At 56.5% G+C, this 57671-nt stretch carries 51 protein-coding genes and 1 pseudogene (1 of these 52 cut by a window edge); 27 read left to right on the plus strand and 25 right to left on the minus strand.

Going from position 1 to position 57671, the window contains the following annotated elements; translation table 11 throughout:
- The first annotated feature begins 14 nt into the window (after positions 1-14).
- The 5 genes and pseudogenes from ABRP84_RS00540 (at position 15) to ABRP84_RS00560 (ending at position 5738) form a co-directional block, all read left to right on the plus strand.
- The gene (locus tag ABRP84_RS00540) at positions 15-860 is read left to right on the plus strand and encodes a carbohydrate ABC transporter permease (RefSeq protein ID WP_239269444.1); all 846 of its coding nucleotides are present in this window, start codon (positions 15-17) and stop codon (positions 858-860) included.
- Between the two features lie 75 nt (positions 861-935).
- Complete coding sequence (locus tag ABRP84_RS00545; protein ID WP_349852024.1) at positions 936-2258, plus strand: ABC transporter substrate-binding protein; 1323 nt, start codon at positions 936-938, stop codon at positions 2256-2258.
- A 37-nt stretch (positions 2259-2295) separates the two neighbouring features.
- The gene (locus ABRP84_RS00550) at positions 2296-3390 is read left to right on the plus strand and encodes an ABC transporter ATP-binding protein (protein ID WP_349852026.1); all 1095 of its coding nucleotides are present in this window, start codon (positions 2296-2298) and stop codon (positions 3388-3390) included.
- 167 nt (positions 3391-3557) lie between these two features.
- Entirely contained in the window at positions 3558-4175 is a 618-nt protein-coding gene (locus ABRP84_RS00555; protein WP_239269385.1) for a zinc metalloprotease, read from the plus strand.
- A 167-nt stretch (positions 4176-4342) separates the two neighbouring features.
- A pseudogene (locus tag ABRP84_RS00560) lies at positions 4343-5738 on the plus strand (GntP family permease).
- On the opposite strand, the gene ABRP84_RS00565 reads toward ABRP84_RS00560, so the two are convergent.
- The 3 genes from ABRP84_RS00565 to ABRP84_RS00575 form a co-directional block, all read right to left on the minus strand.
- Positions 5735-6244 carry a gluconokinase gene (locus ABRP84_RS00565; RefSeq protein WP_349852028.1) on the minus strand — a complete coding sequence of 170 codons (510 nt, stop codon included), beginning with the start codon at positions 6242-6244 and terminating at the stop codon, positions 5735-5737. The pseudogene ABRP84_RS00560 and the gene ABRP84_RS00565 sit on opposite strands and share 4 nt — an antisense overlap.
- Before the next feature lie 466 nt (positions 6245-6710).
- The gene (gene orn, locus ABRP84_RS00570; RefSeq protein ID WP_349852030.1) at positions 6711-7319 is read right to left on the minus strand and encodes an oligoribonuclease; all 609 of its coding nucleotides are present in this window, start codon (positions 7317-7319) and stop codon (positions 6711-6713) included.
- Between the two features lie 90 nt (positions 7320-7409).
- Positions 7410-9578 (minus strand): hypothetical protein, encoded by a 2169-nt coding sequence (locus tag ABRP84_RS00575; RefSeq protein WP_349852032.1) that lies wholly within the window; start codon positions 9576-9578, stop codon positions 7410-7412.
- A 662-nt stretch (positions 9579-10240) separates the two neighbouring features.
- Between ABRP84_RS00575 and ABRP84_RS00580 the strand changes: the two genes are divergently transcribed.
- Positions 10241-12670 carry a DUF262 domain-containing protein gene (locus ABRP84_RS00580; RefSeq protein ID WP_349852034.1) on the plus strand — a complete coding sequence of 810 codons (2430 nt, stop codon included), beginning with the start codon at positions 10241-10243 and terminating at the stop codon, positions 12668-12670.
- Between the two features lie 86 nt (positions 12671-12756).
- On the opposite strand, the gene uriH is transcribed toward ABRP84_RS00580, so the two are convergent.
- Entirely contained in the window at positions 12757-13698 is a 942-nt protein-coding gene (gene uriH, locus ABRP84_RS00585; protein ID WP_349852036.1) for a uridine-preferring nucleoside hydrolase UriH, read from the minus strand.
- Between the two features lie 150 nt (positions 13699-13848).
- On the opposite strand from uriH, the gene ABRP84_RS00590 reads away from it, so the two are divergent.
- From ABRP84_RS00590 to hepT, 3 genes are read left to right on the plus strand one after another with little or no spacing between them, the layout of a single operon-like run.
- Positions 13849-15051 carry an amidase gene (locus tag ABRP84_RS00590; RefSeq protein WP_349852038.1) on the plus strand — a complete coding sequence of 401 codons (1203 nt, stop codon included), beginning with the start codon at positions 13849-13851 and terminating at the stop codon, positions 15049-15051.
- Between the two features lie 56 nt (positions 15052-15107).
- Positions 15108-15527 carry a hypothetical protein gene (locus ABRP84_RS00595; protein WP_349852040.1) on the plus strand — a complete coding sequence of 140 codons (420 nt, stop codon included), beginning with the start codon at positions 15108-15110 and terminating at the stop codon, positions 15525-15527.
- Positions 15524-15958, plus strand: a complete 435-nt coding sequence (gene hepT, locus ABRP84_RS00600) for a type VII toxin-antitoxin system HepT family RNase toxin (protein WP_349852042.1) — start codon at positions 15524-15526, stop codon at positions 15956-15958. The genes ABRP84_RS00595 and hepT overlap by 4 nt, the downstream gene beginning before the upstream one ends.
- Here hepT and ABRP84_RS00605 read toward each other — a convergent pair.
- Complete coding sequence (locus tag ABRP84_RS00605; RefSeq protein ID WP_349852044.1) at positions 15944-16453, minus strand: 2'-5' RNA ligase family protein; 510 nt, start codon at positions 16451-16453, stop codon at positions 15944-15946. The two genes, hepT and ABRP84_RS00605, sit on opposite strands and share 15 nt — an antisense overlap.
- A gap of 361 nt (positions 16454-16814) precedes the next feature.
- Between ABRP84_RS00605 and ABRP84_RS00610 the strand changes: the two genes are divergently transcribed.
- Positions 16815-18761: a fructose-specific PTS transporter subunit EIIC gene (locus ABRP84_RS00610; protein ID WP_349852046.1), complete on the plus strand. Its 1947-nt coding sequence runs from the start codon at positions 16815-16817 to the stop codon at positions 18759-18761.
- Here ABRP84_RS00610 and ABRP84_RS00615 read toward each other — a convergent pair.
- From ABRP84_RS00615 to ABRP84_RS00625, 3 genes are all read right to left on the minus strand, one after another.
- The gene (locus tag ABRP84_RS00615) at positions 18758-20128 is read right to left on the minus strand and encodes a M20 family metallopeptidase (RefSeq protein WP_349852048.1); all 1371 of its coding nucleotides are present in this window, start codon (positions 20126-20128) and stop codon (positions 18758-18760) included. The genes ABRP84_RS00610 and ABRP84_RS00615 overlap by 4 nt on opposite strands.
- A gap of 2 nt (positions 20129-20130) precedes the next feature.
- The gene (locus tag ABRP84_RS00620; RefSeq protein WP_349852332.1) at positions 20131-21693 is read right to left on the minus strand and encodes an AbgT family transporter; all 1563 of its coding nucleotides are present in this window, start codon (positions 21691-21693) and stop codon (positions 20131-20133) included.
- 337 nt (positions 21694-22030) lie between these two features.
- Positions 22031-23305: an SLC13 family permease gene (locus ABRP84_RS00625; RefSeq protein WP_349852050.1), complete on the minus strand. Its 1275-nt coding sequence runs from the start codon at positions 23303-23305 to the stop codon at positions 22031-22033.
- Positions 23306-23655: 350 nt separating this feature from the next.
- Here ABRP84_RS00625 and ABRP84_RS00630 point away from each other — a divergent pair, with 350 nt between their 5' ends.
- The 3 genes from ABRP84_RS00630 to ABRP84_RS00640 are packed head-to-tail and all read left to right on the plus strand — an operon-like array spanning position 23656 to position 27795.
- Complete coding sequence (locus ABRP84_RS00630) at positions 23656-24417, plus strand: LamB/YcsF family protein (protein ID WP_023016886.1); 762 nt, start codon at positions 23656-23658, stop codon at positions 24415-24417.
- Complete coding sequence (locus ABRP84_RS00635; RefSeq protein WP_349852053.1) at positions 24417-26018, plus strand: 5-oxoprolinase subunit B/C family protein; 1602 nt, start codon at positions 24417-24419, stop codon at positions 26016-26018. The genes ABRP84_RS00630 and ABRP84_RS00635 overlap by 1 nt, the downstream gene beginning before the upstream one ends.
- The gene (locus ABRP84_RS00640) at positions 26008-27795 is read left to right on the plus strand and encodes an acetyl/propionyl/methylcrotonyl-CoA carboxylase subunit alpha (RefSeq protein ID WP_349852055.1); all 1788 of its coding nucleotides are present in this window, start codon (positions 26008-26010) and stop codon (positions 27793-27795) included. The genes ABRP84_RS00635 and ABRP84_RS00640 overlap by 11 nt, the downstream gene beginning before the upstream one ends.
- 30 nt (positions 27796-27825) lie before the next feature.
- Here the strand turns inward: ABRP84_RS00640 and ABRP84_RS00645 are convergent, their stop codons facing one another.
- Positions 27826-28959, minus strand: a complete 1134-nt coding sequence (locus ABRP84_RS00645) for an ATP-binding protein (RefSeq protein WP_349852057.1) — start codon at positions 28957-28959, stop codon at positions 27826-27828.
- A gap of 144 nt (positions 28960-29103) precedes the next feature.
- Between ABRP84_RS00645 and ABRP84_RS00650 the strand changes: the two genes are divergently transcribed.
- Positions 29104-29721: a GntR family transcriptional regulator gene (locus tag ABRP84_RS00650; RefSeq protein ID WP_023025481.1), complete on the plus strand. Its 618-nt coding sequence runs from the start codon at positions 29104-29106 to the stop codon at positions 29719-29721.
- 20 nt (positions 29722-29741) lie between these two features.
- On the opposite strand, the gene ABRP84_RS00655 is transcribed toward ABRP84_RS00650, so the two are convergent.
- From ABRP84_RS00655 to ABRP84_RS00665, 3 genes are all read right to left on the minus strand, one after another.
- Entirely contained in the window at positions 29742-30521 is a 780-nt protein-coding gene (locus ABRP84_RS00655; RefSeq protein ID WP_349852060.1) for a putative hydro-lyase, read from the minus strand.
- Entirely contained in the window at positions 30512-31675 is a 1164-nt protein-coding gene (locus tag ABRP84_RS00660) for an NRAMP family divalent metal transporter (RefSeq protein WP_349852334.1), read from the minus strand. The genes ABRP84_RS00655 and ABRP84_RS00660 overlap by 10 nt, the downstream gene beginning before the upstream one ends.
- 196 nt (positions 31676-31871) lie before the next feature.
- A complete protein-coding gene (locus tag ABRP84_RS00665; protein ID WP_349852062.1) occupies positions 31872-32822 on the minus strand; it encodes a DUF559 domain-containing protein in 951 nt (316 codons plus the stop codon).
- A gap of 412 nt (positions 32823-33234) precedes the next feature.
- Here ABRP84_RS00665 and ABRP84_RS00670 point away from each other — a divergent pair, with 412 nt between their 5' ends.
- Entirely contained in the window at positions 33235-34287 is a 1053-nt protein-coding gene (locus ABRP84_RS00670) for a ribonuclease HI (protein ID WP_349852064.1), read from the plus strand.
- 20 nt (positions 34288-34307) lie between these two features.
- On the opposite strand, the gene galK is transcribed toward ABRP84_RS00670, so the two are convergent.
- The 6 genes from galK to ABRP84_RS00700 form a co-directional block, all read right to left on the minus strand.
- A complete protein-coding gene (galK, locus tag ABRP84_RS00675; RefSeq protein ID WP_349852066.1) occupies positions 34308-35534 on the minus strand; it encodes a galactokinase in 1227 nt (408 codons plus the stop codon).
- Complete coding sequence (gene galT / locus ABRP84_RS00680; RefSeq protein WP_349852068.1) at positions 35527-36621, minus strand: galactose-1-phosphate uridylyltransferase; 1095 nt, start codon at positions 36619-36621, stop codon at positions 35527-35529. Before galT ends, galK begins: the two co-directional genes overlap by 8 nt.
- Complete coding sequence (locus ABRP84_RS00685; protein ID WP_349852070.1) at positions 36621-36863, minus strand: cell wall anchor protein; 243 nt, start codon at positions 36861-36863, stop codon at positions 36621-36623. Before ABRP84_RS00685 ends, galT begins: the two co-directional genes overlap by 1 nt.
- A gap of 10 nt (positions 36864-36873) precedes the next feature.
- Positions 36874-38523 (minus strand): sodium:solute symporter family protein, encoded by a 1650-nt coding sequence (locus tag ABRP84_RS00690; RefSeq protein ID WP_349852072.1) that lies wholly within the window; start codon positions 38521-38523, stop codon positions 36874-36876.
- A 19-nt stretch (positions 38524-38542) separates the two neighbouring features.
- On the minus strand, positions 38543-39442 hold the full coding sequence (locus ABRP84_RS00695; RefSeq protein ID WP_349852074.1) for an aldose 1-epimerase family protein: 900 nt from the start codon (positions 39440-39442) through the stop codon (positions 38543-38545).
- 280 nt (positions 39443-39722) lie between these two features.
- Positions 39723-40178 carry a YdcF family protein gene (locus tag ABRP84_RS00700; RefSeq protein WP_349852076.1) on the minus strand — a complete coding sequence of 152 codons (456 nt, stop codon included), beginning with the start codon at positions 40176-40178 and terminating at the stop codon, positions 39723-39725.
- 121 nt (positions 40179-40299) lie between these two features.
- Here ABRP84_RS00700 and ABRP84_RS00705 point away from each other — a divergent pair, with 121 nt between their 5' ends.
- From ABRP84_RS00705 to ABRP84_RS00725, 5 genes are read left to right on the plus strand one after another with little or no spacing between them, the layout of a single operon-like run.
- Complete coding sequence (locus ABRP84_RS00705) at positions 40300-41289, plus strand: LacI family DNA-binding transcriptional regulator (RefSeq protein ID WP_349852078.1); 990 nt, start codon at positions 40300-40302, stop codon at positions 41287-41289.
- The gene (locus ABRP84_RS00710; protein ID WP_349852080.1) at positions 41286-42836 is read left to right on the plus strand and encodes a sugar ABC transporter ATP-binding protein; all 1551 of its coding nucleotides are present in this window, start codon (positions 41286-41288) and stop codon (positions 42834-42836) included. The genes ABRP84_RS00705 and ABRP84_RS00710 overlap by 4 nt, the downstream gene beginning before the upstream one ends.
- Positions 42837-42845: 9 nt before the next feature.
- The gene (locus ABRP84_RS00715; protein ID WP_023016865.1) at positions 42846-43787 is read left to right on the plus strand and encodes an ABC transporter permease; all 942 of its coding nucleotides are present in this window, start codon (positions 42846-42848) and stop codon (positions 43785-43787) included.
- A gap of 10 nt (positions 43788-43797) precedes the next feature.
- Positions 43798-44712, plus strand: coding sequence for a substrate-binding domain-containing protein (locus tag ABRP84_RS00720; protein WP_349852082.1), 915 nt, complete (start codon positions 43798-43800; stop codon positions 44710-44712).
- Positions 44709-45608, plus strand: a complete 900-nt coding sequence (locus ABRP84_RS00725) for a ribokinase (RefSeq protein WP_349852084.1) — start codon at positions 44709-44711, stop codon at positions 45606-45608. Before ABRP84_RS00720 ends, ABRP84_RS00725 begins: the two co-directional genes overlap by 4 nt.
- A gap of 15 nt (positions 45609-45623) precedes the next feature.
- On the opposite strand, the gene ABRP84_RS00730 is transcribed toward ABRP84_RS00725, so the two are convergent.
- The 3 genes from ABRP84_RS00730 to ABRP84_RS00740 all read right to left on the minus strand — a co-directional run bounded on the left by ABRP84_RS00730 (position 45624) and on the right by ABRP84_RS00740 (position 48427).
- A complete protein-coding gene (locus ABRP84_RS00730; RefSeq protein WP_349852086.1) occupies positions 45624-46178 on the minus strand; it encodes an endonuclease domain-containing protein in 555 nt (184 codons plus the stop codon).
- A 519-nt stretch (positions 46179-46697) separates the two neighbouring features.
- On the minus strand, positions 46698-47198 hold the full coding sequence (purE, locus tag ABRP84_RS00735; RefSeq protein ID WP_349852088.1) for a 5-(carboxyamino)imidazole ribonucleotide mutase: 501 nt from the start codon (positions 47196-47198) through the stop codon (positions 46698-46700).
- Between the two features lie 20 nt (positions 47199-47218).
- The gene (locus tag ABRP84_RS00740) at positions 47219-48427 is read right to left on the minus strand and encodes a 5-(carboxyamino)imidazole ribonucleotide synthase (protein ID WP_349852090.1); all 1209 of its coding nucleotides are present in this window, start codon (positions 48425-48427) and stop codon (positions 47219-47221) included.
- On the opposite strand from ABRP84_RS00740, the gene budA reads away from it, so the two are divergent.
- A complete protein-coding gene (gene budA, locus ABRP84_RS00745; RefSeq protein WP_349852092.1) occupies positions 48413-49144 on the plus strand; it encodes an acetolactate decarboxylase in 732 nt (243 codons plus the stop codon). The two genes, ABRP84_RS00740 and budA, sit on opposite strands and share 15 nt — an antisense overlap.
- Here budA and ABRP84_RS00750 read toward each other — a convergent pair.
- Positions 49122-49562, minus strand: a complete 441-nt coding sequence (locus ABRP84_RS00750) for a YdbT family protein (RefSeq protein WP_349852094.1) — start codon at positions 49560-49562, stop codon at positions 49122-49124. The genes budA and ABRP84_RS00750 overlap by 23 nt on opposite strands.
- Before the next feature lie 64 nt (positions 49563-49626).
- Positions 49627-50496 (minus strand): biotin--[acetyl-CoA-carboxylase] ligase, encoded by an 870-nt coding sequence (locus ABRP84_RS00755; protein WP_349852096.1) that lies wholly within the window; start codon positions 50494-50496, stop codon positions 49627-49629.
- 43 nt (positions 50497-50539) lie between these two features.
- On the opposite strand from ABRP84_RS00755, the gene ABRP84_RS00760 reads away from it, so the two are divergent.
- The 6 genes from ABRP84_RS00760 to treS all read left to right on the plus strand — a co-directional run bounded on the left by ABRP84_RS00760 (position 50540) and on the right by treS (position 56607).
- Positions 50540-51532 carry an ABC transporter ATP-binding protein gene (locus ABRP84_RS00760; protein WP_349852098.1) on the plus strand — a complete coding sequence of 331 codons (993 nt, stop codon included), beginning with the start codon at positions 50540-50542 and terminating at the stop codon, positions 51530-51532.
- A 101-nt stretch (positions 51533-51633) separates the two neighbouring features.
- Complete coding sequence (locus ABRP84_RS00765) at positions 51634-52896, plus strand: ABC transporter substrate-binding protein (RefSeq protein WP_349852100.1); 1263 nt, start codon at positions 51634-51636, stop codon at positions 52894-52896.
- A 195-nt stretch (positions 52897-53091) separates the two neighbouring features.
- Entirely contained in the window at positions 53092-54099 is a 1008-nt protein-coding gene (locus ABRP84_RS00770; protein WP_502879759.1) for a carbohydrate ABC transporter permease, read from the plus strand.
- Positions 54099-54920, plus strand: a complete 822-nt coding sequence (locus ABRP84_RS00775; protein WP_023016855.1) for a carbohydrate ABC transporter permease — start codon at positions 54099-54101, stop codon at positions 54918-54920. Before ABRP84_RS00770 ends, ABRP84_RS00775 begins: the two co-directional genes overlap by 1 nt.
- The gene (locus ABRP84_RS00780; RefSeq protein WP_023030205.1) at positions 54920-55105 is read left to right on the plus strand and encodes a hypothetical protein; all 186 of its coding nucleotides are present in this window, start codon (positions 54920-54922) and stop codon (positions 55103-55105) included. Before ABRP84_RS00775 ends, ABRP84_RS00780 begins: the two co-directional genes overlap by 1 nt.
- Positions 55102-56607, plus strand: coding sequence for a maltose alpha-D-glucosyltransferase (gene treS / locus ABRP84_RS00785; RefSeq protein ID WP_349852102.1), 1506 nt, complete (start codon positions 55102-55104; stop codon positions 56605-56607). The genes ABRP84_RS00780 and treS overlap by 4 nt, the downstream gene beginning before the upstream one ends.
- Before the next feature lie 269 nt (positions 56608-56876).
- On the opposite strand, the gene ABRP84_RS00790 is transcribed toward treS, so the two are convergent.
- Complete coding sequence (locus ABRP84_RS00790) at positions 56877-57455, minus strand: hypothetical protein (RefSeq protein WP_349852104.1); 579 nt, start codon at positions 57453-57455, stop codon at positions 56877-56879.
- 3 nt (positions 57456-57458) lie between these two features.
- Positions 57459-57671 carry the 3' end of a hypothetical protein gene (locus ABRP84_RS00795; RefSeq protein ID WP_349852106.1) on the minus strand. The gene runs 360 nt beyond the window's last position, so only the last 213 of its 573 coding nucleotides appear in the window; its start codon lies beyond the right edge, outside the window — the gene reads right to left on this strand; it ends in the stop codon at positions 57459-57461.

The following is a 57671-nucleotide window of genomic DNA, read 5'->3' on the forward strand; positions in this document are numbered from 1 at the left end:
ATTCAAATCTTCACATGATCACAGACTCTTCCCCTGTAGCAAGGCGTGCCAAACTCATCGGTGGGTACGTAGGAATTATCCTCGTCCTCCTACTCGTGGGACTGCCGTTGTTCTGGATCTTAATGACCTCATTCAAGGCCAGAGGTGATATTTACACCGACCCAGTTAACTGGCTACCGCCGACGTGGGAAACCAAAAATTACGCAGATGCCACAACGCGCGTCCCTTTCTGGACCTACCTGCGTAACTCAGTCTTCATTACCGCGGTGCTATCCGCTATAAAGATTGTGCTTGGTGTCGTCTCCGCCTACGCGTTATCTATCCTTCGCTTCCCAGGACGCAATCTAGTGTTCATCGTGGTGATTTCTTCCCTGATGGTCCCCGCAGAAATCACGGTGATTTCCAACTACGCCTTGGTCAATTCCTTGGGCTGGCGTAATACCTTTGTCGGCATCATCGTCCCGCTGGCTGGTGTTGCATTCGGCACCTTCCTCATGCGCAATCACTTCCTGTCCTTGCCTTATGAGCTTGTGGAAGCTGCTCGCATGGACGGCGCCGGCCCCATTCGCTTGCTCACCAAGGTGCTTCTTCCCGTTTCTTGGCCAACATTGACAGCTTTTTCCGTGATCACCCTAGTAAACGAATGGAATACCTACTTGTGGCCATTCCTGATGGCGGATACAGAACGGGTTGCTCCCCTGCAGGTGGGTCTGACCATGCTGCAAAACAACGATGGCGTTACTAACTGGGGACCAGTAATGGCCGCAACCGTTCTAACCATTCTCCCGATGGTCGTCATTTTCCTTGGCCTGCAGAAATACATGATTCAAGGTCTCACCACTGGCGCCGTAAAAGGTTAGAAGGCTTCTATCCTTATCACGCTCGCCGTTGTCGCCCTATTCTTCTCAATCTGACTTCAATTTAAGGAGATACCCATGCTTCGCCGTAAGTTTCTCGCGCTAGCCTCCACTGCTTCTACCGCTTCATTTCTTGCCGCTTGTGCTGGCACCTCATCTACCAGTTCCCAGGGCAGTAGCGACGGTGGCGATGGTGGCGAGGTCACGGAATTGACGTGGTGGTCCAACCACCCGGCTTCCTCAAAGGACATCGAAAAGGAAATCATCTCTCGCTTCGAGAAGGAAAACCCTGACATCAAGGTCAACCTTGTTGACGCTGGAAAGAACTACGAAGAGGCAGCGCAAAAGTTTAATGCTGCACTTACCGGCTCTGATCTTCCAGACATCGTGGTTCTGTCTGATGTGTGGTGGTACAACTTCGCTATCAATGGGCAGATTGCCAATGTTGATGATCTAGCCAAAGAAGCCGATATTGACCTCTCGACCTATGTCCAGCCGCTCTATGAGGACTATAACTACGACGGCGGCCACTTCGCGCTTCCCTTTGCCCGGTCAACTCCCCTGTTCTACTACAACAAGGACGCATGGAAGAAGGCTGGCTTGCCAGACCGTGGACCGGAGTCTTGGGACGAAATGGATGAGTGGTCTAAAAAGCTCGCCAGCGCGGATTCTAAGATGAAGCCCTTTGGCTGGGGCGATGCAGTCGGCTACTTGGGATGGATTTTCCAAGGCCCCTTGTGGTCTAAGGGCGGCGCCTACTCCGATGAATGGGATTTGAAGTTCACTGATGACAAAACCATCGAGGCTGTGGAATGGCTCAAGGATGTTACCGATAGCAAGAATGGCTACTCCTACATGGGCAATGACATGGCTATGGAATTCGGCACCGGACGCGCTGCAGCCACTGTCCTATCCACAGGCGATCTCGCAGGTATCTCTGATACCGCTGACTTCGAGTTAGGAACCGCATTCCTTCCCAATCCAAAGGAAGACGGCGCTTGCCCCACCGGAGGTGCAGGCCTCGCCATTCCTTCCGGTATTAGCAAGAACCGCCAGGTGGCAGCCATCAAGCTGATTGATTTCATCACGAACGAGGAAAACACCTCGTATTGGTCCCAAAATGTGGGTTATATGCCAGTCCGCTCTTCTGCTGCCGACAACGAGGATCAGAAGAAGTTCATGGAAGAGAACCCGAATTTCGAGACTGCTATCAAGCAGCTTCCAGAAACTCGCCCACAGGACAACGCCCGTGTATTCCTCCCTGGTGCAGATCAGGAGATTGGTGGTGCCTTTGAGAAGATCGTCACCAACCGCGACGATGTCACCAAGGTGCTCACGGATCTAGAAAAGACTCTGCAATCCATTTATGACAACCAGGTAAAGCCCGCCATTAACGGCTAATCTTGCCAATTCTCCTTAGTATCTGAAAGGTAACACCATGGCTACTGTCACATTTGATGGTGCAAGCCGCATCTATTCCAAAGACGCGGAGCGCCCCGCAGTTGACCGTCTTAATCTAGATATTTCCGATGGCGAGTTTTTGGTTCTCGTCGGGCCTTCTGGCTGCGGAAAATCCACCAGCCTACGAATGCTCGCTGGCCTTGAGCCGACAGACCGAGGTTCCATTCGGATCGGCGGAAAAGACGTCACTGGAGTCAGCCCATCAGATCGTGACGTAGCCATGGTCTTTCAAAACTACGCCCTGTACCCGAATATGTCGGTCGCGCAGAATATGTCCTTCGCTTTGGAGAACCGGAAAGTACCCAAGGACCAGATTAAGACACGGGTGCAAGAAGCCGCGAAAATTTTGCAGATGGAGGATTTGCTTGACCGAAAGCCCGCGAATCTGTCAGGCGGCCAGCGCCAGCGCGTAGCGATGGGCCGCGCCATCGTGCGCGAACCAGCTGTATTCTGCATGGACGAACCATTGTCCAACTTGGATGCAAAACTGCGCGTATCCACCCGCGCGCAGATTTCGAATTTGCAACGCCGCCTTGGCACTACCACGGTGTACGTGACCCACGACCAAACCGAAGCAATGACCATGGGTGACCGCGTCGCGGTGCTTAATGCAGGTGTCCTACAACAAGTAGATACCACTCGTGAAATCTACGACCGCCCCCAGAACGTCTTCGTTGCTGGGTTCATCGGCTCCCCTGCCATGAATATCTACAACCTCGCACACACCTCTAGCCGGCTTACCCTGGGGTCGACTCGCATCAACTTGGCGAATTACAACTTCGATGGTGCGCAATCCGTTACCGTTGGCGTTCGCCCCGAAGATTGGGTGCACACAGAGGAAGGTGCGGAATTCACCGTTAAACACGTTGAAGAACTCGGCAATCAAACCTACCTCTATGGTGACTTAGCGAACTCGGACGAAAATCTACAGTCGACGACCCGAATGGGCGGACAAACTGGCATGTTGGTAAGCGCTCGCCGTGATTACGCAATTGGTGATACTTTCCACGTCTCTCCTGATCCTGACCGTGTCCACCTATTTAGCTCTACTACTGGTGAGCGTCTAAATTAGAGTCGACAAAGCGAAGTTAACAATGTAAATTTCTACTTTGGCCGGTGTAGTAAAAATTGATTATTACTCGCTTGCCTGAGGCATCCACGCAATTCTTTTCCGCGGATATTGCTAAGGCAAACTGCACTCCACGAACGATAAGCCAATCGAAAGGTCACTAACTGCCGATGCGCTCTCTGAAGAAGCTATCTGTCACCGCCCTTGCCACCACCGCCATTCTCGGTACTATCGCCGCGCCGGCCGCGAACGCAAAGAGCGACCCAGTACGTTCCATCATCGATCCTGGAACCTGCAAGGCCATCACCAAACTGGCTAACGAAGGGAAACCGGTCCCAGATCCTTCCATCCTCCACGATGAGGACTCTGTAAAACCTTATTTCAGCGATGGCGTACTGAAGTACAAAGTGGCGGATAACTTCCCCTACCGCAAGCAGCTAGACGCCGCCGTTGCCGAGTGGAACGAGGCTCTCGAGGGGAAGGCTTCCCTTAAGGAAGTAAAGCCTTCCGAAGCTGATGATGACACCATTTCCATCATCTACAATCCAGATCCTCGCGGCTACGTCCAAGGCTCGGCTTACCCGGATCACAAATTAGTCTCCATCAAGATGCCCAATGCTACTTACCCTGAGGCTCTCCAAGGCACCATCGCTCACGAGCTAGGCCACATGATGGGCGCGGGACACTCCTGCGCCGGCGCACTTATGGCAGGTTCCAACCAGAACCCGATCTCCTATCACGTAACACCGCTTGATGCGGCCGCCATTATCCAAGGCCAGTTCGACTAAGCTCGCCTCGGCTCCTCCCCTGGTTCTCAACGAGGACCAGGGGATTTTTATATGTCCAGTTTCGGGGCGGTAGATAAGCCGCGTTGGTGAATGTGGACATCGGCTAGCAGAGCTACTGCTAACGTTGCCCATATTCAAAGGTTTGCACAAGAAAAGGAGCTTTTTCTATGGAGACGTGGGAACCCACATTGTCAACTGGTCCGCTGCTAGGGATTGCGGTCGCTGCGGTCGCTGTGATTTTGGTACTGGTCATATATTTCAAGCTCCACGCTTTTCTCACTCTGCTGGTGGTCTCCGCGCTGACAGCACTTGCGGCTGGCATACCACTGGAAGGCATCGTCCCTACGATGACGGAAAGCTTCAGCTCCACCCTTGGCTCGGTGGCGCTTCTGGTGGGCCTCGGCGCCATGATCGGCCGGCTCGTGGAGGCTTCCGGCGGTGCCCAGTCGCTTGCCGACGCCATGGTGCGCCGCTTCGGCGAAAATAAAGCGCCCCTTGCACTCGGCATTGCCTCGCTGATTATGGGCTTTCCAATCTTCTTCGATGCTGGGCTTATCGTGATGCTTCCGGTTATCTTTGCCGTCGCCCGCCGCTTGAATGGCCCGGTCCTTGCCTTTGGCCTGCCGGCCGCCGGCGCATTCTCTGTCATGCATGTCTACATGCCACCGCACCCCCGGTCCTGTCGCCGCCAGTGAATTCTACGGCGCCGACCTCGGCTTGGTGCTGCTCGTCGGCCTGCTACTGGCTCTGCCTACCTGGTACATCTCCGGCTACCGCTTCAGACTTTTTGCTGGAAAGAAGTTCCCTTTCAAGGTCACTGACGCCATCGCCGGGCCCATCGTTAATGAGGAAGAACAACCCTTAAAACCAGCCTCCGCCACCACAGTAGTTTCCATTTTGCTCATCCCGATGGTGCTCATTTTCTTCAATACCGGGCTCAACGCCCTAGCTTCCTACGGCACCATCGACGCCGATGCCACGTGGGTCAGGTTCTTCGTCATGCTCGGCCAAACTCCAATCGCATTGCTGATTACGGTGCTTATCGCACTGGTAGTCCTCGGTCTGCGCCGCGGCGTGGAAAAGACGGCGCTGGAAAAGCTCGTTGACTCCTCGCTTGGCCCTATCTGTTCCGTCGTGCTCATCACCGGCGCGGGCGGCATGTTCGGCGGCGTGCTCCGCACTTCCGGCATTGGCGATGCGCTTGCCGATTCCCTCTCCGGCCTCGGCATCCCTGTCATCCTGGCCTGCTATCTCATCGCCGTAGCCCTCCGCCTGGCACAAGGTTCAGCCACCGTAGCGCTCACCACGGCTGCTGCACTGATGGTCCCCGCCGTGGAAGCTGGCGGTTTCAACGAGCTCCAACTCGCACTCATCGTTGTGGCCACCGCCGCTGGTTCGGTCTTCGGCTCCCACGTCAACGATTCCGGCTTCTGGCTCGTCGGCCGCCTGATGGGCATGGACACGATGACAACTCTGAAGACGTGGACCGTTAATCAGATGCTCATCTCCGTCATCGGCTTCGCACTCGTCCTCGTCCTCTACGGCGCGGCTGCAGTCTTTTAGGCACCGGCATTTATCCAGGCAGCAGCGTCTTTAGCAATCTCCTCTACTGGCCGCGTCACATCGAAGACGCGGCCAGTTTCGTCCTCTTCCAGCGGCTCCAAGGTATCGAACTGCGACTGCAACAGCGACGCTGGCATGAAGTGTCCCGGCCGGTGTTGCATCCGTTCATACAACACATCAAAGTCACCGTGTACGTGCACAAATGCCACGCCTGGGCAGTACTTTCTAATCAGATCCCTGTACTTTCGCTTCAACGCGCTGCACCCCACCATCGCACCTTCCGGTCTTTCCGCCAGCCACCGACCGATTTGTTTGAGCCACGGCTCCCGGTCCTCATCACTCAGCGGCGTCCCAGAGGCCATCTTGTCGATATTCGCCTGCGGATGCATATCATCGCCATCGCGGTACTCTAGCCCAACCAGCGGCGACAGCGCCTCCCCCACCGTTGTCTTGCCCGAGCCAGAGACTCCCATGACGACGACGTGACGGAATTTGTTCTGGTTCATGGTGGCTCCTTGGGTTAGCTCTTCTATTCAGTTTATCCGCTTCGAGTTGCAAAGCCCGAACTGTGGATTTGCGGATGCAAATCTCGAGGAGGAGCAGCCTCCTAATGAACCGACATCAACCCTGAGCCGGACCCCAACACTGTCAACCGATTCACAGATTCAAAAAGGACAGATACACCACTCCACCGGACTTGACCAGGTCCGGGAGGATGCGTGGGATAGATTCGTGCCATTTTTGCAGCATCCTCCAGCGGCCAGGAAGGTTATCTATAGAGCGTGTCAGGCTGTGGCGTACTGGATTGAAGTGGTCTACAACCGTCGGCGCCGGCACTGAAGCACCCGGGACGGTCAGCCCAGTCTACTTCGGGAACCACATCACTCAAACCAAGAACGAAGAAAAGTAGCTACTTAATCACTAGGTAGCTCTACTACGTGTCCACGATTTGCGGGCAGCCTCATTGCTGTGTCAGCTCTCCACTGTAAGGAAATATTTCCTGTAAAAACGCAGCTCATCAATAGACTCGCGAATATCTCCTAGCGCACGATGCGCGAATACTTTTTGGGGAACATTGGCGAAGCCTCCTGGAGACCATAATCGCATTAGTTCTTTAAGGGTGGAAACGTCAATCATCCGATAATGGAGATGCTCATCTACTTGCGGCATAAAGCGGCGCAGAAAATTCCTATCTAAGGTAATGGAATTACCGGCCATAATTACTTTTTCTTCAGAGCCAAAATGCCTATCCATATAATCCAACACTGCTCGTTCTGCTTCTCGCAGGGATACTGAGCTCTGTTGAACTTCTCCGATGAGCCCAGAGGTGGTATGCATATCTTTCACAACCCTGGGCATCTGTTCTAAGGAACTTTGAGGAGCATGGATAACAATATCTACTCCTTCGTCGATCTCCCTTAACTGACTATCAGTAACTAGCGCGGCGACTTCAAGTAGCTCGCACCGGAGTTCATCTAGTCCCGTGGTTTCTACGTCGATCCACAGGAACCGATCGATCCCATCAGGCGATACATTTGCACACATGAAAATACCTAACTTTGATACGGAATTTAGCTTCACCCACCCCACTCTTGGGTGGTCTTCGAAAGCGTAGCAAAGCGGCTGGACACGAGAGAAGGATTGCTGAGTCAGCCGAGATGCCAGCTCAAACTAATCTCGTTTCGAACCAAAGCCCTCTCGAAACTTTCCCCATTTATTCCTTAAAATGGGCCAGCATTTTTGCAAAAACCTTTGCAAAATGAACATGACTACCATTAATGCGGCGCCCCACTCAAGAGAAATTATAAACGCGCCCCGTGGAGAAGTAGGCTCTTCTGAAGAAATGTCCAAGAAACCTGGTACGGCTAAGACTGCGGCCAGAAAAGCTAAAATAATAGTCCAAAAATTAAAACGTTCATGCTCCTTTTCTTGATGCTCATTTCTTCGTGCTTCATATATGTTGGAATAAATGTCTTGCCTTAACGTGATTTCATTTTCAATATCCCGATAAATAATATCGAGATCGGTCGCTTTCCTAATCGATCGCATCACGCGGGTATCCGTATGGTACTTTGGCACCGCATCTACCCAAAGGCGATCTCTTATGCGGACAAAATGTGCTTGGATGCTCTGAAACTTTTTCACCTGAAGATTCAGTTTTTCCATATATTTTTTCTCTGAACGCTCACCACCATTGATAACGTCAGTAAATTCAATTTCCCGTAGGGCTCCCGAGAGCTTAGCTAAACTCACATGTGCCCGCATCACCAGCATGATCAAATCCACATAGCGGGTATGCGCTAAACCGAAATATTTCAAATCGTCGCGCGTTTGAGCTACCTTTCTAACAAAGGCGACGCCGGTCTCTTCAGAGATCGTATCCCAAAATAAAAATTGCCCCACCTTATCTTCCGGTGGCTCGGCATAAAAATCTGGAACGCCATCGACAAAGTTGTCTGTGCCAGTTGCAAGTATCCATGACCAAATATGTCTAGCAGACCACCCTTGTGATGGTTGGCGGTGATCAGAGCTAGAAGGCGAGTCAAGCTGCTCGCCTTCTACCTCAAATATTTTTCTATACACGTCTGGAAGTCGTGGTTCATCGATATAAGGCAAGGCAACCACAGAACGTATTGGCTGCATTTGAGGAATATGTGCATTAGCTGCGCTACCAGTTCGTGGAATCCCTAGTTCGATTACTGAGGACCTGGTAATCAGTTTCTTTTTCTTGTCTTTAGATGGCGTAATTAACCCGGCTTGCACAAACGCTTCATAAACAACTTCCATACACGCTTGGAGCAACTCATTGTCATTAATTGTGAGTGATGTGGCTTCAAAATCGGATTTTCCAAGCCATACGGTATTTCGAGGTCTATTAAGCGCACGAGAAATTGCGTTCAATGAATCGGAGTCAACATTTTCCGCTACTACCGTTAATGTAAGGAAACGATTAATCATCGTTTGGTTTTTGCAACTATTTAGAGACCCGCTTTTATCCTCATCGGTGGCGCCAATTTCCATTGGGGCTGGGTCTTCAAATTGCGAAAAGTCCAGTGACTTCAGCATCACCGACCCGAACTCCTCTTTAAGTTCTTCGGAATTCAGCGTGTACTCATGATTGTCATTATCCCGCGGGCTCGTTTGATAGCCAAAGGTTCGCCACTTAGTGGCCTGACCTCGAAATGTGGGCGCTTTCGTGAAATCTATCGAGTAAAAAGCGGCACGTTGTTTTTCTTCGAATTCTGAAGACTGCTTATTGCGGTCACTTTGGTCTGCCCACTCTGCCCCGACAGAGCCGCCTACGACATCCGTATACCGCCTAGACGCACTTTCATAGAATACCTTTGGTGCTTCGTCACCATGCTCGAATGCTAGATAATGCCGGTATTCCCGTCCCGCGTTATTGAGGTCGTCTTTTGGGGCCCTCAGGTCCTCTTGAACCTGTGGCACAGACCAAGCTTGGGAACGTTCATCAGCAAAGTCATGACGTTTCTTTTTCGGATCCTGTGTAGGCATAACAAATTGCCGGATCCCCTTAGTTCGAAATTGCTTCCAACAAGCCCCGTCTAACCTCTCAATTTTGGTTAGCTGATCGTCGCCGAAAGCTCCATCATTGCCTTGTCTGCGTCTCAACTCTGCAGTCGGATCAAAAAATTCGTTTTCATAGTCTGCAAATATTCCTTCATGCAGTGGAAATGTCACACTAAATACGGCTATGCGCCAATCAGGAAGCTGCTCGACCTCAAAATTATCCGGAAGATAAAAGACTTCCCCATATTTTTCATAGTCCTTTACCCTGATACCAGCTTCAGTTTGTTTCTTTCTCAACGGCTGGGACATTCCCTACTCCTCACAGAAAACCAGATCCTGAAAGCGCCCGGAAAATTGCGTACTTTTGGATAACGCTCTTACTATAGCACCGAATTGAGTGACTTATGACACCAAAAGTGTCAACAGACTGGATGCCATTACTACCACCACACGCTGCGATTACCTCGTTAGTGGGCACCCAGTTTCCACGAAACTCTTGTTGGTAGGACAGGATGCCCATTGTGCGTAAATGGACCTGACCCCCGGACAGTGGACACGTCGGGGGGTTAGGTCCGTCGGCGCAGCAGATTGCATTTGCTTGGTTTGAAAAAATTGATTAACGAAAGCTTTTGGCATCTGCCACATCAAGTCAGGCGAGGGATTTTTCAAGATAGACCGTCGGCTCAACGTGATTAGAATCGGCGGCCTTTGCGAGGTGCTTCCTTTCAGGGAAAAGCAAGGATTGATTCAAAAACACCCTCGAAAGTCGTATTAATACAAACCGATACAAACCCTGCTACGGCCTATAGCTACACCACACTTACGGCCCCAAGGCCTTGGAACGGGGTACTTCCCTTTTGATTTTATGCGTAGCCCTAGCAACTTTCGTCTCCCCCGGGCACTTCCCGCCGCTATTGGTGTCATTTAATATAGCCTTGTCCTCCTAATTTCCTTCTCGCGAAAGGTCTCCCATGCGCGGCAGCATCCGTGAAATCTATACGCTTTATGATGGCAATAATCGCCGTCTCCTCATCCCCGTATACCAGCGCAATTACGACTGGCAGCACAAGCAATGTGCCCGGCTTTTTGACGATCTCGAGGAAATAATCCTTAGCGACCGAAAGAAACACTTCTTCGGCGCGGTAGTCGGGAAGAACCAAGATTCCTGGAATTGGATTGTCATCGATGGCCAACAGAGGCTTACCACCGTCAGCATCCTCATGCTTGCTTTCGCTCATGCCCTCCGAGATGACGAAATCCAGAGTGAAGATCCCTCGCTTGCTGAGAAAATTATTTCTGACTACCTGCGAATCGGCCAAAACAAGGAGAACCCGCGTTTCAAGCTTAAGCCTGTAAAAGACGATGACAATGCTTATCAGAAACTATTTGGTCCTGAAAGTGAATTCATCAACTCATCGAATGTAACGTCTAACTACCGTTTCTTCCGAGAAAAGCTGCGTTCTACCCCTTTAGACGCTGACCAGGTTTGGAAAGCGATCTGCCGCCTCGAAGTAATGCACTTGGATTTGGAGGAATACGACGAGCCCCAGCGCATCTTCGAAAGCTTAAACTCCACCGGTTTGGAACTTAAAGAAGCTGACAAAATTCGCAACTATGTCCTCATGGGCTTGGACTCTACGCAACAGGAAAGGTTATATAACGAACGCTGGAATCCGATTGAAGACAACTGCAACTTTCAGACCGACTCTTTCATTCGCTGGTATCTCACTACGTACACCACCAAGACCCCACGCGAACAAGACGTTTATGAGGCATTCAAATCTTTCGCTTCCAAGCGCAAGACGAATATGACAGAGCTCTTGGATGATTTATTTGCCTATTCCAAGTATTTCCGTGAAATACGCGAATCCGATACCGGTTACCACGAAGTGGACACACAGCTAAAGCGCATGAACGAATTTATGGGCGCTGTGGTTCTACCGTTCCTTATGCCGCTTCTTCGAGACGTCCATGAGTCCAAGACGACGCCTGATGACTTCCTCGAAGTATTGCTCACCATCGAGTCCTATATCGTCCGCCGATTTGTCACTGGCATCCCTACCAATTCACTCAATAAAATCTTCGCCACTATGTATGCGGAGATCAGTAAGCTTCACTCTGACGGCACCCCATTCGCGCCAATCGTCATATATCAACTCAATAGGCGCTCAGGAAGCGGTCGTTTCCCCACCGATGCTGAGTTCAAGGAAGCCTTTGCCACCAAGGACTTCTACAATATTCGGGCATACTGGCGGCAGTACCTTTTCGATTGCCTCGAAAATGGTGATTCAAATGATATTCGTGATGTCTCCACTGCACTGGCTGAAAACAGGATTTCTATCGAGCACATCATGCCCCAGACCCTTACGGATGCTTGGCGCCAGGAGCTCGGTGACAGGGCCGAAGAAATTCACGAGTCATGGTTAAACCGAATTGGGAATCTCACGGTCACCGGATACAACTCTTCCTACTCGAACTCTCCTTTTACGACCAAGAAAACAATGGAAAACGGTTTCGACAGCTCGCCGTATCGCCTCAATGAGCTCCTGCGGGAATCCGATCACTGGTCCTTATCCCAGATTGAAGCGAGAAATGAGGACCTTACCGATAAAGCACTAGCTTTCTGGAAAGCTAAGTCAACCAGCTTCGCCCCACCAGAAGCAGTGCTCCCAAAGGAACCGATGGGTGAAAGTGAAGAATTCAGTGGTCGAAAAATTAGCGGATTTGAATTCGGCGACTTTAGAAAGACCACTAAATCATGGGCTGACATGGTCGAAGCAGTACTGAAGTACTTACTTCACGAGCACCGGACTGAACTTCTTTCTTTCGCAGAATCTTCGAAATTCCTTCGCACTGAAAAGCCTGCCGCCGAACAAGCTCGGTCTTTCCGGAAGATTGAGGAAGGCCTCTATGTTCAGGTTGGAAACAACACTTCTGCCAAAATCTGGTTCCTTCGCAGCCTTTTCGAATGCCTCGACATAGATCCTGAAGATCTTGTATTTACCTTCCCTGCATCTAAAGCAGGTCGGGCAGACAACACGGAAGGCCAAGATACCAGCGACAATTCAGGCAAATATGCAGAGCTCACTAAGTTCTATGATCAACTGGTTGAAGCACAAGAGTTAAAAGAGGCGCCCAAAAACACCGAGTTCCTTCGCAATGAGTTCATGAAGGACTTTGAAGACTTTAGTGTCACGGATCCCCAAGCATCATTCGGTGGTAAAGAGCTCACGGAATTCACTTCGTCCACCGCGATCTCTGAGATGAGCGACGACCAAGTCCTATCTGTACTAACTCAGCACATCAAAGTGTCTCAAATGCTGGGTGGAAGTTATCTTCACCAGGAAATAATCAACGGCTCAATCGCTAAGCTAATTCACCGATTGAGCGAGTTTTCATAAATCCCCACGAGGACAGAGCTGACTGCGGCCGCGTTATGCCCTGAAGCTAGCAGTACAAGGGCTATAACGCGGCTAAAGGCCCACTTTTAGGCTAGGTTCTTCAACGCGTCAATAACCAACCGCCAAAAGCCCGCATGGTCCAGTTTGGTAGCGACCTGAGTATGGCAGGTATCGTCGGCGGGTTCACGTAAGTCAGTCACGGTCATGCCGGTGGTAAGTGCGCCGGCGAGCTCGACATGCACGGGCGCCTTACGGGTTTGCACAATGCTCGGATCGATGAGGTAAGCCACCGTGCACGGATCGTGAACCGGGGGATCCGTGAAGCCTTGATTCTGCTGATACGCCTCGCGGAAGAAACCAAAGAGACCGACAACAAAGTCTGCGACGGGCGTATTCAAGGCCTTGATTTCAGCTTCGACTTCGGCGGTGGCTAGTGCCTGGTGGGTAAGGTCGAGCCCGACCATGGTGACTGGCCACGACTCTTCGAAGACAATATGTGCTGCCTCAGGATCGATCTTGATATTGAATTCGGCAACGGGGGACCAATTGCCTTCGTGGTAGCCGCCGCCCATGAGCACGACCTCTTTGACGCGCTCCACGATGCGCGGCTCTTTACGCGCCGCCATAGCGATATTGGTCAACGGACCCGTTGGGACCAAGGTAATGGTGCCGGGTTCGTGGGCCATGATGGTGTCGATGATGAAGTCGATGGCGTGGGCATCGGCAAGCGCGGTGTTGGGCTCCGGAAGATCGACGCCGTTGACGTCCATGCCGGTGGAGCCGTGGATGGCCTCGGCAACTTCTACGGGGCGCACGAGCGGGCGATCGCAGCCGGCGTAGACCGGAATCTCCAGGTGACCGGCGATTTCCTTGACCACGAGGGCATTGCGGGCGACCTTGTCCAAGGTCTGGTTGCCGCCGACGGTGGTAATGCCCAGCATATCAATGTCCGGGTTACCCATGGCCAGGAGCAAAGCCACCGCATCATCGTGGCCGGGATCGCAGTCCAGAATAATTTTTCGCGTCATGTCTCGAGCCTACTTTTGGTCGGTGAAGACCGCCACGGTTTCATCGTGTGGCACAGCTTCATTTCCTCCGTGCTTACCCGCTGTACCCTGGAAAGCAGCAACTCACCCCGTAAACGGTATAAACCGTCGTGGAAAGGAATTCGCCCCACCATGTCGACAATTTCTGACCGCCTGACCCAAGCGCAGCACGAATTTAACGCGGTGATTTCCACCATTCCTTTTGATGAAGACGCCGTGGATACCGCGCCTACGCTGCACGGATTGCCCATTGCCTTTAAAGACATCGCTGATATCGCCGGGGTGCCAACGACTTGTGGCACCAACGTGGATATGGTACCGGCTCCGACCAAGAATGCCACGGTGGCACAGCGGCTAATGGATGCCGGCGCGATTCCTGTTGCCAAGGCCAACCTGCAGGAATTTTCCTATGGCATCTTGGGTGATGCCTCCGCGTATGGCCGCGTCATCAATCCTCGCGATCCGCAGGTCTGCGGCGGCGGATCCAGCTCTGGGTCGGCGGCGCTAGTTGCGTGCGGAGCGCTCGATCTCACGGTGGGTTCCGATAGCGCCGGTTCCGTGCGCGTCCCGGCCGCCAGCCAGGGCGTGCTGGGATTTAAGCCCACCACCGGCACCATCCCGCTCGATGGGGTCTTCCCCTTCGCGCCGAGCTTCGATTGCATCGGTTTCTTCGCCAGCTCCATCGAACTCATCGAGCAGGCCCTGCTAGCCACGGTGGATGAAGAACCGGTTCCGGCCGAGAACGTATCCGCCATCGATGTCTCTACGCTGAAAACCAAAGGTGAGCGCTTTGCTGGTCTACTGTCTGCGCTGCAGGATTCCACGTTCACCGCCGTGGACGACCTCGATTACTCCCAGCTCGAATCCACCATCGCTGCCACCGCGAAGCTCTACGCCCCGATGCGCCTCAAGGAGGCTTATGACGTCCACCAGCCCTACCTTGACCAGCGGGATAAGTACCAGGATGTCATCTTGGAACGCGTCCTCAGCGGGCAGGATATTACTCAGGCAGACTACGACGCTGCAGCGCAGCAGGTAGAGGAGTTGCGCACGGAAGCACTAACGCTTGTCGATGCCTCCCCCATCATCCTCACCCCCACCCTCGACGCCGGCCCCATCAGGTGGGACGACATCACTGCAGAAAATACTGCGGATTCCGCTGCTAGCCTGCGCCGCTGGACCGAGCCATTCAATGTCTTGGGCTGGCCGGCGATCACTATCCCGCTGCGCACGACGGAGACCACGGGAGTGGGTGATGCGGTGCAGGTCATCGGCAAGCCGGGCCAGGACCTCACCGTCTTGCGCGTTGCCCGCGAGATTCAGGCGCTGCTTTAAGCACACCGCAATTCTGCGCGTCTCTGGCTGCTGACGGCGTTGGTAAGGTGATGGTTATGAGTACTCCAGCACAGCTTGCCGCGCGGTTGCGCGCTGAGGCCGATGACGGTTCCTTGGAGTCATTCTGCTTGGATACCGGCATTGACCTGCTGGTTCTTTTTGGCAGCGCGCACGTCGATGCCACCAACGCGAATGATGTTGACCTTGCCTATTCGGTTGATTTCTCGCGTGCGAAGGCTGACCGGCCGAATCTGCTCGACGTTGCCACGGCGTTTTACTCCCGCTATGGCGAGGGCATCGATCTCATGTGCCTGGATACCGCGGACACGGTGGCGCAGCATGAAGCTCTGCAAAAGTGCGAGCTCTTGGTGGATCCGTCCAATTCCAAGTATGGAACACTGCAAATGATGGCGGCACGGGAGTACATCAATACGGCGTATCGCCGCGAGTTCGAGCTCAGGAGCTTAATGTCATGAGTCCACGGGATTTCCAATCAGACACTATCCGCAAAAGGCTTGTCTCCCTCCGGCGCATACTTGGCGAGCTTGAAAAATACCGGGATTCAGACGTGGACGAACTGCGCTCTGACCTTTCACAAATGTATGCCGTGTTTTTCATGCTGCAGCAAGTAATCGATCTTGCCACAGATATTAACCAACACATTGCGGCAACGACCTTAAACGTTGCGGACTCTAGTAGCCGTCGCGGTTTCGAAGATCTCATTCGCGCGGGCGTTTTACCCGCCGACCTAGAGCAGGATTTTTATAAGAGTGCGGCTTTGCGCAATGTCATTACTCACCAATACGTTGAAGTGGATTTGGGAATCGTCTCCAATTCAATCCCGCGAGTATTAGATGTATATACGCAATACGTTAAATCGATTTCGCGCTGGCTAGCCTCCCGCTAGCACGGTCTTTTCTTGCGTGCGCGGGCGCCAATATGCAGCTTCTACTGCGTTAAGTTCCTTGAAATGCGAGGACGTCAGCTCATCCATCGCGGTTAAATAACCGCCCACATCCTCGCGCGGTAAGCGCAGGCCCATCGTCAGGTGCGGCGTCCAGCGCGGTCCGCGGCCCTCGGGATTGGCGGCGCTAATCTTCCGCGCTGCCATTTCGAGTTCATCGCTAGTTTCTAATAACCATGCCACGGTCCGTTTCCTCTTCGTGCCGAAGATGACGTTTCCCACGCGCCGAAACGTCGCCGGAATGACCGGCGGTAAAAGCTCCGCGGCAAGCTCTACAACGTGGGGCTCCATCTCCTGCGCGAAGGTCACCGTAATATGCGGGCGCTGGTTTTGCACGGGGAATCCGCGCTCGGCAAGACCTGCAAAGATCTCCCGAATCTGCTCTTCCTGCTTTTCTGGCAAGTAGAGCAAGATATTATCCGGCGATGCTGTACTCACGATGCGGCTTTCTTCATTTCAAGTGGGCACGATTCATTCGTGTGCCCAAGATACGGGCGGTTTCGGTACTGTTTCTAGTTCTGTTTCTAGGGTACCGCCGGTCAACACTGGTGAGATCTCCGCGATGCTATAGGTCCCATGCTCAATTTGAGCAAAGTCGCCCCTCAAAAATCGCATCGCGCCTTCAATTGACGCAGAGGAGGTTGCGCATAGGAGGTTGCGCATAGGACCCTGCACAGAAGAGGTTGTACACCGGGCACTGCGCATTGGACCCCGCGCATAGGCTCCCGTACAGCGGACTCTGCGCAAAGAACCTCCCCTTTTCCTTGTGCTCGTTTACACGGGTGCCTTTAATAAGAGTATGAGCACATCAGATTCTTCGCCTTTCATTCTCGCCATAACGGCGTGCCCAACGGGTATCGCCCATACGTATATGGCCGCCGAGAACTTGGAGGCCGCCGCCAAAAAGCTGGGCTACCGCATCAAGATTGAAACGCACGGTTCTATCGGCGTGGAGGGCATCTTCAGTACACAAGACATCGAGGAAGCCGATTCGATTGTTATCGGTGCCGATACGACCATCGCGAAGGACCGATTCCACGGCAAGCGCTTGGTGGCCACCGGTGTGGACGAGGCCATCAAGCACCCAGAGCGGCTGTTAACCAAGTCCTTGGAGGCAGCAGCGTGGAAGGGTGAGGATAAGGGGGCATCGGAAAGCGAGGCGGAGGACGCTGCGGAAGATGCGGGGCTGCGCGGTATTGGGCAGACCATGTACAAGGCGCTGATGAATGGCGTTTCCCACATGATTCCTTTCGTGGTCACCGGCGGATTGCTCATCGCCGTGGCGCTGTCCTTGGGCGGCACACCCACGCCAGAGGGGCTGTCGATACCTGAAGATAGCTTCTGGAATACGCTCAATGAGCTCGGCGGCCTGGCTTTTTCGCTGATGGTGCCGGTCTTGTCTGGTTACATTGCCGTCGGCATCGCGGATAGGCCGGGGTTAGCGCCGGGGCTTATCACAGGGCTCATCGCCACGACCGGCTCGCTGTATGGGTCCGAGGCTGGCGCCGGATTCTTGGGCGGTATCGTCACCGGTATTCTCTCCGGCTACGTGGCCCTCGCGATCAAGAAGATTCCGGTGCACAAGTTCATCGCGCCGATTTGGCCGATTATCGTCATCCCGATTTTTACCACGCTGATAGTGGGCCTAGCCTTCATCTATTTCATCGGCGCGCCGATTGCCACCGCTTTCGAGGCCATGACCGAATACCTCGGCGGGCTGCAGGGCTCGTCTGCGATTGTGCTGGGTCTTATCATTGGTGCGATGATCGCCTTCGATATGGGAGGGCCGTTCAATAAGACTGCCTTCCTGTTTGGCGGCGGCATGATCGCCGCGGGAAATGCAGCCCCGATGGGTATGGCCGCCGCCGCGATTGCGGTTCCGCCGCTCGCAGTGGGCGTGGCCACCCTCCTGCGCCGCGGTTGGTTCAATAAGGCGGAAAGCGATTCCGGTATCGCCGCGCTATTCATGGGATTTTTCGGCATCACCGAAGGCGCCATTCCCCTAGCGGCGGCGCGTCCCCTGCAGGTCATCCCGGCCAACGTCGTCGGTGGTGCTGTGGCCGGTGCAATGGCGGGCGCGTTCGGGGTCCAAGATCATGTCATGCACGGCGGCCCGATCGTCGCCGTCCTCGGCGCGGTGGACCAAGTGGCGTGGTTCTTCCTGTCCATGCTCTGCGGCGTTGCCGTGTGTGCCGCGCTCATGCTCCTACTCATTCGCCTGACCCAACGCTCCCCAGAAGCAGACGAAGCCACTGCGGAGTCCACCGTGCTCCCACTTCTCGATGCCTCCACCATCAGCCTCGATGAACCGCTCGGTTCCGATCCAAAGGACGTCATCAAGTCGCTCATTTCCCTCGCCGCCACCGATGGCCGCATTAACGACGCCGCCGCGGTTGCCGATGCCGCCCTTCACCGCGAGGCCCAACACTCCACCGGCGTGGGCCACGGCGTGGCCATCCCGCACGCTCGCTCCGCCGGCGTTTCCGCACCAACTCTGGCCTTCGCCCGGCTTCCCGAGGGCGGTGTCACCTGGGGAAGCCGCGAAGAGCCCACGACCTTAGCGTTTCTCATCGCCGTTCCCGATGACGCCGGAAAACAGCACTTGAAGCTGCTGTCCACCCTCGCCCGCGCCATCATGAGGGAGGATTTTCGCACCCAGCTGCACGCGGCCAACTCCCGCGAAGAAGCAGAAGGGATTATCTCCTCTGTCCTCCAAGTCGAGCCCCAAGCCGCCGTGGAGTCTTAGTTTTCTGCCTTGCCCTCGGTCTGTCCGGAAAGGAGCTGTTCTACCGATACCTTTCCGCCGGCGCGGGCAAACTCGGTGGTGGCGTGATCACGCAATTCTGCATCTCCCAAGAAATCCATAGCTACTTGGGCAAGGCCCGCAGCGGAATCTACTGCGGCATCCACCGCAGATTCCGTATTGGCCCACCTTGCAAAGTCCTCGGTATGCAGGGCCACTTCTTCCGGCGAGACCTTAACCATCGGGTGGATCCCCGGCACCAAGTGAGAGACATTGCCAAAATCGGTGGAGGCAGCAAACGTATCCGGCACAGTTCCGGCCGGCAACGCCGTACGTCCACGTTGGGCTTGCGTGCGCGCCCACCGCGCCGCAAGCGTTTCGTTATTGCGCACTGGGAGGGACATCGGATGTGGATCCCAGTGGATCTCCACACCACAGCCCGCCATCAGGGCTGCCCCTTGCGCGATTTCCTCGACTCTCCCGGAAAGATCGAGCAACGTCTGCGTTCCTAGGGAGCGCACGTACACCTCCACGGCGGCGTGCTCTGGGATGATGGACGGGCGCTTTCCACCGGCAGAGATAATCGCGTGAAGGCGGTCCGACGGCGGCATCTGCTGTCGCAGCAAGCCCATTCCCTGATACGCCAAGTTCGCCGCATCGAGCGCATTGCGGCCCATAAAAGGTTGCGAACTGGCGTGGGCCGCCACGCCATGAAATTCAATCGTGGCGGATCTGCGCCCCACCCACGCGTGCGACGCAATATCGTAGCCGAAGCCGTGCACCATGATCGCCGCGTCCACCTCGTCTAAGCTGCCGCCGCGAATCATGTATTCCTTGCCGGTATGGCCCTCTTCAGCCGGGGTGCCCTGCAGAATGATGCGCCCCTCCACGTCCGACCGCGCCAACACCCGCGCCGCGATGAGGAAGGCACCCACTCCCGCTGCCGCAATTACATTATGCCCGCACGCATGGCCGATGCCCGGCAGGGCATCGTATTCGGCCATGATTGCCACGGTTGGATGAACCTGCGGATCGAAGTTGTCACTGCAGGCCTGTGCAGTAAAAGCGGTGTCTACGCCATATGCGCGGCGGACCGTTTCATGTCCTTGGTTGTCTACTATTTCCGCCAACACTGCCATCGACCGATGCTCTGCAAAAGCGGTTTCTGGGTGCGCATGTAAGTCGTGCACGATATGAGCAAGTATCTCACGGAAAGAATCAGCACTCTCCGCGCACTGCTGCCAGTATCTAGTCTGGCCCTCGTACGTCTCGTGGAAGGGCGCCGGCGGCTTCGCCTTAGCAACCTTCGCCGCGATGTCCTGTCCCACAGAGTCAACATAGGCGGTAGATGGCCTAGATGGTCGTGACATATTTATCCCTCAATCATGATGGAGTTGCCCGGCCCCAATGGCAGATCCGCATAGAACCAAATCGCCAGCAAAATAGCCCATGCGGTAAAGAACGGAATGACATAGGGAATCAACCGCGACATGAGTGTGCCAAGACCAGCCTGTGGTTCGTATCGTTGCAAGAGCCCCAACATGACAATCATATAAGGGTTCAACGGCGTAATGATTTGCGTGGCCGAATCCCCTACTCGGAAAGCTGCCTGCACGAAGGCCGGCTCATACCCTAAAAGGGCAAACATGGGAACGAACACGGCTGCCATCAGAGTCCACATGGCTGAGCCAGAAATAATCAGTAGGTTCAGGCAAGATGCGAGAATAATAAAAGCCAAGATGGCTGCGAAACCATTCAATCCGATGGTTTCTAAGAATGCTGCTCCCTTAACTGCCGTCCACGTGCCTATGCCGGACCACGCAAATAGGGCGACGAATTGGCCCAGGATAAAGGCAAGAATGAGAAAACCCATCATGTCCTTTAAGGCGCCGCCCATCATGTCGACGAGGTCTTTAATGCTCTTTACGGTGCCGACCACCACGCCATAGGAAACACCCATCACCAAAAAGTAGGCGAAGACGATAAACACGATCGAGTCCAATAGCGGGGACTTTGGCAAAAAGCCACCGCCCTCATTGCGGAAGGGCGATGATTCTGGCAAGACCGAGACAAAACTCACGGCGGTTAAAATGACCATGGCGATAAGTGACACCACCATGCCGCGCATTTCCACCGCACTCAATGTTGCCTTGAGCTCGTTTCCTTCAGAATCGCGATCACCACGGCCTTTCGCTTCGCTCTCATCAATCTGTTCCTCGGTTGGCACCTTTTGGCGCCACATGCGCGGCTCAATGATTTTATCGGTAATAAATCCCGCCAAGATGCCCAATACAATGGAAGAAGCGATATTGAAAAAGTAATTTGATACCGCATTCACGCTGATAAAATCCATCCCTGGCAGCGTGTCCATCACGGCATTGGTAATGCCGGCAAAGAGGGCATCCAGAGAGGTGGGGACCAAAGCAGTGGAATAACCGGCGCCCACCGCAGCAAAGCCGCCGATGAGACCCGCCACGGGGTGTCGTCCCGCAACCTTAAATACCATTGCGGCCAATGGCGGGACTACCACAAAGGCGGAGTCGGCCATGATAGATGCTGTGACGCCAATGAGCCCCACAGCATAAGGCAGCGCCCATTTTTTAGCAGAACCGAAAAGCTTTCGAATGACTGCAGAAAGCATGCCAGAGCGCTCTGCCACTCCGACTGCCAACAGAATTGGAAGAACGGTAACCAGCGGAGGAAAGCCGATGTAGTTTGCCCCGAGGTTTGTAGTCAGCCAGGTGATTCCTTCACCGGTAAAAAGTCCCTTTACCTTCAAAGTTTCTTCTGATCCGGGAACTTCAATAGAAACATCGAGGTAGGCCATGATGGAAGAAGCCACACCGGTGAGGAGAAAGAGGATCAAAAAGAGCGTAAAGGGTTCGGGGAGTCTATTGCCCAGAAACTCCACTCCAGAAAGGAATTTATCGACCATTCCTTTCTTTTCACTGCTGCCTTGACCGCTATCGCTGTCGTTGCCTTTCGTTAGCAGTGTCGTATCAAGGTCAGCATTTCTGGTATCTGTGTTTGTACTATCTTGCTGCGGTCTCCCAGCGGGGTTTTCGACGGACATTACGTTCTCCTATGGGTGAGTTCAACATAATAAATCGCAGCATACAGTAATACACATCACATATGTCGTTTTCATTCAAAATTTACTCACACGCTGGGCATAAGCCTGGAATTTGTCCTATTTCTTACCGGATGAAGGACACAAATGGGGCATCGCCAAGCGCATAAAGCGCCTAACGGGCCGTGAGAGCGCTAACACTTTAGAACGGCAAGAAAACCAGCAACCACGCCAACAGCGGACTGAGAGCGATGACCACGCCGGAGTATATCAGCATCTGTTTGAATACACGGTCGCGGTGCCCGGGATGGACATTGGCAAGCACCATTGCGCCATTCGTAGAAAAGGGACTCACGTCTACGACGGTGGCGGAAATGGCGATGGCGGCTGCAGTACCAACAACCGGCAAGGTGCCGTCGGTCAAGAAAGGCGTGGCCATAGACATTGCAATTCCGATGGTGGCAATAGAGGAAGCAAGCGCCGAAACGATTCCCGAAAGGTAGCACATGAGCAATAACCCAAGGGCTGGCGCGCCAAGCGCGGTTATGGCACCCGAAAGGGAGTCAACGGTACCGGCGGCTTCAAGGATCTCAATATAGGTCACCATGCCGCCTACCAGGACGATCGTCCCCCAAGAAACGTTATTGAGCGCCTTGACCGACTCGCCCGGTTTAATCACCGCCAGGATGGCTCCCAATATGATGGAGAGAAGACCAATATCGAGGCTGAAAATTCCCGCCCCAATGGCCAGCGCGGCCAGCGCGGCAAGGGTCAGCCACTGGAAAGGCTGCACTTTTGCGGAAGTATCCTGTCCTTGATCGCCCTCGGAATGGATTTCCATCGACGAATCCCACTGTTGCCCGATGAGTTTTCGCCCACCTAAAAATACATAGACCAAGAGGCCCATGAATACATTAAAGAGCATGGCGATAATAAAGAGCAGCGTTTGCGATGCTTCGAGTCCCGCATTCTGGATGGTGCTGTTAACAAAAATGCCGTAAACGCTGAGCGGTGAAAGCAATCCCGCCATGCCGCCGTGGAAGACCATCATGCCCATCATGAGCGGGTTGATTCGATAGCGGCGAGCAAAGGGCAGCGCCAAAGGGGAAATGACACCGATGCAGAAGATGGCACCGATGGACATGAAGGCCCCGGTAATGGCGAAGAAGATCCACGGCATGACCGCCCGGTTACCGCGCACCAACCGCATACACCAGTTCAGCAACAGGGAAATGGTGCCGTTGTGCTGCGCAAAACCAAAGAGATATGTAAGCCCCATCAGGGCAAACATGAGGTCTACGGGAAAGCCCGCGAAGATGGAATCGAGCGGATCCGTGCCGCCCTCATTAAAAGCGGGTAGCTTATAACCAACAAGAAAAGCGCCAGCTAAGCCAAGTATTCCTAGGTTAATATTGCGCAGCGTCCCCAGCAGAAAGATGGCGATGAGAACGATGACAGTTACGGCTTGTAAAGACATAGCGGAAGTCTCACGTGCGGTATCGAATGCCACTGCTCATGGGTGGAGCATGGCGGAGAATGGCCAGGGGTGTAGGCCGCTTTCGAGGAAAAGTTTACACTCCCATTCCATATGACGGGCAACTAGTCCCACTTATTGAGAAACAAGGCTAGGGGTCTCCGCCACCTCGCAAGCACCCCACCGCCAGCACAATAACCCGAACGCTTTGGACACTCCCAGAAATCACCACCGAGGGGGCATTCAGATGGCTGGATACGCGCCCCCAAAAAAGTAACCGCCTTCACAAATGGCAGTGGCACGGGTTACACTTGGATCCACACTTATTGTTCAACAATTAAGGATGGTGTTGAATGGCTTCGCTCCACATTGATCTCAACGCGGACTTGGGTGAAACCACCGCCGGCAACCCGGTAGCCGATGATGCCGCGATGCTGGAGATGGTCTCCTCCGCCAATGTCGCCACCGGCTTCCACGCCGGTGATCCGCACTCCATTGCGCAGACCCTTAAATCCGCGGCGCGTGCGGGAGTAACGGTCGGAGCACACGTGGGTTATAACGATCCGGCCGGTTTTGGCCGCCGCTTCATCGACTACAACGCAGCGGAGCTCGCGGACGAGGTCACCTACCAAATTGGTGCGCTCGATGCGCTGGCGCGCGCCAATGGCACGCGGGTGTCTTATGTGAAGCCGCACGGCGCGATGTACAACACCATCGTCAAGGACGAGGCACAAGCCAAGGGAGTTATCGCAGGCATCAAGGCCTTCGGTGACCTCCCCGTGATGCTGCTGCCAGGCGGCCTCGCCGTCGATATTGCAGAATCACAAGGCCTCACCGTCATCCGCGAGGCCTTCGCGGATCGCAACTACAACCCCGATGGCACGCTGGTCTCACGCAAGCAGGACAATGCGGTGATGGGGGATGAAGGGGATGTCGTCAAGCGCGTGCTCGAAGTCGCCCAAACCGGCTCCATTACCGCCATCGATGGCACCACGCTCGATGTCGATGCCCAGTCCGTGTGCACCCACGGTGACTCGCCGGGCTCCGTGAAACTGCTGCGCGGTGTGGTCGAGCGCCTCAGCGCGGAAGGAATCGACATTCGGAGCTTTATCTAATGCCGCATATTCACTTCGTTGGCACCCGCGCCCTCCTCATTGATTTGGACGGGCTTGAGCAGGTCATGGCGTGGCATGCGGCACTGTCCGCTAAACCGCTGAAGAACCAGGTGGATTGCATCGCCGCTGCCACCACGTTGCTCATCACCTTTGAAGCGCCGAATTCCGCGCGCGCGGCCGCAGAGTTTCTGACGGACTTCTCCCCTGCCGCCGCTACCGCGAAAGAGGCGCGCACGGTCGACATCGACGTGCTTTACGATGGCGAAGACGTCGACGCCGCCGCCGAGCTCCTCGGCATGTCGCGCGAGGCCTTGATTGACTGGCATACCTCTACCGAATGGACCGCCGCCTTTGGTGGCTTTGCCCCCGGCTTTACTTACTGCGCGCCTTCCGATCCGGCCCAAGCCAAGGCCGTGCCACGCCGCTCCGATCCGCGCACGGCCGTTCCGGCTGGTGCCGTAGGCATCGCGGGTGAGTTCTCCGCGGTCTACCCGCGCGTTTCGCCAGGTGGCTGGCAGCTGCTCGGCACCACCAATACCCCGATGTGGGATTCGCACGCGAACCCACCCGCGTTGGTGCAGCCCGGTGACCGGGTGCGCTACCGCGCCGTGGACGAGCTGCCGGACTTAGTGGATCGCAGCGCGGAATCCAAGCGTTCGCCGGCCCGCCTGCCCCGTATGGAGGTCCTCGATGCCGGCCTGCTCACGCTTTTTCAAGACCTTGGCCGCCCCGGCGTAGGTGACTTGGGCGTAACACCCTCCGGTGCCGCCGACCACGCCGCCGCGGCAACCGCGAATGTTGCCGTTGGCAACCCGCGGGGAGCTACGGTGCTAGAAAATATCGGTGGCATTAAGCTGCGCGCGCTGACCGATACCGTCATCTGCGTGACCGGTGCCATCGCCCGCGTCCGCCTGGGTGAGATGCCCGTGCACCTCGCCCGCCCGGTGCTCGTAACCGCCGGCCAGACAGTGACGGTCGGTGCCGCAACGGTGGGCATGCGCAATTACGTGGCCATTCGCGGCGGCATTATTGCCGAGTCCGAGCTCGGCTCCTCTGCCACCGACGTCCTTTCTGGCCTCGGCCCCGATCCCGTCACCACCGGCGATGTCATCGGTGTGCTGCCGCGCTCCACCGGCATGACGGATGCACAATTGGTCAACCCCCTGCGCGTATCCGCTGACTCCGCCGGAAAAACGCGCGCGACGCTGCGCTGCGTGCTGGGCCCGCGCGATGACTGGTTTGGCGATAATATCTCCACCTTCCTGGATACCGAATGGGTCGTTTCCTCTGATTCCAACCGCGTTGGCCTGCGGCTTTCCGGGGCTAAAGGCAGCGCAGAGACTTCCGATATCACCGTGCAGCGCGTGAAAGACGGCGAGCTCCCCTCTGAGGGAATGGTGGCCGGCTCCATCCAGATCCCGCCGAATGGCAAGCCGGTGGTCTTCCTGCGCGACCACGCGGTCACCGGCGGCTACCCCGTCATCGCCACCGTGCTGGAGGAAGATATCGACATCGCCGCGCAGCTCCCGCCCGGCGCGCGCGTGACCTTCCGCCTCGTGGCACCCCAAGCTTTAAATACTGGAGAAGAAAATGCAGATTAAAACCGTCCTCATTGCTAACCGCGGCGAAATCGCCGTGCGCATCGCCCGCGTGGCCCGCGACTTGGGCATTAAATCCATCGCCATTTATTCCGAGGCCGACGCCGGCGCCCTGCACACCCAGGTTGCCGATGAAGCCTATGCGCTGCCCGGCAATACCGCCGCCGATACCTATATGAATATCCCGGCGCTACTGGATATTGCAGTGCGCGCCGGTGCGGATGCTATCCACCCGGGCTACGGTTTCCTCTCCGAAAACGCCGACTTTGCCCGCACCGTCACCGATGCCGGCATGATCTGGATCGGCCCCTCGCCGGAATCCATCGAGCTTTTGGGCGATAAGATTGCCGCCCGCCGCGTGGCCGAAGAGGTCGGCGCGCCCCTGGCTCCGGGCACCTCCGATCCCATTGATGATTGGCAGGAGGCCCGCGCCTTTGCCGAGGAGCACGGCCTGCCGATTGCCATCAAGGCCGCTTATGGCGGCGGCGGGCGCGGACTCAAGGTCGTGGACTCCATGGATGAGATCGAGGGCGCTTTCAACTCCGCCGGGCGCGAGGCCATGGAGGCATTCGGCCGCGCCGAGTGCTACGTGGAGAAGTTCCTGACGCACCCGCGCCACGTAGAAGCGCAGGTCCTGGCGGATACCCACGGCAACGTTCGCGTGCTGGGCACCCGCGATTGCTCCACCCAGCGCCGCTTCCAAAAGCTCATCGAGGAGGCCCCGGCGCCCGCGCTTTCCGATGCCCAGCGCACCGGCATCATCGAAGGTGCCCGCTCCATCTGCTCCCACGTGGGCTATACCGGAGCCGGCACCGTGGAGTACATCGTTTCCGAGGATGGCACCATCTCCTTCTTGGAAGTCAATACCCGCGTCCAGGTCGAACACCCCGTGACCGAGGTGGTTACCGGCACAGATATCATCGCTGAGCAATTCCGCATCGCCGCGGGCGAGCCCCTTTCCATCGCTGAGGATCCAGCCTCCACCGGCCACGCCTTCGAGTTCCGCATCAATGCCGAGGACATCCTCAACGGCTTTGCCCCCTGCCCCGGCACCATCGTCTCATTCGAGCCACCCACTGGCCCCGGCATCCGCGTCGATTCTGCTGTCCGCTCGGGTTCTATCATTCCGCCGTACTATGACTCGCTCATCGCCAAGCTCATCGTCTGGGGACCCACGCGCGAGGTAGCCCTCGCCCGTTCGCGGCAGGCGCTGCGCGAATTCGACGTCTCCGGCGTGCGCACCGTGCTGCCCTTCCACCGCGACATGATGGACGAACCCGCGCTCGTTGGTACCCCGTCTTCCGCTGAGGCCGATGCCGGTGCCAGCGACATCGGCGTCTTTACTGACTGGCTCGATCACAACTACCGGCCTTCTGCCGCCAACCAGGTAGACAAGGTCGAGGCAATCTACACCAAGCGCCGGACGGTCGCGGTAGAAATCGACGGCAAGCTCGTCAATATCGGCGTGCCCATGGATTTCCTCGCTGGTGCTGGTGCCGGCGCTGGCGCGGGCGCCGCGGGTGATTCTGATGCCACCGCCCCCTCGACGGCCGGGGCGCAATCTACCGACGATAACGCGGTCACCTCCCCCTTCGAGGCCAACCTCGTGACCTGGAATGTATCCGATGGCGATAGCGTCTCCGAAGGAGATTCCATCGCCACGGTCGAGGCCATGAAGATGGAATCTGCCATCAAGGCCCCGCGCGGCGGCACCATCAAGATCCTTGCTGAAGAGGGCGACCGCCTGGATTCCGCGACGGTGATTGCGACCATCGACTAGCGCGTGCTGCCTGCCGGTTGGCCCGCGCACCTACCTGGGCGCCTGGCCGCGCAAATACTCGCCAAGGTAGGGCAAGAGGAAACGCACGGTTCCATAGCGGCGGCTAGCGATGAGATCGCGCTCTAATAGCAGCTTGCGGGCCATGGAAATGGCATTGGGAGTCTTGCCCAGGTGCGCCGCGATGGCACCGGTGGGAATATCAGCCCCGTGTTCGGTTTCCAGCTCCGCCATGGCGTTGAGAAAAGCGCGCTGGGCGTCAGGAACATTCTTCAACGCAATCCTGTGCACCTGGTTGCCCATATGCGCTGGAATCTCGCGCGCAATGGAGGACACGTGACGCTCCTCGATGGCATCCGCCCCATCGAGTACCGCACGGGTCCACGCCAAAGCGCCGACCAGCTGCAATAGGTACGGATAGCCCTGCACCAATGCGGTCGCCTCTTTTAAAGCGTGCTCGCTGAAACCGCGCCCAGCTGCGGTAGCGGTGCTCTGCAGAGATTCGGCCACGGTGGCATCATCAAGCAGCCCCAAATCCAGCCTTTGAGCGCGACGCAAAAAGGTGGTGCCCTCATGCTCCAATAGCTCTTCTACCCCAAACGTCAATCCCGCGGCGGCGAAGGCGATATCGTATTCGTCGCGAATGAGATCCTGGATGGCGGTTGCGAGCTGTGCAAGCTCATCCACGCTGGCCGCTTGCACCTCATCAACCGTCAACAAGACGCCCGCATCATGGGCACGCGCGGACTTCAGGAGGCTGCGCAGCCGCGAGACCAGGCTGGGCTGGGCCTGGTTGTGGGGCAATTGCGTCGTCACAGATCCCACGCCCGCCACCGAGAATCCCGTGATCTTGCGGCCAGGAGTCTCCGTATAGTCCAGCTCCTCGATGGCTTCCGGAATCGTGGAATCGCGCAACTGCGTCACCATCTGGGCATCCGCATAGGCGCGGATAACTACCCACCCAAGGCGGCGCGCGGATTCTTCAAACTCATTGAGAAGTACCGTTTTTCCCACCCCGCGCGTACCGCTGACTAGCAAGGCGCGCTGCATGCTGCCCACACCGCCCACCAGCCCATAGTTAAACGAGCTGATTTCAAATTCGCGCCCGGCCAACTGCACCGGCGACGCGCCGAAACTGGGGCGAAAAGGATTCTTATCCGGAATCACTCTGACAGACCTTCCATTTAGATCCTTTAGAACTATGACTTCAGTTTAGATCCTTTAGAACTTCGCCGCCTCTTTAGAACTTTTAGATCTTTAAGTCATACGGAATGGCCGTTGACGCCTCACCCATTCAGTAAGGTAAGGGTCATGCTTTCCCAGTCCGTCGCCACCGCTTTGCGCCAAGAGATGTCGGCCGGCAATTTTCAGCCCGGCGAGCAACTCAGTGAGGTAAAGGTGGCTGAGCAATTCGGTTGCTCCCGCAATACCCTCCGCGAGGCGTTTACCACGCTCGCCGCCGAGCGCCTGGTCGAGCGCATCCCTCACCGCGGCGTCTTCATCGCCACCCCAGATTCCGCCTATATCCGCGATTTATTCGCCGCCCGCGCCGCCATCGAGCCGTCCGCCGCGCGGTGGGGCGCGTTTGCCGATGCCCCCTCGCTCATCTCCCTCGCCTCCTCCGCCTTCGAGTGCGCGAAGCGCAATAAGCCTCAGGAAGTCTCCTCCATCAACCAGCGCTTCCACCAAGCACTGGTAGCAGGGCTAGGTTCCGCTACCTTGGATGAGCAGATGAGCAACCTGCTCGCGCGCATGCGGCTTACCTTTTTATTGGTCATCCCGCGCTACCCGCAGCTGCACGCCGAGCACATTCAAGGCAACGTTGATGTGGCCACGCTCATCGCGGATGGAAAACGGGAAGAGGCCACCACACACTTGCGCGATAGCCTCTTAGAAACTTGCGATACCATCTTGTCCTTCACGGACTAATTAAGCGGCGGGGTATATGCCTATGGGATGAGGTACTCCGCATCGCGGGCATTGGTCACCAGCATCTTGCCCGGCGCATGGGAAATGGCCAGCTCTGGCTTTGATTCCATCACGATGGCCTGCGGAGTAACCCCACACGCCCAAAAGACGGGCAGGCAACCTTCTGGAATATCCACCGCATCACCAAAGTCTGGATGAGCTAAATCCGCGATACCGATGGCCGCCGGATCCCCCACGTGCACCGGCGCGCCATGCACGGACGGATAGCGGGAGGTAATGCGCACCGCATCGGAGACCTGCGATGCCGGAATCGGGCGCATCGATACCACCATCGGTCCGGAAAATACGCCCGCAGGAGTAGTAGGAATATTCGTCCGGTACATCGGCACATTGCGTTGCTGTTTAATATGCGCGATCTCGATGCCCGCATCCACCAACGCCGTTTCAAAGGTAAACGAACATCCGATAAGGAAGCTGACCATGTCGGGGGTGTAATGGGAGGTGGCATCAGCAAGCGTGGCCGTGTGCTCACCATACTCAAAGATGCGATAGGCCGGGATATCGGTGCGGATATCGCCGCCAGGCAGGAGATCAGAGGTGTACTGTCCCGCCTCCAGAACACCGACGATGGGGCACGGCTTGGGGTTGCGCTGAGCAAAAAGCAGGAAGTCGAAGGCGTATGCGCTGGGCAGCGAGAGCAGGTTGGCCTGCATGTAACCCCGCGCATGCCCGGCGGTGGTGGTCATCTCGTGGGTGCGCGCGAACTCGCGCACCTCTTCTGGCGTGTGCATTATGCCCATATCGCTGTGATTCCTGAGACTGCGCGAAGGCCGATGAAAATGGTAAGCAGCCAGGCCAGGCCGCCAAGGATAAGCAGCCACTTTGGGTACTTATAGCCCTGCAGCAGATCCTTGCGGCGCCAAGCCACCCACATCACCAGGGCGAAGCCGATGGGAAGGATGAGCCCGTTAATCGCACCGGCGAAGATCAAGAGCTTTTGTGGCGCGGAGTTGATTATTACAAAAATGACCGTACAGACCGTAATGAAGATGACGGTGAAGATATTGCGGGTCCGGGCCGGGGTTTTCTGGGTGGTCACGAAGGATACCGAGGTATAAGCGGCACCGATGACGGAAGATAGGCCCGCAGCAAAGAGCACCATGCCGAATGCGCGGAGGCCAAATTCACCGGCCGCGTGGTAGAAGGCATCGGCGGCAGTATTATTTTCTTTTAGCGTGACGCCGGTAGCCACCACGCCCAATACCGCCAAGAAGAGCAGCATGCGCATAATACCGGTGACGATGATGCCGCTGACGGAGGTGCGCGTAATGTTCTTGACGTTTTCAACGCCAGATAAGCCCGCATCGATCAACCGGTGCGCGCCGGCAAAAGTGATATAGCCACCGACGGTGCCGCCGATGATGGTGGTAATGACGAAGAAATCGATTTCACCCGGCGCGACGGTATTCTTAAGCGCCTCCCCTACCGGCGGCTGGCTGACGATGGCCACATACAACATAAGCAGGATCATTACCGCGCCCAAGGCGGCCACGAGGCGGTCCAACGCCATTCCAGCACGGCGGGAGAGGAAGATGAACACCGCAATCGCAGCCGCAATGACGCCACCGATGCGGGCATCGATGCCCAGCATCGCGTTCAGGCCCAAACCTGCGCCGGCGATATTCCCGATATTAAAAATCGCCCCGCCGAAAAAGACGAAGCCTGCGAGCACCCAGCCCAATCCGGGCAGGACGGTATTGCCCAAGGTATTGGCACGCATTCCCGTCACGCAGAGCACGCGCCACACATTAAGCTGGATGGCGATGTCTACCAAGATGGACAGCGCGATAGCGAAGGCAAAAGAAGCGCCCATCTGGACGGTAAAGACCGAAGTCTGGGTCAAAAAGCCCGGTCCAATGGCCGAGGTAGCCATGAGGAACATGGCGCCCGCCATGGCGCCAATGCCCTTGGGCGGGGTTTTCGCATCCGCCTGCGCATCCGCCTGTGCCGAGGCGGAAGCTTGTTTTTCAGCACTCACTAGTTTCACCTTTCGTGACGCCGGTCTCTCTTAAATGTGATTCGCATCATCATAATTGTTATTACGGAGGTTGTTCAACAACATCTATAGCTAGGGGTGCTTCGGGGGTGATCTACGCTACTTTTCCCGCCTTTCGCCCCAAGTATTCAACTATTGTCTCCACTACCCTATTTGGGTCATTGACCAGCTCTTTTGGCCCAAACCTCAATACCGTAAATTGCTGGTTTTCGATTTCGCGTTGCCGACGCATTTGTTCTTTGACCACCGCTTCCGGCGGTTTTCCATAGGTGCCGTCATACTTGGTATCCCCGTCGACCTCGATAATGAGCCATCCATCGATACATAAGTCGGCTCGGTACTTTCCCAATACGCGAAATTGTGGGTACACAGTGGCAGCGGGAATCCTTTCAATAATTAACGCCCGCAAAAGCGACTCGTACGGTGATTCGGATCCTGCATACGCATGCTTAACTGCCATTTTCATGGGGATAGGCCCCTTCATCCGAGCCATTGCTGCCTGAGTTTCTTTCAGTTCTTCTACCGAGACCAGGCCCGCACGCAAGGCAGAATCGACTGCAACAAGCCCTTCCGCAAACCCACGTAGCCTGGCGATATCCAAGCACGTCCGCGCAGGATTCGTTACCCGAACCCCAGACCTTTCCACCGAGGTCTCCTCTATACGTGACATTCGGTAATACTTTCGCGGCCACTGCGTTTTCGGTGGGATACTTCCTGAAGGTGAAGCGAGTTCAACAACTTCGTTTCTCCGCGGAATCACCCATATCCCCCAAATACGCGCAGCTGACTTAGCCACCAATGACGCTCGGTGCGCACTTAGGCCGGCTCCTAAAGTAAGGGCAAGCTGTTGCTTATGCCATGGCCAGCTTTCCCACGTCGTCGTTTTTACTGCAATCCATGGAGCGACTCGCTTTAATTCGCCCTTGTACAACGCGGGATAGTAAGGACTAGTTGAACCTGCATAACGTAGATTAATTAACTCATGATTTAACATGCTTTTTATCTTCGTGGCTTCCTCGAGAAACTGCCCGGCGTATTGCTCCAAATGGTCAGATTCTGAGGTTTCCGCAAGGGATTCGCATTGAACGGGTGACGGTGCACGGAGCAGACGGCAGTATCTATTTCGGAAGGTCAAATTGTTAGTCACTTTGGTCAGGGTTGGAAGGTCAGGCTCCTATGTTCAACCTCCACTGCAATAACTGAGCAAAATGGTGCCTCAAATATCGCAAATTCTCTTCAAATGTTGCATAGGACCCTGCACTTTTTAGGAGCAACCTGAAGAGGCCTTTAAGCAGCCGGTTGCGGAACATCCTGAGGAGGCTTTTGCACAGGTATTTGCGGCGCTTTTGCGGGACGGACCGCAACGAGTCCTAGAACTATCGCGAACAGTCACGAATCGAGTCCACATCAGGCGCGTGCAGCTCACCGCTGGAATGGGGCGTGATTTACTAGAACCAATGGAACCCCTCGAGCTCTCAGCACTTACCGGCACGCAATCGCGCACCTACGGCACCCGCAAAATCACCAAGGACATGATGTCTGCGCCGGTCCATGTGGCGATCGCCCTGTGGGATGAGCGCTGGGATTCAGCGGAGGATGGAACCATCGAGGGGTGGGTCATCGCGGTCAACACCAAGCAGGCGCGCTTCGTGCGCAAAGGCCAGATCAAAAAGGGCGATATCGTCAAAGTTGCAGTACGCGAACTACAGCGCGCCCTGCGCGGAATCGACGGGCGCACCTGGATTGTCACCGGGCGCAGGCAAAATGCGCTACGAGCGGCACTCGAAAAGCGCGGCTATACGGTGACGGGGAGCTTTGCGGGGGAGAATCGGGCATCGGCAAGCGCGAGCTCCGTACGCCGCAAACAAGCTGGCTTGACCGCGCGTAAGGCCCGCAAGCTGGGCGAGGCACCGAAAAAGAAGGAAGTCAACCAAGTCGAAACGCCAGAGGCGAAATGGTGGCCAAACTTCTCGCACACGACGTCGTGGCCGGCAGGCGCGGTGGTACGCATCGCTACCGACGCCTCCTCCGATACCGTATTCAAGGGCTCGATGTGTTTCGTGGCGGGCAACGGTGACTACCGCCTGCGCACCCGCGAAACGAAAGCCAGCACGGATGAACTGGAATTGGAAGCGCTCACGCTCGCATTAAAGTACCTGCGCAAAGTAGGTGCGACGAAGGCCGTGATCGAATCCGACTCTGTTGCGGCTTTAGATGCGGTCAACCACATCCTGTACAAGAAAGGCTCGAAGGCCGCCCGCCCGGGACGCACGTGGCGAGGGGTATCGTCTGGCGCGCGCTCCCGATTCCAACAGGCCTGGGGCGACATAGAAGGCAATTGCGAGGTGGATATCCGCCGGGTGCTCGGCCATGCCGGGGATCCGCTCAATCGCGCCGCCGATCAGATTGCGTATATGGGGCTGCGCGCCATTGCCCACCCCATGAAGCAATCACGGCCTACTTTGCAAAGCGGGATCAGCAAGGCGCTCAAGGCGGTAAAATCCCGGTAACGGTTACCGCCGCAGCACGCTTATTGTAATCGGCGCGCGCCCTCACCAGGCTGGGCCACCACGAAGGTCGGAGTAGGAAAACCCTGCTTTGCTGCTGCTTTTTCAATTGCATGCGCGGTCGCATCCACATCGTCCTTCGCCACTAAGGCAATAACCGCGCCGCCAAAGCCACCGCCAGTCATGCGCGCACCGAACTCGCCCGCCGCGGTAAAAGCAGAATCGAGTTCGGGCGTGGTGACCTCGTAAAGATCCCGCAGCGAGACATGGCTATCGCGCATCAGTTGGCGAAATGTGTCCATATCGGAGGCGCATAAGGCGGAAGCAGCACTCAAGGTGCGCTCGGTTTCCTCCACCACATGGCGCACGCGCCTGCGGTAAAGCTCGGCCGAGTGCGAGGACCTTTCGGCGAAGGTCGCAGCGAAGTCTATCGCATCCGGAATATCGCGGATAACGCACCCAGCCGCAGATTGCACGTCATCGATAACACCTCGGCGAGAGGCATATTGGCCATCAGACAGCGTGTGGGGCGCATTAGTATCTGCGATAAGCAGCACCAAATCTTGAGAGGCGATATCGAAGGGGATGCGTTCGACGGCTCCGGTAGCGAAATCGAGGAATAGTGCCTTTCCGCGCTGCCCAAAGAGGCTGGCATTTTGATCCAGTCCCCCGGTGGAAGCGCCCACCACCTCATTTTCAGCACGGATGCAGGCTTGGACGAGCTGCGCTCTAGCAGCATCATCGGGTAAACACCCATGGTCGAGTTCATAAGCTGCTACGGCAATAGAGCACTCCAACGCTGCAGAACTGGATAGACCAGAACCAACAGGAACGTCCGATACAATCGCGATATCGAGCCCAGTGCACTGCAATAAATCGGCCTCGACCGCCGCCCAGATGGTGCCAGCGACGTAGCCTGACCAATCAACAGGATGCCCCGGTTGCACGCTAGAAAGCGGAACACAGGCCTGAGCGACGGAACCATCGAATTCCGAAGCGATGCGTATTGCGCCATCTGTACGCGGGCGCACAGCTACGGCCGTATTTTGTTCCAAGGCAAAAGGAATGGATGCGCCACCGGCATAGTCAATATGCTCGCCGATGAGGTTTACCCGCCCTGGAGCCGCCCACACCCCCACCGGCTCAGGGGCAGCAGCACCTGCCTCATCTTCAGCGAAAGTCTCCACGAAAAGCCGATGGGCAGCGGTTGCGAGTTCCTCGTCCGTGCGCGCAGTAAACCATTTAGGCATCCCAAACCTCCTTGAATCGCGCGGCAATACGTTCCGGCGTGGTGTCATTAATCCACACTCCCTGTGCAGATTCAGAACCGGCAAGGTACTTCATGCGATGCGGCGAGCGCATGAGCGAAAATAGTTGCAGGTGCATGCGGATCCCCTCGCGGATAGACGGATCCACCGGAGCTTGGGTCCATCCAGCAATATATGGGGTCTTTTCCACACCTTCAAAGAAGCGGTCAACTGCGGAATAGAGCTTTTTCAACAGGGGTGCTAAATCGGCGCGTTGCTCCTCATTCAGCGCAGAAAAGTCTGGGACGCCCTCATTCGGTAGCACCATCGCCTCCAGCGGCCACTTAGCAGCCGCTGGAACAAGGACAGTGAAATGCTCAGTCTCCGCAATAATGCGATTGCCTGCTTCCCGTTCCCTATCGAGGAGATCCTGAAAAAGATCGCCATCATAGGCATGAACCGAATCCACAATCGAGCGCAACCGTGGGGAAAGGAATGGGTAAGAATAAATCTGGCCATGCGGGTGCTGGAGGGTAACCCCGATTTCTTCCCCGCGGTTTTCAAAGGGAAAGACCTGCTGGACCCCATCGATGGCAGAAAGTGCCGCGGTGCGGTGCGCCCAGGCCTCGATCACCGTGCGAATGCGGGACTCAGCCAGATCCCGAAATGAAAGGGCTGGATCTTCGGTAAAACACACCACCTCGCAACGGGCATGGGCGGGCAAACGCGGGACCATACCGATAAGCTCATCTTTATCTGGCTCCTCAATCGTGGCGGCCGTGGAAAAAGAGGGGAAGCGGTTTTCAAAAACCACTACGTCATAGCTTGGGCTGGGAATCTCAGTTGGCAGTTGGTCCGGCCGCGTCGGGGCTAGAGGGTTTTCATTTGCCGGCGGCATGAAGGTTCTGTTCATGCGGTGTGCGGCAAAAGCCACCCAATCGCCGGTCAACGGGTCGCGGCGCATTTCAGAGGCGGGGGCGACGGCGGGGATATCGCGGGCATCGTCAAGCACGCGATCGGGGTGAGGTTTATCGTCGAAGTAGATGATCTCACGGCCATCGGCAAGCGTGGCATGGGTGATATCAACCATTACTCTTCTCCTGGAATCCGGATGGGCTTAAGGCGGGCCCAAAGGGCGAATAGTACCGCTACGGCAAGCATTCCGAGGCCTGCCCACAAGTTATCCGCTGCTTCTTTTGGCATGGCTGTTTCTGGGTTAATGCCTGGGTCGAGGAAGAAATAACAGGCGATGAGGATGAGGCCGTACAAGCCTAATAAGGCCCCAATCACGTTGCGTAGGTCGAATGCGCCTGCGTGCTGTTTTTCAGACATAAGCTACTCCTTAGGCGAAAATGATATTGAGGCCGACGGCCATGGCGAGGCAGATAATGCCCAATGGGATAGTTTGCTGGTACCACGGCAAAGACTTTTCGGTGTAGTCCTCAAAGTGGCCCTTCGGCGTCACGGAAGAAACAAAGCCCACGAGCTCGCTGTCCGGTTTGGGCTGGGTACACATGCTGACGATGATGGAAACGAGGATGTCCACTACGAAAGCGACACCGGCAGCCACGAACGCGGTGCCCTGGCCTGGCAGATTGATGGCATCGGTGAAAGTAGCGATATACCAGAACACGATGGCCGATGCCGTACCAGCAACCAGCCCAGACCAACCGGCATGCGGGGTCATTCGCTTCCAGAACATGCCCAAGATGAACGTGGCGAAGAGCGGCGCATTAAAGAATCCAAAGAGCGTTTGCAGGTAATCCATGATATTGCCAAAGTTTTGCGCCAACAATGCGGTGAAAATCGCAATCGCCGTCGCCGCCACCGTAGCCCATCGTCCAAACTTGAGGTAATAATCGTCCTCACGATCCTTAACCACATACGTTTGCCAGATGTCATAAGACATAACTGTGTTAAAGGCAGAGATATTGGCGGCCATACCGGCCATAAAGGATGCCAACAAGCCCGCAATGGCCACGCCCAGGAGGCCATTAGGCAGCAAATCACGCATCAGCAACAAGATGGCATCATTCGGTTCAGCCCGTTGTTCCATCAGGTCCGCAACCGATACTGAAGCCACCATGCCCGGAATTACCACCAAGAATGGAATAAACATCTTCGGGAAGGCACCGATGATCGGGGTCTTGCGCGCAGCGGAAATGGAATCTGAGGCCATTGCTCGCTGCACTTCTACGAAGTTCGTGGTCCAGTAACCAAAAGACAGCACAAAGCCCAAACCCAAGACGATTCCGATGACCGACCAAACGGGGTTTTCGAAACCGGAAATTTCCGTGCCCGGCCACGTGTGAAAGTGCGATTCATCAGCAACGGCATCTTTCAAGCCGCTCCATCCGCCGACTCGGTTGAGGCCGATAATCGTCAAAGGTGCGAGCGCAGCCACGATGACGAAGAATTGCAATACCTCGTTATAAATGGCTGCAGACAGGCCACCCAATGTAATGTAGGACAGCACGATAATTCCGGCTACCAGCAGAGATACCCACATCTGCCACCCCAGCAAGGCTTCTACGATGGTGGCTAGAAGGTAGAGGTTCACGCCGGCAATGAGCAACTGAGCGATGGCAAAGGAAATCGCATTCACCAAGTGTGCCGCATTACCAAACCGCTTGCGCATGAACTCCGGAACCGAACGCACCTTGGAGCCGTAGTAAAACGGCATCATCACGATGCCGAGGAAAACCATGGCCGGTACGGCGCCAATCCAGAAGTAGTGCATGGTCTGGAAGCCGTATTCCACACCGTTGGCGGACATACCGATAATTTCCACCGCACCCAAGTTGGCAGAGACAAAGGCCAGCCCAGTTACCCAGGCCGGAAGTCCCCTACCAGATAAAAAGAAGTCAATGGAGTTTGAGACCCGGGCCTTTGCCGCCCAGCCGATGCCCAAAACGAATAGGAAGTAAATGGCTACCAACAGGTAGTCCACCCATGAGGCATCCAGCCTCAATACGGATTCAGCTGTTTCCATCGCTGACCTTTCTCGATTTTTATTTTTCTACGGCAGACAAGAGCAGGCTAAAAGTTTGGGAATGCCCCTGAGCAAGAGATACGAGACCATTCCCGCTTCGCAGGGCATTAGGCGGCGCACTCATCGGCTCGACTGCGAGGGCCCTTCCCGCAGGAGTTGTATCCCGGGGGAAATTTTCTGGCGTATACAGTTGCACCCACTCCAAACCAGGATCCATTTCCAGACGAACCCCACGGCCCTGAGCGGTGTAATCCGCTACGAGAGGTCCGTTACCATGGAAGCAATCATCCCAATCCACACTGTCTAGCGGCTGTTCCAGCAACTCCACTGGCTCCACCTGCCCGGTGGGCAGGTTTCTTTCACCCAGAAGGTGGTGCTCATCCACATTCAGGTTGAGCACGCACTCGTGCGTGGGTGCACCCTGCGCAGACAAGTAAAGGTGAAGCCCATAAGCAAATGGAATCTCCTCGGCGTGCTCGGTCACGGCCTTCACATGAGAATGCAAGCCGCTGTCATCCACGGCGTAGGTGGCCACTAGCTCTACAGTCCAAGGCCAGCCATTGTGGGGCCCAATGCTAAAAGTTAGCGTGACCTCGTCTTTATGCTGTTTAACTAGCTTCCACCAGTTCACTGCAAGCCCATGAATAGCGTTATTGCGCTCTGGTTCTGTAATGCCCAGCTGGTAGTGCTCACCCTGCCAGGTGAATTGACCGTCTTCGGTGCGGTTAGGCCACGGCGCCATTACCACCCCGGCCATCATCGGGGGCTTGTCCTTATAGGTTTCTAACAGCGGCCGTCCCTGAAAGGTCAGGGACTTCACGCCGCCGCCCCATAGGGCAATTTCGGCTAAGTAATCGCCATGAGAGATGCTGACGCACTCAATGTCGGCGCGCTCTTCATTCGATGTATAACCGGTCATATTAACGACCTTTCTGGCTATAACGTGTGATTGAAATCAGCTTAAGATCTCGCGCAAAATCAAGTCAATCGTTTGCACAACCATCTCCTTAAAAGGAGCATTTGGCCAGCTCGGCCACTGCAAGATTGACCCATTTCAGGGCTACTGCGGTGTACATACCCACACCATTGCGTACCCACATGCCTGAGATTGATTTTTACCTCTCCCCCAGAATGCGAGGAATACTGGCCTCCCAGCAGTCCAAGCCAGACGAGATCACCCCCTGCACAATCGCTTCCCACTACTTGCACAGTCGCCGCCACAGGATGCGCGCCGCGGAATGCGGGGTCGCCACAACCTCGCGCAGGTAATTGCTCGGCATCGAAAGCCACGGCGTGCGCGCGGGATGAACGTTAATCGCGATCCCCAAGTGCCAAGCCCACAATGTGGTGCGCAGTGCATGGAAATCGTTGGTAACCACCTGCAACACAGCATCTGGTGCGAGGCTGTGCGCGTTTTCTAGGTTCTCATTTGTACTGGTAGCGGCCGGTTCCACAAGTACATCCGCAGGATCCACACCCCGCTGGAACAAGTACTCAGCCATCGCGCCCGCTTCCCCTCGGCCAGAGACGATGACCGTCTGCCCAGAATAGAGCTCGAGTGCCTTATCCAAGCGAGACCGCAGCATGGCGCCCGGATGGCCGTGGGTGACACGGGAGCCCAATACAAGGAGCGGATCGCGCTGGGAATTATCCATGATTATTAGCTTAGACCGGCGGGAACCCTTGACACTGATAAGAGCCAAACCGTAGAGTTAAAATAATCGTGCAAACGATTGCACACTTAGTCGTTTATTCCCCATCTATGAGGAGCTCGGCATGGCTACAACCACGCTGAAAGACGTCGCCGCGGCTGCTGGGGTGTCCATTTCCACCGCCTCACGCTCGTTGGCGGGAAATACCTCCATTTCAAAGGCCACGCGGACCCGGGTTCAAGACGTCGCTGAAAAGCTTAATTACAGGCCCAATGCCCAGGCGAGGGCTCTGCGCAGCGCGCGCTCACACGCCATCGGGCTCATCATTCCCAATCTAGATAACCCCTACTTCGCTGCCATGGCAGCGGCGGTGGAAAAAGAAGCAAACACCCAAGGTATCGCCACCATCATTACCAGTTGCGGGGAAGATCCGGAACGCCTAGTGACAGCATTGGAAGCATTGGGACAACGACGAGTCGACGGCATCATCGCCGTACCGCTCGCTGGAACAAAGGATGCCCTGGCGAAATCGCAGGAACAACGCCCCCTCGTTCTCATTGACCGCGAACTCTACTCGCTGCCATCCGTGGTTTCAGACCCCTCCCCTGGAATCAACGACGCCGTGGCCCAACTCAAGGACAAGGGCCATACCAAGATTGGTTATCTCTCGGGGCCGCAAGAAACTTCTACTGGCCGCCAGCGCCTCGAGGTGTTTAAGCAGGCCGCTCAGGGAATGGATATACACATCCATCAAGGCAACTTTCGGCACAAGGAAGGCTATAAGGGCGCCATCGAACTGCTGCAAGCAGAAGTCACCGCAATTGTTGCCGGGGATTTCATGATGACTGCCGGCGCATTAGAGGCCTGTCATAACGCTGGTAAAGCCATCGGCCAAGAAGTAGCGCTCGTTGGTTTCGATGATTTTATCTATCTGCGGTTTCAAGCGGCCCCAATTTCCGTGGTGGACCAAGATGTCGCCTGCATGGGCCGAACCGCCGCTGCTGAACTCATCGCATCCATCGAAGATAAACGGCAACCCCAAGGAAAAATCCTTCCCACCCGCTATATTCCGCGGATGTCCACAGCCCACGAGGTGCAGGGAGAACACACATGAGCGATATCGTCCTCAAACTCGACAACGTTACTAAGTCCTTCGGACCAGTCGAGGTCATCAAAGGCGTAGATTTAGACGTACGCTATGGGCAGATTCAAGCCCTCCTCGGTGAAAATGGTGCCGGGAAATCCACACTCATCAAGATGATCGCAGGCGTACACGAGCCGGATGCAGGACGAATCCTCATTGATGGATCCGAGGTAAAAATCCCCGATACCAAAGCCTCCGAAGCGCTTGGCATCGCCACAATCCATCAAGAGCTCAACCTCGTTCCCACGATGTCTGTGGCAGAAAACATCATGCTCGGGCGGACGCCGAATAAGTTTGGCCTAGTCAACAGAAAACACCTCAAAGCACAAGCTAAAGCAGCATTAGACCTCATCGGCTTGGACGTTGATTTAAATCAACCGGTAAGCGAGCTGGGCATCGCCAAGCAGCAATTGGTAGAAATAGCCAAAGCCCTATCGATGAATGCGCGCATCCTCATTCTTGATGAGCCAACCGCGGCATTGACGGGCAAGGAGGTCGATGCCCTTTTCACGGTATTAGAGGACCTGAAAGCCAAGGGCGTCGCGATGGTTTTTATCAGCCATCACCTCGATGAACTGGCGCGAATCGCAGAGACCATCAGTGTGCTGCGAGACGGAGCCTTCATCGCTGAAGTCCCCGCTGATACCGATAAGGACGAGCTGGTGCGGCTTATGGTTGGCCGTGAGATTGAAAACCAGTATCCGCGAGAAGCTTCGGCTCAGCCTGGTAAGGCACTGCTTGAAGTTAAAGACCTGTCCTCCGAAGGCGCATTTCACGATGTCTCGTTTGAAGTGCGCGCCGGCGAGGTGGTCGGGCTGGCCGGCCTTGTGGGAGCGGGCCGTACAGAGATTATCCGCGCTATCGCCGGGGCGGATTCGTATGATTCGGGCACGATACATGTCGAAGGAAACGCTCTACCCAACGGCGATATCAGTTCCTCCATCGCCGCAGGGGTAGGCCATATTCCGGAAAACCGTAAATCACAGGCCTTGATCCTCGATGTCTCAGTATCCGACAACCTTGGTCTTGCCACCTTGTATCCCACGGCGAAGGCAGGGCTCGCAGACCGCAAGGGGCAACACCGACGAGCCGGTGAGGTTGCCGAAACCCTTCGGATCCGGATGGCCGGGCTGGACCAACCCATCCGTGATCTCTCGGGTGGTAACCAGCAAAAGGCTGTGTTCGGTCGGTGGGTACTGGCCGGCTCCAGAGTCTTATTGCTTGATGAACCAACTCGCGGCGTCGATGTTGGTGCAAAGGTAGAAATCTACAACATCATCAACGAAGTAACTGCAGAAGGCGGAGCAGTACTCATGGTTTCCTCGGATCTGCCTGAGATTCTCGGTATGTCTGACCGCATCCTCGTAATGTCCGGGGGCCAGCTGGTGGGACAGCTACCCAAGGATTCCACTCAAGACGAGGTCATGGCACTTGCCGTTTCCAACGTAGCTGCCGCTACGGAAGTCTCCGCAGTCAACACCGAATCCGCCACACCACCTTCCGCCTCTACAAAATAAGGAATACTCATGACCAAGAATCGCATTGCCAACTGGGCCATGAATAATGGCGCGCTCGTGGGGCTCATCGCCTTGTGTATCGCGCTCTTTATCGCCACTCCCTATTTCCTTACGGTGGCTAACCTCCTCAACGTAGGTATTCAAGCTGCCACGGTGGCCATCTTGGCCTTTGGCATGACTTTCGTCATCGTCACTGCAGGCATTGACCTTTCTGTTGGCTCGGTGGCGGCCTTGGGAGCAATGGTTTCGGCCTACATGTTCTCCAACGCTGGGCTTCCCGGCTGGCTTACTCTGCTTATCGGTTTGTTCGTCGGTGCGCTCGCCGGTGCTATCTGCGGTATGGCCACTGCTTGGGGAAAAATTCCCTCTTTCATTGCAACTCTGGCCATGATGTCCATCGCCCGCGGCATCACGCTCGTAATTTCACAGGGTTCGCCCATCGAAACTGCACCCACAGTTAACGCCTTCGGCGGCGACGTATTCGGCTTCCCGGTTCCCATCATCATGATGGTCATCGCTGGCGTTATCTGCTGGTTCATCTTAGAGCGCACCGTCCTCGGCCGTTCCATGTATGCCATCGGCGGAAACCTTGAAGCCGCGCGCCTGTCTGGTCTGCCAGTAAGGCGTATCCAAATCGCAGTATTCGCGCTTTCCGGATTTTTCGCCGCCTGGGCAGGAATGGTTATGGCGGGCCGCCTTGAATCCGCACAGCCACAAGCCGGAACCGGTTATGAGCTAGATGCTATTGCAGCCGTTGTCATCGGTGGTGCCTCCCTTTCCGGCGGACAAGGCAAAGCCACGGGCACACTCGTTGGCGCCATCCTTTTGGCCGTGATTCGCAATGGATTGAATCTGCTCAATGTTTCTTCTTTCTGGCAGCAGATTGTCATCGGCTTGGTCATCGCCCTAGCCGTGGGCTTCGACGTATTCCGTAATAAGACCGCGAATTAGGCAGGAGACCATGAAGAAACTTTTAGTCTCACTTATCGTCCCAGCACTAGCGTTGGGTCTAGCCTCGTGCAACCGCTCCGAGGAGGATCGAAGCCGCATCACCCTGTCCGTATCGACGCAAACTAATCCATTCTTCGTAGAATTACTCCACGGCGCACAAGATAAAGCCAAAGAGTTAGACGTTCCCCTCGATATCCAAGATGCCTCCGATGACCCGGCTCAACAGGTCAATCAGTTGGGAAATGCGACATCCATGGGCGCAAAAGTGGTGGTCATTAATCCCACCGACTCTGATGCCGTCGCCCCCGCTGTACGCAGCATCAAAAATGATGGTGTGCCAGTCATCGGAGTCGACCGAGACGTCAACGGCGTGGAACTAGATTCCATGGTTGCTTCTGATAACGAGGCCGGTGGCGCCCAAGCGGCGGATAAACTCGCAGAATCGATCGGAGAAGAGGGCGAAATTCTGATCCTGCAGGGAACCGCTGGTACCTCTGCCTCGCGCGAACGCGGCAAGGGGTTTGAGGAAAGGATCGCGCAGTACCCCGGCATCAAGGTCGCCGGCAAACAGTCCGCGAATTTCGACCGCACTGAAGGCCTCAACGTAACTACCAATCTGCTGCAGGCGAACCCGAATATCAGCGCCATTTTTGCAGAAAACGATGAGATGGCTTTAGGCGCTGTTGAGGCTCTCGGTTCCAGAGCCGGCAAGGAAGTCAAAATTGTTGCCTTCGATGGCACCTTTGACAGACTCAAAGCCGTAAAAGATGGCAAGCTGGAGGCAACGATCGCCCAGCAGCCTGCCGAGCTTGGTGCCCGAGCAATTGAACAAGCAGCAGCGCTTCTGCACGGCGAGAGCGCAGAAAAGAATGTCCCTGTTGAGGTTATTACCGTCACCAAAGACACCGTGGAGGATTTCCAATGAGCAAACTCACCGTCGTCGGCTCGATTAATGCTGACCTTATTGTCCACGCCGAACGCCACCCGCATCCCGGCGAAACCCTGCTGGGCTCCGGCGGCGAGATCCTCGCTGGCGGCAAGGGCGCAAACCAAGCGGTAGCCGCCGCGCAATTGGGCGCCAATGTAGCATTCGTCGGCGCGGTCGGCTCCGATCCCTACACCGAGCCCGCCATGCACTACATGCGGCGGTCGGGCATCGATCTCAGTGCGGTGGAGCAAACCGACGCCAACACCGGCCTCGCAGTCATTACGGTATCTGCCGACGGGGAAAACACCATTGTCATCTCCCCCGGCGCCAACGCGCTTGTCGATGCCCCCTTCGTCACCGCCCGCCAATCCACCATCGCTGATGCGGACGTGGTCCTGCTCCAGGGCGAAATCCCCGCTTCCGGTTTCAAAGCCGCAGTCGACGCTGCCCAAGGACGCGTAGTGGTAAACCTTGCCCCTGTCATCGAGGTGGATCGCGATGCCCTCCTCCACGCAGATCCCCTCATGGCCAACGAGCACGAAGCAGGGCTTATCCTCGAACAATTAGGCCTTTCTTCCACCGGCACCCCGCGCGAGCTCGCCCACCGCCTCGTTTCCGCCGGCTTTAAATCGGTGGTCCTTACCCTTGGGGCCGAAGGTGCCTATGTGGCCACTCCCGAGTCGAACACAGACATCCCCACCCCAAAAATCACCGCGGTCGACACCACCGGTTCCGGTGATGCTTTTGCCGGCGCTTTCTGCACCAAGCTCCTCGAGGGCGCCACACTCGTCGATGCCGCTTCCTTCGCCGCACGCGTCGGTGCCTTCGCAGCCACCAGCACTGGGGCCCAGCCGTCCTACCCCACGACCACTTCTGAGCTGCCGGAGGTCTGACAAGCATAGAAATATCTAGCCATATATCGGCTCGGACTCATATCCGGCGAGGATCCAATGCCACTGCCACACGGGCTTGTGAACGTGCGAAGTGAAGTTGGTACGGTCCTCGTCTGCCTCGATTATTTGCTGCACCACATCAACTAAATGGTGCTTCACGCAGCTCCCCGAGTAACGCAGCACCGTATAGCCTTTCAGCGCAGCGTTATTTCCCTTCCACCGGTCCTTGATGAAGGTGCCTAAGTCTTCCGCCTTGTGGTAATCATAACCGTCAATCTCTACCGCCACCTTGTCCAGGACGATGTCCCACAGGTACGGACCAATCTGGTAGTTAACCTGCACCTTTTTACCGCGCTTCTGCAAAGCGCGGGCTACCTTCCTCTCCGCTTCGCTATCGGCCCCAATGGCGGACTTCGTCACCAACTCCTTTACCCGCGCCGGTACCCGAGAGATCGTTGCCCAATCCTTTTCCAATTCCTGTTTTCCCCGGCGCTTCTGATAGCGCTTTTCCAGCATCGCCACCGCCGCGGCCTCGTCCACTTCTCCTGCGGCTAATAGGGGATTCTGCACAGGAACACCTTCATGGCTAAAGGTTGTCTTCTGGCGAGTGCGTTGCATTTTTACCCACTCGGAATCCTTCAATGGATGCTCATGGGCACAGTGCAGCGGAAAGGTCAGCTTTCTATCGGAGTAGAGCTCAACTGCGGATTTCCCGGCAATCATAATCCCGGGCATTTTGTCATGCAGGATGCGAGCAAGCTCGAGTGGCGTGGGTTTCCGCCACGTATACAGTCCGTGGCGGATCTTTATTATTTTCCCTTTTACTAACGCAGACCTAAGTTCGTCTGGGTTCAGCCCCGATACTACAAGTTCCTTCATCTATTCCCCCTCGGAACAAATACGGCCCCAGGGGAAGTTTAAGTGAAACAGGATCACCTCGCACGGCTGCGCCCTGCTAGACATTGTCTGGCCATTGTCTAGAAAGCTGCTTGCATCGGAGCATAACGTCCAAAAGCAACCGCGTTTCTGAAAAAATCAGGCCCAAAATCGGACGAACGCGGTCGCAATTGGCAGAATCGGTGGAAAGTGCTACTCCCCTAGCAGCTTCGAGCGCAGGTTCTTATCCTTTTGCTCGACCTCGTCCGCCATCTGCTCTTGGTAAGCAACCATCTTGTCTTGCAGCGCTGGGTCTCCGGCACCCAAGATGCGGGCGGCCAGCAGGCCGGCGTTCTTTGCGCCGCCAATGGAGACGGTGGCCACGGGAACGCCGCTAGGCATCTGCACGATAGAAAGCAGGGAATCTAGGCCATCGAGGTCCTTGAGTGCGCGCGGAATACCGATGACGGGCAGCGGTGTGGCAGCCGCGACCATACCGGGCAGATGTGCAGCACCGCCGGCGCAAGCGATGATGGTCTTCAGGCCGCGGGAGTGCGCGCCCTTGGCATAGGCCAGCATCTTTTCTGGGGTACGGTGAGCGCTGACCACGCCAACCTCAAAGGGGATGCCGAAGTCCGCGAGGACCTGCGCAGCCGGTTCGACGGTGGGCCAATCCGAGTCTGAGCCCATGATGATTCCTACCTGCGGTTCCATAATGTCCTTTCTAGAATTGGTTAAGCCCAGGTCGCGTGCATGAGAAAGTGCGCAGCTTGGCCAGCAGCATCGCGGGTCTCCTCAAGAGAAGTACCAGCGACATTGACGTGGCCGATCTTACGGCCAGCGCGGTGGTCCTTGCCGTACAGGTGAATCTTGGCGTGTGGGTAGCGTTCCATGACCTCGCGAACACGCTGCGGCATAGGCATCTTGGGATCTGCATCCGCGCCGAGCACATTTGCCATAACGGTCACCGGGGCTAGGGCGTCCACCGCGCCCAAGGGCAGGTCGAGTACGGCGCGCAGGTGCTGTTCGAACTGCGAGGTCACGCAGCCATCCTGGGTCCAGTGGCCGGTATTGTGCGGGCGCATGGCCAATTCATTGACGGAGATGTCCTCGCCACCCTCACCGTTGAAGGCGAAAAGCTCCACGGCCAGCACGCCGGTCACACCGAGGGATTCGGCAATGCTCAGCCCCAGCGCAGAGGCGCGTTCGGCCAGCTCAGGCGAGAGATCGGGCGCAGGCGCGATGGCCTCGGCACAGATGCCGTTGGCCTGGCGGGACTGGGTAATGGGCCAGACCTTGGCCTCACCGGATGGGCGGCGCGCTACCAAGATGGATAGCTCGCGGGTCAGATCCACTTTTTCTTCGGCCATCAGCGGGGTGTCGGCCTCGAGCAGCTCGGCAACGAGGTCATCGAGATCGGCATCCGAAGGAAACCATACGCCCTTGCCGTCGTAGCCACCCCGGCGGGCCTTGAGGCAGACGCGACCCTCCACGGCATCGAAAAACGCGCGGGCATCGGCAACGGATTCGATGGCGCTAAACCGCGGAACGGGCGCACCCAGAGCGGAGAGCTTTTCGCGCATGTCCAGCTTGTCCTGGGCATAGCGCAGGGCGCTGGGCTGGGGCTGGACGTTAAAGGAGGCATCGATAAGCGCAGCGGAATGCTCATTGGGCACATGCTCATGCTCGAAGGTGATGGCGTCCGCGCCGCGGGCTGCTGCTAGCAGATCCTCGTAGTTGTGATAATCGCCCACCACGATATCCGGGGTGACCTGCGCGGTAGAAGAATCCGGGCTGCCAGCAAGAATCTGCAGATGAATATCGAGTTCCGCAGCGGCAGGCTGCATCATGCGCGCCAACTGACCATCGCCACAGACAGTTACAATAGGTTTTGAGACACTCACGCACACAATACTAGCTTGGATACCATGTTTACCCGTCATTCGATCTTCCAGAACTCTCTCATGAGCGCCCTCCTTGATGGCATCTATGACGGCGAGATGACCATTTCTGAACTGCTAGGAAAGGGAAATTTTGGCATCGGCACTTTTAACGGCCTCGATGGTGAAATGATCATCCTGGACGGGACCTGCTACCAGCTGCGCAGCGATGGCTCCGCTCGGGTTGCGGACCTGGACCAGCAAACCCCCTATGCCGTGGCCACTAACTTTGTGCCTCGCATTCTTGTCGATGCCCCACGGGGCCTGCGTCGCGACGAGCTTTCCGCCTTCATCGATGAGGTGGAACCTTCTGCAAACTACATGTATGCGGTCCGCATCACGGGCAGGTTTTCTGAGGTCACCACGCGCACGGTGGTAAAACAATCCAAGCCCTATCCCCCAATGACCCAGGCGGTAGGCAGCGATAAGGAATTGCACTTTAGCGATGTCGAAGGTGTCATCGGCGGCTTCCGCACGCCCGTGTATGAGCGGGGAATTTCGGTGCCGGGCTGCCACGTGCACTTTATCGACGCCGCGCGTAAGTCCGGCGGACACGTGCTGGATTACACCGTGGACGAGGCGAAAATCGAGTTATGCCCCGGCTCCGATTTAGAGCTGCGCCTGCCGCTGACTCAGGAATTCGGCCGCGCTAACCTCGCGCCGGAGGACCTAGATAAGCAATTGCATACCACCGAGGTTAAAACCACGGGCGATCATTAATAATTTCCGCAACCTGCTTTGACTTGGCCACGGTAGGAAAATACATGGCCCTGTCCCAGCCGTTGAGCGCGATGGAGATACCGCCGCGGCGCTTACGAGCGCCACGGATATCTTCCAGCGGAATCGAATCGATGTGGCGGCCCTCCCGCACAATCACGCGGCGGTTGGTCACGATGAACCGCTTACGGCGGGCCCTATATAAAGGAAGCAAAAAGCGCCACGTGCTCAGCCCGGCCCACAAGACTACGAGCCCATTGCGCAGCATCGGTTCTACTCCCTGTGCGTCGCACCACCCGATGGCAATCCACAGCACACCGGTGATGAGGATGAGCTCCAGAAATGGGAAAACGAGCGCACGAAATGGTGCGGATACATCCGCGCGCTTGACCTCGCCTTGGCCCATCTTCATCAATCCCATAGCCATGGATAATACCAGTGCGTGCCAGTACGACTCGGGCTACTCGGCGCCTACCGCGCGGTGTTTATCGTGCCGGGCGCAAATGCGTCACGTCGCCGGCGGAGTAGTACTCGCCCGCGACGTTGATGCGCCCGTCATCGCCAATGCCCTCGACGCGGCCGATGACATCGCCAGACGGAGTCTCCAGCCGCACCTCCTGGTCAATGGATGAGCACACCTTGCGGTAATCCTGCATAAGCTGCGGATCCTGGTTCTCCCACTGCGTAATGCGGCGGCGCAGGTTTTTCAGCACGGTAATGGCCAGCTCGGTGCGGTCGGTATCGCGGCCTTCAAGCGCCAACGAAGTGGCCTTTTCAATCGGCAGCTCCTCGCGAGTGAGCGAGACGTTAATGCCCATGCCCACCACGACGCGCGCGGAGGGCGCCTGCCCGTCGACGGCCTTATTTACCTCGGCTTTATTGACTTCAGCTTTATTCATCTCGGCCTTGTTCAACTCAGTCTTATTGAGTTCTGCCTTGTTGACCTCGGTCTTCGGTGCGGACTTGAAGGCTTGGCCCACGGGACCGGCCTCGGCAAGGATGCCGCAGAGTTTATTGCCATCGATATGCACATCATTCGGCCACTTGAGCACGGAGCCCTCGATGGAATCGGTCACGGCCAGGCCCGCAGCCAGCGGAAGCGTGCCCAAGTAATCAAGGGAATCGGGCAAGAGCAGCACGGAAAAGATCACTTGGGAGCCGGCCGGCGCCGTCCACGCCCGGCCGAGGCGGCCCTTGCCGGATAGCTGCTCATCGGCAAGCAGCACGGTGCCATCGGCGACATTGGTGGCCTGCATCAGATCGGTATTGGTGGAACCGGTCTGATCCACAAAATCGATGGTGGTGAAGTCCTCCGCCAGGGCGGTGCGAATGCGGTGCTTATCAAGTGCAGTCATAGATTCCAAGATACCGTCCGCCGGTGGTGCTAGTGTGTTGCGCATGGCAAAGGTCACTTTTGAAAAGGTAAATATCACCTACCCCGGCGCGGCGGCGCCCACCGTGAAGGAATTGGACCTAGAAATCGCGGACGGCGAGTTCCTCGTTTTGGTGGGCCCTTCTGGCTGCGGCAAGTCCACGACGCTGCGCGCGCTTGCGGGCCTCGAACCAATTTCTAGTGGCCGGATCTCCATCGATGATGCGGATGTCACGGGCCTCGAGCCGGGCGATCGCGATATCGCGATGGTCTTTCAAAATTATGCGCTTTACCCGCACCTCTCGGTGGAAGAAAATATGGGCTTTTCGCTCAAACTGGCCAAGCTCCCGAAGGCTGAAATCAAGCAAAAGGTCCAGGATGCCGCGGAAATGCTGGGCCTAAGCGAGTTCCTTAAGCGCAAGCCTAAGGATCTATCGGGCGGCCAACGCCAGCGCGTAGCCATGGGCCGCGCCATTGTGCGCAACCCTAAGGCGTTCCTCATGGATGAGCCACTATCTAACCTGGATGCGAAACTGCGCGTGCAAACCCGTACGGAGCTTGCGAGCCTGCAGCAACGGCTGGGTACCACCACGGTCTATGTCACCCATGACCAGGTCGAGGCGATGACGCTTGGGCACCGAGTAGCGGTGCTTAAAGATGGCGAATTGCAGCAGGTGGCCCCGCCGCGCGAGCTTTATGCGGAACCGGCAAACGAGTTCGTGGCCGGCTTCATTGGTTCGCCTGCAATGAATATCTTTGACCATAACGGCGAGCGTTTGGGCGTGCGCCCGGAAAACATGCACCTCAATGAGGAGGCGGAGGGCCTCCGGGGAGTGGTCGACCTCGTTGAAGAATTGGGTTCCGAATCTTTTGTCTACGCCACTGTGGACGGTGCGCGGTTCGTCGCACGTTGCGAAGGCACTCCTCCGCAGCGGGGTGATGAGGTTGTATTGACCTTTGATGAAAGCACTGCACACCGCTTCGATCCAGAGACCGGAGAGCGCATCACCACCTCTTAAATCACCCCCTTTTAGAGGTGAATAATCAAAATCTATCCTGTGTACGATGTTTGTAAATTATTTTTAAGAAACACCCAAGCTTTCTGAAAGGTGAATCCCCCATGAAGAAGTACTTCATTCGCACCACAGTCGCCACCACGGCAGTATTGGCGCTGGCCGGCTGCTCCACGTCTGACGACGGTGCAGATAACGCGGATGGCTCCGCATCCGGTTCCGGTTCCGGCGCTGACTCCCACGGCCCCATCACCTTTGCCATGGGCAAGAACGACACGGATAAGGTCACTCCCATCATCGATAAGTGGAATGAAGAAAATCCGGATGAAAAGGTCACGCTCAAGGAGCTCGCGGGCGAGGCAGATGCCCAGCGCGAGACTCTGGTGCAGTCCCTCCAGGCCGGCAATGATGACTACGATGTCATGGCCCTCGATGTGGTCTGGACCGCGGAATTCGCCGCCAACCAGTGGCTCCAGCCGCTCAATGGTGACTTTGAGACCGATACCTCGGAGCTCTTGCCAGCCACCGTGGAATCGGCTACCTACAATGACGTGCTTTATGCGCTGCCGCAAAACACCAATGGCCAGCTCCTCTTCCGCAATACTGAGCTTGCGGATGCTACCCCGGAGAAATTCGCTGACCTCGAATCCGCTTGCAAGGCACTGGAAGACGGCAAGAACTGCCTGACCACCCAGCTCAAGCAGTACGAGGGCTTGGCGCTGAATACCGCCGGCTTCATGGAGGGCTGGGGCGGCTCGGTGCTTGACGATGACGGCAATGCCGCCGTCGACTCCGAAGAAGCCAAGGCAGGCCTGCAGGCCATGGTGGATGCATATGAAGATGAAATCATCTCCAAGGACTCCACCGCCGCCACCGAGGAAGAAACCAACATGGCCTTCACCGAAGGCAAGACCGCCTTCGCCGTGAACTGGCCCTACATGTACACCAACGCCGTAGATGCCGGCATCGACGTTGAGGTCCAGGCACCGCTGGGTAAGGACGGCGTTGGCGTATCCACCTTGGGTGGCTACAACAACGGCATCAATATCAATTCCAAGAACAAGGGCACCGCCCTGGACTTCATGAACTTCATCATCAATGAGGAAAACCAGAAGTCCTTTGCTGAGCAGTCCTTCCCGCCGGTTCTTTCCTCCATCTACGATGACCCGCAGCTGCAGGAGGAATTCCCCTACCTGCCAGCGCTAAAGGAATCCCTGGAAAACGCCGCACCGCGCCCGGTATCGCCGTTCTACTCCGCCATCTCTAAGGCCATTCAGGACAACGCTTATGCCGCGCTGACCGATGGCAAGTCCGTCGAGGATGCCACCTCCGATATGAAGGCGGCCATCGACTCTGCTTCGCAGGGTTAAAAATACGCTCCCTGCCCCTCGTATCCCACGAGCAGGGAGCATGCTGAAAAACGAGAAATACATAGCGAACCGCTAGTGCACAAATGGGTGAGGAAGGCGCATACGCCATAGCCTCACCCTTTGTGGTTTTCCCACCCTAGTTGGGGATAGAATCTAGCGCACCAGAAATTATCTGAACCAGAAAGGCGAATAACCGTGGTCACCACTTCGCCGACGCAACAGACGCACCCATCATCGAAGAAACCCAAGCGCACCCCTAGCTCCAGCAAGTTTGCCAATTTCGGGCGGCCCGCCGCGCTGATCGCCCCGGCGCTCATCGTGCTGGGCATCATCATCGGCTATCCCATCGTGCGCGCGGTCATCCTGTCCTTCCAGGGAAACCGGCAGCTGAACCCCAAAACGGGCCTCTTTGAAGAAGGCGGTTTCGCCGGCCTAGACAATTACCTGTACTGGATCAATAACCGCTGTGTTTCCGGTGCGGGTGAAATCACGACGTGCCCGCCCGGTGTTATCGCCACCGACTTTTGGCCCGCCGTTAAAATCACGCTGTTTTTCACCGTGGTCACCGTCGCCTTGGAGACCATCCTCGGCATGTTCATGGCCATCATCATGAACGGCGAGTACCGCGGCCGCGGCTTGGTGCGCGCCGCCGTGCTTATCCCTTGGGCCATTCCTACCGCCGTGACTGCCAAGCTGTGGCAGTTCATGTTCGCCCCAGAGGGCATAGTCAATTCCTTGCTTGGTACGAATATCGCCTGGACCACGGACCCGTTTTATGCGCGCTTTGCCGTCATCATCGCAGACGTGTGGAAGACCGCACCGTTTATGGCGCTGCTCATCCTGGCTGGCCTGCAGATGATCCCCAAGGACGTCTACGATGCCGCCCGCGTCGATGGCGCCAACCGCATCCAAACCTTCTTCCGCATCACCCTGCCTCTGGTGCGCCCAGCCCTGATGGTGGCCGTACTCTTCCGCACCCTGGATGCGCTGCGCATGTATGACCTTCCCGTCATCATGATTTCGAGCTCCTCAAACTCCCCTACCGCCACTATTTCCCAGCTGGTGGTGGAAGATATGCGCCAAGGTAACTTCAATTCCGCCTCGGCGCTATCCACCCTTATCTTCTTGCTCATCTTCTTCGTCGCCTTCATCCTCATCCGTTTCCTCGGCGCGGATGTCTCCGGCAGAAAGGGTGCAAAGTAATGCGTAAATTCGGACACTACGCGGGCATTATCTTCATCATGTTCTGGGGCCTTGCCCCCTTTTATTGGATGGTGGTCACCGCCCTGCGCAGCCAGGAATTCACCTTCGATACCACGCCCTGGCCAACGCATATCACGCTCGATAATTTCCGCGATGCCCTCGCGACGGACAAGGGCAATGACTTCCTCGGCGCGCTAGGCAATTCGCTGTTCATCTCGCTCGCAACCACCGCGGTAGCCGTCTTGGTCGGCGTATTTACCGCGTATGCGCTCTCCCGCTATGACTTTCCCGGCAAGGGCATTGTCACAGGGATCATCCTGGCAGCTTCCATGTTCCCTGCCATCGCGCTGGTTACCCCGCTCTTCCAGCTCTTTGGCCGCCTAGAGTGGATCGGCACCTACCGCGCGATGATCATCCCAAATATCTCCTTCGCACTGCCTCTGACGGTCTATACCCTGCTCAGCTTCTTCCGGCAGCTGCCGTGGGAGCTCGAGGAGGCCGCCCGCGTGGATGGCGCTTCCCGCGCCCAGGCATTCCGCCTCATCCTCCTGCCGTTGGCCGCACCGGCGCTCTTTACCACCGCGATCATTGCCTTTATCACCACGTGGAATGAATTCATGTTGGCCAAGCAGCTATCCACGACGGGCACCGAGCCGGTCACGGTGGCCATCGCCCGTTTCTCTGGCCCCTCGGCCTTCGAGTACCCTTATGCCGCAACCATGGCGGCTGGTGCATTGGTGACCATTCCGCTTATCATCATGGTGCTCATTTTCCAGCACCGCATCGTCGCCGGGCTTACCGCAGGAGGTGTCAAGGCCTAATGCGCCGGTCCCTGCTGTGGGATTCGCTCCTCGGATTCCTCGGCTTCTTCGCGTGCCTTGCGGTCATCCAAGCCGTAGTGAACTTATTTGAAGACTCCCCCGCCGTATGGCCCGGCCTAGTGGCCGGCGTGCTGTGCGCACTGACATACCTTGCGTGGCGGGCAAAAAGAAAGGATCTGCAATGAGCTGGTACCACAACGCCGTCTTCTACCAAGCCCTGGTGGGCTCGTTTAAGGACTCCGGCAATAGCGAGGCCGAGAATAAGGGCATCGGTACGCTGCGCGGGGTCATCGACAAGCTGGATTACCTCCAGTGGTTGGGCGTGGACTGCCTTTGGCTTTCGCCGTTTTATGCTTCACCGCTGCGCGATGACGGCTACGATATCGCCGATTATTACTCCATCCACCCCGATTACGGCACGATGGCGGACTTCGAGGAACTGGTCGAGGAATTGCACCGCCGCGGCATGCGCATCATGACGGATCTGGCGCTTAACCACACCAGCTCCGATCACCCGTGGTTCCAGGCTTCGCGCTCCGACCCAGATGGCCCGTTCGGGGATTTCTACGTCTGGGGCGATGACCCCGAGCGCTACCCCGAAATCCGCGTCATCTTCACGGACGTCGAGACCTCCAACTGGACCTGGGACGACGAGCGCCAGCAGTACTATTTCCACCGCTTCTACTCCCACCAGCCGGATCTCAATTACGATAACCCGGATGTGCAGGAAGAGGTCTTTAATATCTTGTCCTTCTGGATGGACAAGGGCCTCGATGGCCTGCGCCTGGATGCCATCGCATACCTCTTTGAGCGCGACGAGCTCGGCGGCGAATCCCTGCCGGAGACGGTGGAGTTCGTGGAAAAGATACGCGCTTTTGTAGATACCCACTATCCCGAGGCCGTCCTCATTGCGGAGGCCAACCAGCCGCCCAGGGAAACCATGGAGTTCTACGGCTCTGGCAACCGCTTCCACATGGTTTTCAACTTCCCGGTGATGCCGCGGCTTTACCAGGCGCTCGCGCTTGGCGATGCCACCCCCGTCTACGACATCCTCAACCAGCTACCGCCGCTGCCCGAGGGCTGTCAATGGGGAACGTTCCTGCGCAACCACGACGAGCTGACCTTGGAAATGGTCGACGATGACGTCCGCGAGCTGATGTATCAGACCTACCTGCCAGATGATGACATGCGGGCACATGTGGGCATCGCCAGGCGGCTCATGCCGTTGATGGGTGGGGACCGCCGCAAGGTGGAGCTGATGTTTTCGCTGTTGATGACCCTGCCGGGTGCGCCATTTATTTATTATGGCGATGAAATCGGCATGCTTGATGATACCTCTTTGCCGGACCGCTATGCCGTTCGCACCCCTATGCAGTGGGACGATAGCCAAACCGCGGGCTTTAGCACCCGCACCCCGGCGCGGCTGCCCATCGTCGGCGGCACATCCGTGGAATCGCAGCTCAATGATGCCACTTCCCTGCTGCACAGCGTGCGCACCATGATCACGGAGCGCCACGCGCACCCCGAGCTGGGCACGGCACCCTGCGAGCCGGTGGAAACCGGAAAAGAAAGCGTGCTGGGTTACCAGCGCGGCGACCTTTTGTGCCTGCACAATTTCAGCGACCGCTCCGTTGACCTAGGCCCGGTCGAGCTCGGGCCTTACGGGTATGCGTGGTTGCCGGCCTAAAGCGGCTGTCTTTTGCCATGTATGACCGCTGCACGGCCAGTCATGCCGGTGGATGCGCCCGGCTTTTGCAATTTGTGCATCCTCCACTGCGATAACTGAGCAAACCCGGCCCTCAGATATCGCAAATCTTCCTCAAATGTTGCAGAGGACCCTGCACTTTGGAGGATGCACTTCAGAGGATGCACTTCTAATAAGGCACCGTAGCTGCCAAAAAGAGCCCAGCTCCACACCCCATTCACAGGGCGCGGCTGGGCTCATTTTCTAATGAATTAGCTCCAGTCCGGAGCGTCTTCTAGGCGCAGCTCGGAATAGCGAGCCTCAGGGACAGTGGCAGAATATGGTTTTCCTACCGTTTCCCATACTTGATCTCGGTTACAGTGCACATCCTGGCCATCGGTATCCAGCATGGTAAAGCCCCACACCAACTTGCCTTGGGAATTTGCAGGCAAGGTGTATGGCCCAACTACCTGGTTAATCTTCCAGTGTTGTTCGCTTACATAGTTGAATCCGTAGGTCTTAGTCAGGATCTTGGCCAAATCTCCCTCTCCTTGCACGGAGCCGGAAACCTCAACGGTTTCCGTCCGCGCTTTGGATACGGTGTGTTTGACCGGCACCGGCTCAGCATTGTGGTTTGCCACGCTGGCGGCATCGGTTTGCTTGAACCAGCGGCGCTTCGCGGTGACGTAGGTGGAATTCTCCCCCGGCGTTGCGCAATGCGTGCCGGGCTTATAGTCATCGTTCCAGCGCTGGGGCAGTTCAAAGTCTCCGCCGAAGTCAGAGGCATGGGCCACTGGAACGGCCACCAAGCTCAGCGCTGCGATCGCACTAGCGATGGACTTCACCTTCAAGGTTTAACCCCAATCGTTGTTATCGCGGGTGGAGATCGCGACGTGGCGTTCCTTGGGCAGAGTTGCGGTAAATTTACCGCCATTGGCCTGCCAGGTGTGGTCGGAACCGCACACGGTCTTTTGTCCTTCGAAGTCAGAGACAACCCAGCCAGCCTTCAGCACGGCAGTCTTACCCGGAGCGATATCGTATGGGCCGACCTGCTCGCCTACCTCGTA

The sequence above is a fragment of the Corynebacterium sp. KPL2861 genome, assembly GCF_040225475.1.
Lineage (GTDB): Bacteria > Actinomycetota > Actinomycetes > Mycobacteriales > Mycobacteriaceae > Corynebacterium.

Coding starts and splice junctions, on each gene's coding strand:
- galT (WP_349852068.1), bottom strand. CDS start 36,621: ATGGTTGATATCACCCATGCCACGCTTGCCGATGGCCGTGAGATCATC.
- ABRP84_RS00615 (WP_349852048.1), bottom strand. CDS start 20,128: ATGTCACGACCATCTAGGCCATCTACCGCCTATGTTGACTCTGTGGGA.
- ABRP84_RS00720 (WP_349852082.1), top strand. CDS start 43,798: ATGAAGAAACTTTTAGTCTCACTTATCGTCCCAGCACTAGCGTTGGGT.
- ABRP84_RS00610 (WP_349852046.1), top strand. CDS start 16,815: ATGAGCACATCAGATTCTTCGCCTTTCATTCTCGCCATAACGGCGTGC.
- hepT (WP_349852042.1), top strand. CDS start 15,524: ATGAGTCCACGGGATTTCCAATCAGACACTATCCGCAAAAGGCTTGTC.
- ABRP84_RS00640 (WP_349852055.1), top strand. CDS start 26,008: ATGCAGATTAAAACCGTCCTCATTGCTAACCGCGGCGAAATCGCCGTG.
- ABRP84_RS00625 (WP_349852050.1), bottom strand. CDS start 23,305: ATGTCTTTACAAGCCGTAACTGTCATCGTTCTCATCGCCATCTTTCTG.
- ABRP84_RS00565 (WP_349852028.1), bottom strand. CDS start 6,244: ATGAACCAGAACAAATTCCGTCACGTCGTCGTCATGGGAGTCTCTGGC.
- ABRP84_RS00595 (WP_349852040.1), top strand. CDS start 15,108: ATGAGTACTCCAGCACAGCTTGCCGCGCGGTTGCGCGCTGAGGCCGAT.
- ABRP84_RS00575 (WP_349852032.1), bottom strand. CDS start 9,578: ATGTCCCAGCCGTTGAGAAAGAAACAAACTGAAGCTGGTATCAGGGTA.
- ABRP84_RS00660 (WP_349852334.1), bottom strand. CDS start 31,675: ATGGCGGGCGCCATGTTCCTCATGGCTACCTCGGCCATTGGACCGGGC.
- ABRP84_RS00775 (WP_023016855.1), top strand. CDS start 54,099: ATGCGTAAATTCGGACACTACGCGGGCATTATCTTCATCATGTTCTGG.
- ABRP84_RS00590 (WP_349852038.1), top strand. CDS start 13,849: ATGTCGACAATTTCTGACCGCCTGACCCAAGCGCAGCACGAATTTAAC.
- ABRP84_RS00580 (WP_349852034.1), top strand. CDS start 10,241: ATGCGCGGCAGCATCCGTGAAATCTATACGCTTTATGATGGCAATAAT.
- ABRP84_RS00750 (WP_349852094.1), bottom strand. CDS start 49,562: ATGGGATTGATGAAGATGGGCCAAGGCGAGGTCAAGCGCGCGGATGTA.
- ABRP84_RS00650 (WP_023025481.1), top strand. CDS start 29,104: ATGCTTTCCCAGTCCGTCGCCACCGCTTTGCGCCAAGAGATGTCGGCC.
- ABRP84_RS00620 (WP_349852332.1), bottom strand. CDS start 21,693: ATGGTCGATAAATTCCTTTCTGGAGTGGAGTTTCTGGGCAATAGACTC.
- budA (WP_349852092.1), top strand. CDS start 48,413: ATGTTTACCCGTCATTCGATCTTCCAGAACTCTCTCATGAGCGCCCTC.
- ABRP84_RS00755 (WP_349852096.1), bottom strand. CDS start 50,496: ATGACTGCACTTGATAAGCACCGCATTCGCACCGCCCTGGCGGAGGAC.
- treS (WP_349852102.1), top strand. CDS start 55,102: ATGAGCTGGTACCACAACGCCGTCTTCTACCAAGCCCTGGTGGGCTCG.
- purE (WP_349852088.1), bottom strand. CDS start 47,198: ATGGAACCGCAGGTAGGAATCATCATGGGCTCAGACTCGGATTGGCCC.
- ABRP84_RS00760 (WP_349852098.1), top strand. CDS start 50,540: ATGGCAAAGGTCACTTTTGAAAAGGTAAATATCACCTACCCCGGCGCG.
- ABRP84_RS00670 (WP_349852064.1), top strand. CDS start 33,235: ATGGAACCCCTCGAGCTCTCAGCACTTACCGGCACGCAATCGCGCACC.
- ABRP84_RS00540 (WP_239269444.1), top strand. CDS start 15: ATGATCACAGACTCTTCCCCTGTAGCAAGGCGTGCCAAACTCATCGGT.
- ABRP84_RS00765 (WP_349852100.1), top strand. CDS start 51,634: ATGAAGAAGTACTTCATTCGCACCACAGTCGCCACCACGGCAGTATTG.
- ABRP84_RS00715 (WP_023016865.1), top strand. CDS start 42,846: ATGACCAAGAATCGCATTGCCAACTGGGCCATGAATAATGGCGCGCTC.
- ABRP84_RS00555 (WP_239269385.1), top strand. CDS start 3,558: ATGCGCTCTCTGAAGAAGCTATCTGTCACCGCCCTTGCCACCACCGCC.
- ABRP84_RS00635 (WP_349852053.1), top strand. CDS start 24,417: ATGCCGCATATTCACTTCGTTGGCACCCGCGCCCTCCTCATTGATTTG.
- ABRP84_RS00545 (WP_349852024.1), top strand. CDS start 936: ATGCTTCGCCGTAAGTTTCTCGCGCTAGCCTCCACTGCTTCTACCGCT.
- ABRP84_RS00630 (WP_023016886.1), top strand. CDS start 23,656: ATGGCTTCGCTCCACATTGATCTCAACGCGGACTTGGGTGAAACCACC.
- ABRP84_RS00725 (WP_349852084.1), top strand. CDS start 44,709: ATGAGCAAACTCACCGTCGTCGGCTCGATTAATGCTGACCTTATTGTC.
- ABRP84_RS00685 (WP_349852070.1), bottom strand. CDS start 36,863: ATGTCTGAAAAACAGCACGCAGGCGCATTCGACCTACGCAACGTGATT.
- ABRP84_RS00700 (WP_349852076.1), bottom strand. CDS start 40,178: ATGGATAATTCCCAGCGCGATCCGCTCCTTGTATTGGGCTCCCGTGTC.
- ABRP84_RS00740 (WP_349852090.1), bottom strand. CDS start 48,427: ATGACGGGTAAACATGGTATCCAAGCTAGTATTGTGTGCGTGAGTGTC.
- uriH (WP_349852036.1), bottom strand. CDS start 13,698: ATGACGCGAAAAATTATTCTGGACTGCGATCCCGGCCACGATGATGCG.
- ABRP84_RS00655 (WP_349852060.1), bottom strand. CDS start 30,521: ATGGGCATAATGCACACGCCAGAAGAGGTGCGCGAGTTCGCGCGCACC.
- ABRP84_RS00710 (WP_349852080.1), top strand. CDS start 41,286: ATGAGCGATATCGTCCTCAAACTCGACAACGTTACTAAGTCCTTCGGA.
- ABRP84_RS00550 (WP_349852026.1), top strand. CDS start 2,296: ATGGCTACTGTCACATTTGATGGTGCAAGCCGCATCTATTCCAAAGAC.
- ABRP84_RS00695 (WP_349852074.1), bottom strand. CDS start 39,442: ATGACCGGTTATACATCGAATGAAGAGCGCGCCGACATTGAGTGCGTC.
- galK (WP_349852066.1), bottom strand. CDS start 35,534: ATGCCTAAATGGTTTACTGCGCGCACGGACGAGGAACTCGCAACCGCT.
- ABRP84_RS00690 (WP_349852072.1), bottom strand. CDS start 38,523: ATGGAAACAGCTGAATCCGTATTGAGGCTGGATGCCTCATGGGTGGAC.
- ABRP84_RS00705 (WP_349852078.1), top strand. CDS start 40,300: ATGGCTACAACCACGCTGAAAGACGTCGCCGCGGCTGCTGGGGTGTCC.
- ABRP84_RS00780 (WP_023030205.1), top strand. CDS start 54,920: ATGCGCCGGTCCCTGCTGTGGGATTCGCTCCTCGGATTCCTCGGCTTC.